Below are 57274 nucleotides of genomic sequence, written 5' to 3'. Positions count from 1 at the left end.
AGCAACGGCAATGATTTGATCGATTTTTTCTTTTTTTAGTTCCGGTAAAACAGTTTGCAACTGCGTTTGAATATACTGTTTTAAATTTTCTCTTTCGTTTTGCGGAACAGGTTGCGTGCTGATAAATTTTTCCGTCAAACGAACACCGCCGATATTAAGACTTTCTCCAAAAAGAATTTTCGTGCCACGGCCAGAAATAAGTTCCGTGGAACCACCGCCAACATCAACCACGAGAGAAGTTTTTTGATCGTCGCTAGAACCCGCTGTGGCCCCTTGATAAGTGATACGGGCTTCGTCTTCACCGGGAATGATTTCAATGGGAATCCCTAAATCTTCGCCCATTTTAAAGAGTTCTTTTCCATTTTTTGCATCTCGCGCCGCCGACGTGGCCATCGCCAGAATGCGATCGACTTTTTGCACATCAATTTCTTTTTTAAATTCCGTAAGGCATTGGCGTGCTCGGGTTAAAGCATCGGGATGGAACTCTCCCGTTTTATCAACTCCCTGACCTAAACGCACTACTTGCACTAAATCTTTATGAACCTTCGTGATTCCTTTTTCTGTTCCTTCAGCGATAAGGCACAAAAATGTATTTGTGCCTAGATCAAGAGCCGCCACTTTCATATTACTTTAATTTCTCCTGCAGAATTTTATTCACAAGTTCCGGATTCGCCTGACCTTTCGACGCTTTCATCACGGCACCCACAAAGAAGCCAAAAAGATTTTTCTTTTTACCCGTTTTGTGATCGTCCACCGCTTGCGCATTGTTGGCAAGAACCTCATCAATAAGTTTTTCGATGGCAGCTGGATCAGAAATTTGCACAAGACCTTTTTCTTTAACGACAGTTTCAGGGTCTTTTCCTGAATCCCACATTTCCTGAAAAACCGCTTTCGCCATTTTTCCGGAGATTGTGCCGTTATCAATAAGGGCGATCATACGACCCAGCTGTTTTGGTTTGATCGGTGAGTCCTTGATGTCTTTGTTCGCTGAATTAAGTTCACGAATCAATTCAGTCATAATCCAGTTTGAAGAGGCTTTAAAGTTTTTAGCCTCTTTGGCTGTCTCTTCATAGAAATCCGCCAAGGATTTTTCAGTCGTAAGAACCTGGGCATCCAATTCAGGAAGTGCGTGCTCCTCTTGAAAACGCCGAGCACGTGCAATAGGAAGTTCTGGCAATTCCTTTCTATATTTCTCAATCATTTCTTCTGTGACAAATACAGGTAAAAGATCGGGATCTTGGAAGTAACGATAATCTTGAGCGTCTTCCTTGGTGCGCATTGAGAAAGTGCGGTTCTTATCAGGGTCCCACAGGCGAGTTTCCTGAATAATTTTTTCTCCACGCTCAACAGCGTCGATTTGTCTTTCAATCTCAAACTCAATCGCTTTTTCCACGAAGCGGAAGGAGTTGATATTCTTAATTTCAACTTTCGTTCCAAATTGCGGCGCACCAACTTTACGGACCGACACGTTACAGTCACAGCGCATAGAGCCTTCTTCAAGATTTCCATCGCAGACGTCAAGATAGCGCACGATCTGGCGAATCGTTCTTCCGTATTCAGCGGCTTCCGCAGGACTGCGAATATCGGGACCAGAAACGACTTCAAGAAGGGGAATTCCTGAGCGGTTGTAGTTGATCAAAGTGTGATCGCCATGGTGAATGGATTTTCCTGCGTCTTCTTCCATGTGAGCTCGCGTGATGGACACGGTTTTTTCAACACCATCGACCTTGAAAGTCACCTTGCCGTTTTCACAGATCGGCTTGTCATATTGGGAAATTTGATAACCCTTAGGAAGATCCGGATAGAAATAATTTTTTCTCGCGAAAATAGATTTGCGACGAATATCACAGCCAAGAGCAAGACCCGTTTTAACTGAATACTCAATCGCTTTTTTGTTTACGACAGGCAAAGTGCCCGGCATTCCAACACTTACAGGAGATGTATTTTCATTATCGCCCGCATTAAATTCCGTCGAATCCGCGCAAAAGATTTTTGTCGCAGTACTTAACTGCACGTGAATCTCAATACCGATGACGGCTTCAAAACCTCTATATGACATGGGGATTTTTTCCTTTCACCGGCGAAGCGCTTTCCAGTGCGAATCCAACATCGAGCATCTTCTGTTCTTCGAAGTGGCTCGCTGTCAGCTGAATGCCAATAGGAAGACCGTCTTGTGACATTCCAAAAGGCACACTCATGCCTGGAAGGCCCGCAAGATTCGTGGACGTTGTGAAGATGTCGTTTAAATACATCGCCAGAGGATCTGAAATGCGCTCGCCTATTTTAAATGCCGGAGCTGTAGTCACAGGACTTAAAATTACATCGCAATTTTTAAAGGCTTCAAGATATTGGTTCATGATCAAGCGACGAACTTGGCCTGCTTTATTATAGTAGGCATCATAATAACCACTCGATAGGCAGTAAGTTCCAAGCATGATACGGCGTTTGACTTCTTTTCCAAAACCAAGTCCGCGTGTTTTTCCGTAAAACTCTTCAAGATCAATCGCCGAGAGATTTTTAAAATCCGCTCTGAATCCATATTTCACGCCGTCATAACGCGCAAGATTTGAAGACGCTTCACTTGCAGCCACGAGATAATAAACAGGAACTGCGAACTCTGTCATAGGAACGGAAACTTCAACAATCTCAGCTCCCATTTTTTTTAGAGTATCAACAGAGTTTTCCACAGTCTTCTGCACGTCAGGATGAAGACTGCCACTCATGTATTCTTTCATGAGACCGATCTTCATACCTTTCACATCGGCTTTTAGGTTTTTACTCCAAGCAGGAACAGATCTTTGCGTTGTTGTAGAATCGTATTCGTCAAAACCAGAAATGACTTCCAAAGTGAGAGCCGCATCTTTTACGGAACTCACCATGGGGCCCGCCTGATCCAAAGAAGAAGCATAAGCGATGATTCCGTAGCGGCTCACGCGGCCGTAAGTCGGCTTTACCCCCACGATTCCACAAAAACTTGCCGGTTGGCGAATGGATCCGCCGGTATCAGTTCCCAAAGTTCCTGCAACCAAACGTGAAGCTTGAGCGGCGGCAGAGCCTCCTGAAGATCCTCCAGGAACGCATTCTAAGTTCCACGGATTTTTTACGACACCATGAAAGGACGTTTCATTGGAAGAACCCATGGCAAATTCATCTTGATTGAGTTTTCCTAAGATCACGACGCCGGCTTTTTTAAGGCGCGCCACAACAGTGGAGTCATAAGGGGGAACAAAGTTTTCTAGGATTTTTGATCCTGCTGTTGTTTTAAGACCTTTTGTGCAAAACATTTCTTTAATACCAAAAGGAACTCCCGCTAAGACGCCCAGGTCTTCGCCTTTAGCTAGGCGTTCATCCAAAGCTTCTGCTTCGTTGGCAGCATTAGGATTGATTGATGTAAAAGAATTTAATTTCCCATCAATATTTTCAATGCGTGTTTTAAAGTGGTGAGTGATTTCTTTCACACTCACTTTTTTTGTTTTTACGGCGTCGACAATTTCGCTCATGGAAGCAAATGTTAAATCCATTTTCTTAGACCTCTAAACAACAGGTGGAACTTTAAAAAGGTTTCCAGCTTTCGCAGGTGCGTTCGCCGTCATTTCTTCCGCAGAAAATTCTTGTTTAACGACATCTTCACGCCAGAAAGATTCAATTTCTGTAGGAGTGATCAGAGGTTCGACTCCGGCTGTATTGATTTTTGAAATAGTCTCGAAATGATTGAGAGCTTTTGCGAGCTGAGTGCTGTACTCTTGAGCTTCTTCGTCAGTGATATGGAGGCGGGCGAGCTTCGCAATATGCTCGATGGTCTTTTTATCAATCACGGGGAATTCTCCTTTTTCGAGAATGAATATTTAAAATTACCCAGAAAAGAGGGCCCTCGTCACTCTTAGGTGGTGCATTTTTCGTGGGACCTAGACCTTTTCTATTTTGTATCAACGCCAAGCAATGATAGATTCTTGCCATGTCTAAAAAACGCCACGAAGAGTTAAAAAAAATCATTTCTCAGCACGATTACAATTACTACGTTTTGGATCGTCCTACGATTACAGATTTCGAATACGACCAACTTTTTGATGAACTTCTAAAATTAGAAAAGACCGAAAAAAATCTCGATCTTTCAGATTCGCCATCCCAACGCGTGGGTGGCACACCTTTGGCCGCTTTTGAAAAGGCACCGCATAGATTGCCTATGTTATCGTTAGCAAACAGTTATTCGCCTGAGGACATCGTTGATTTTGATGAACGCGTAAAAAAATTCCTGAGCACCGATAAGGACATCGAGTATCTTTGCGAGCCCAAGTTTGACGGTCTTTCTATGGAGCTCATCTATGAACATGGCAATTTTGTAAGAGCTTTGACTCGTGGAGACGGAACTGTCGGTGAAGATGTAACCCAGGGTATCCGTACCATTAAAAGCATTCCGCTAAAACTTCATACTAAAAATCCCCCGGCTCTTTTAGAGGTGCGCGGAGAGGTTTTAATGTTTAAGCAAGACTTCGCAAAATTAAACGAAGCCCAACAAGAAAGTGGGCAACAAACTTTTGCAAATCCGCGAAACGCCGCCGCGGGCTCCGTGAGACAACTTGATGCTAAAATCACAGCATCGCGCCCTTTGCGCTTTTACGGATATGCCTTGGGGGCCGTTGACGGAATTGAATTTAAAAATCAGCAAGAGATTGAAAATTATTTCGCAGAAGTGGGCATTCCTTCTTTGCAAAAAAATGCTGACTTTGATTTGGTTCGCGTCTGCGCGGGGCCTTTAGCCGTTGTTGATTACTACCACGAAGTAGAAAAACTTCGTCCAAATCTTCCGTTTGATATTGATGGTATCGTTATCAAAGTAAATTCACTTAGACTGCAAGACGATTTGGGCCTAGTCGCAAGAAGCCCGCGCTGGGCGACAGCGGCAAAGTTTAAACCCGAGCAGGCACAAACCGTGATTGAAACCATTGCAATTCAAGTGGGTCGCACTGGAGCTCTTACGCCGGTGGCAATCATGTCCCCCGTCAAAGTGGGAGGCGTGACTGTCACAAATGCGACTCTTCACAATCAAGATGAAATCAATCGCAAAGATGTTCGCGTGGGCGATACGGTTGTGATCCAAAGAGCCGGCGACGTTATTCCTGAAGTCGTCTCTGTTATTCTGGATAAGCGACCTAAAAACAGCAAACCTTTTGAAATGCCAACAGAATGTCCTGCGTGTGGATCAGAGGTACAAAAACTTGAAGGCGAGGTCGTCACTCGCTGTGTAAATCCACTTTGCATCGCCATGGTGAAAGAGTCTTTAAAACATTTTGTCGCTCGACGCGCGATGAATATCGATAAAGTGGGTGATCGCCTTATTGAAACTTTGGTCGACAATAAACTTCTTTCGCGTTTTTCTGACTTCTATCGTCTAACCAAGGAAGATGTTTTGTCTTTAGAACGCCAAGGGGATAAGTCTGCGGAAAACGTGATTAACAGTATTGAAAACAGCAAACACCCGACATTGGCGCGTTTTATTTTTGCTCTGGGTATTCGCTTTGTTGGCGAGCAGACCGCGAAACATTTAGCGGATCACTTCATCACGATTGATAATTTTATCAAAGCGGATGAAGAATCTCTTTTGCAAGTTCCGGAAATCGGTCCCAAGGTGGCAAAAGCTATCGAAGCTTGGACTTCTAACAAGGAGCTCGTTAAAGAAGTTCACGACATGCAAAAGCTTGGTGTGAAAATCACAAACCCTGTCCGTTCTCAAGAAGGGGCGCTTTCGGGAAAAAGTTTTCTGATCACAGGAACGTTGCCTGTTAAACGTGACGACGCCAAAGATTTCATTGAAAAGAATGGCGGAAAAATTTTAGGTTCTGTTTCTTCGAAATTAAATTACCTGGTTGTCGGCGATGACCCAGGCTCTAAGCTTGAAAAAGCTCAAAGCCTCGGTGTGACCGTCATCTCTTGGGAAGATTTACAAAAAATGATCTAACGAACGCCGGCGCGAGGAGCTGTGTCTTTGTTTGCTTGAACAAGCTCAGCCATTCTGCCGCGCAAGTGAGAGCATGTGGCGCCTAAATCCTTCACACTGTGTTCAATGCGTTTTTCGTTGTAGCCTCTTTTAGCAAAGTGGCTTCGTAAAGCACCTTCATCCTGCTGGCAAAGTGTATCCACGCGACGAACAAGGGCGCGGTAAGACTGCGGATTGTTTCTTGCAAAATCCAAAGCTTCTTTTGCAGGAGGAGATTTCTTTGCACACTCTTCTGTCGCATTTTTTGCGCGCACGGTGCAAATAGGTTTTCCCTCTTTCACGCCAAAGACGACAGGATTGCAAAGTACGGTGGCTTTTCCATCTTCTGTGTCACCTTGAATCGCGCCTTCTTTCGGCGGTGTTTTACAAGAATAAGTGACTTTTTTTCCAGCGGTATCAAACACTTCTTTTTCGGAAATAGGACTGCAGTTTTTTCCTTGCAAAGCCCAACCGGCGTAAATGCAGGCTAAACGATCTTTGGAAGTGACTTCGTCCACATCCAGGTTGTCATTGCTTTTAATACCGCCAATATCGCCAAGCTCTTTAAGTTTATAGTCTTCAACACGGCGATCATTGGATTTTCTCTCTAAAACTGCCCCCGTAGAGTCGCGTTTTTCAAATGTTGTAATAGGGCCTGCGCCTGATGGTTTTTCTACCTTGGCATCCGGACCCATATCGATGACTACGGGTTGAGATGACGATGGTGTCACAACTTTTTTAACGACCGTGTCTCTGCGAATCACAGGCGTTTGAAACTCAAAAGCGCCGCCTTCTTCCTGGACATGTTTGACGTGTTCTTCCAATTTTTTAACGTCGATGCCAACGCGAGCACCACGATAATCTTTGTTCTCAAATGCACGCATTAATTCTTGAGTAATTTTAGAGGAATCACTGTAAGCACCACTGGCAGAACAAACATTCACACCACTGACTTCATCACCTGGACAGTAAATACAAATGCGCGAAGGACTTGAAAAGTTTCTTACTTGGCATTTTTCATCGGCTGCATAGGCTGGAGTCGACTGCGTAAAGATCTGAAAGGCCGCACAAAATTTTTGGTTCGCCTGAAGACGCTCCATCATCCATGGAAAGATAGATGAATACTTCGGAGGTTTGGCACTAATGCGCTGACCGCTTTCAATCAGTTCAATATTATGATTAAAAGCGCGAAGTTCTTTAATCCAAGCTTCCTGATTTTCGGGAGTTAGAGCCCGAAATTCTTCATAAGATAAAGTGATTTTGTCGGTGCTCTTATAAAGTGCGCCTTGAGCATGAACGTAGAACGTGCCGAGTGTTATCAACACAAAAAATAAAACCTTCATCTGCGATTTCCTTTTTTATGAATCCGTTTCTAAATATCGGAAAAGAAACGCCTTAACTTGAGGCACTGGATGAAGGTCTAGGTTTGCAAACATAAAAAAACCCACAGTCTTTGCAAACTGTGGGTTTAGATTTTTATTTAAGGTGATCCGCCAAGAATTAAATGTGGTCGATCACAATGTCGCGAGCCATAACAGTCTTACGACCGTCAGCTTTAGCACTCTCGACACCTTTCAAGCAAAGTTGCTCGATAGCTTTGCTAAGAACATCAATTGTCTCAGCAGAAGTGTTCATTTGACCTTTTTCCTTGATGAGTTTTTTCACTTTGCTTGTCACTACAAGTACGTCTGCCATGATTAAACCTCTCCATCCGTGTGTTTACCTCTAAAAGGTTTGCATAGGGTCTAGAAATTGACAATATGAAATCTTCTTGCGGCGCACTAATTCTATGCGCGTCCCGGGTTGATCAAAAGTTCTGACTTCCCATCCTCGAACCGGAAAAGTTCTGCCTGCCTTGAGCCGCTTTCCCCCGGAGAAATCCACACGAAAGTTTTCTGATCCAAGGGTTTCGTACACTCCACATCCAAAAACGCGGGTGACCAGCACCCACTGTTGAGGTGTTCTACAGAACCAATAATCTCATGGCGCGTATGGTGGGTGTGCCCAAAGACAATGCGCTGCGCTTTCGTGATCGCACTCGCCATGGCCAGCACGCGGTCATCCGGTTCTTTGTATCCAGAAACCAAAGAGGTTACTGATTTACTGTAGAAAAGGAAAAATGGAAGAAGCAAAAACAACGGAATGAACGCCCAGAAAAATGAAATCTCATAAACGGAGCGAACAAAAACCATCAATTGAAAGATTAAAAAGAAGGCGATGAAGATAATAAAGGCGCGATCTAACCACAACTCACGAGCCAGCAAAAACGGGTTGCTTGCCGCGGGATCCACAAAAAGTTCTTTCAACTCGCGCACCATACGCGGTTCCGCGTTGGCTTTTTCGGCAATATAAGAAACACGATCTTCAATTTTCAGTGGGTTGCGAATCGGCGCCGCCAAACGGTCGAAGAACGAGTGAAGAAGAGTCACTACAGCACCCCAGAACCAAGTTAACACCAACCCTGGTTGTGCTTTCGCAACATACTTAAAGAAAAAGCGGATGTATTCCGGCAAAGTCATGATGTAGTTTGTGTCTACATGCGGATTAAAAAATCCCATGCCGTTCATAATGTAACGACAGGCGAGATTTCCAAACGGAAGTTTTAAAGAAACGAAATTGTATCCGCGCACAAAAGGATTCACCGGGTCTTCACACATGCAATACGGATCGTATTGATTCCCGTGCTCAATCAAAGTGTCCTGATTGCTGATATAAAACCATTCAACAAAACGAACTTCCTGACGTTTGTGTTCTGGCAAATTCAGATGACGATAGATCTCTTCCTGCACTTCGGGAAAGTGAAGCTCCAGGTCGTGATTTCCCATAACAAAAATCGCACGATGGCCGCGCAGAATAAATTCTCTCAACGCGCGCACAAACTCTGCGTGGTCTTTGAGTATGACCTCAATTTTAAAGCGGGAGCGTTCTTCGCGAGGATAAAGTCCACGATGTTTTTCAAGCCAACCGACATGAAAAACCGGCTCATCAGGCAAACGCAACACGCTATCAAAATCAAAGATGTCGCCGTTTAAAACCAGTTCAATCGGAGCGCCTTGAGCTTTTTCTTCGATATGTTTAAGAAAGCTTTCAAAAACATCATCAAAAAAGAACTGACGGGTTTTAAATTTTTTCCACAACGGAAAGCGAACGCGTACTGGTTCTGCCTCTGTTAAATGCAAATCACTAATGATCGCCGTGTACGGCGCCTTTTTAAAATCAGGAATCGGTTGTGAAAAAGAAGTGGGCAAATCTGCCTCCCAAGAATATGATCGTGCAGATGAACGAATTTATCAAGAACCTGAAGACTCCAATTGCAATTGTCGGTATGGGAAAAAGCGGTGAAGCTGCGAAACGCCTTCTTTTAAACTTAGGCGTCGCCCCTCAATCGGTACTCACATTTGATGGCAAACTGGAGACAGCGGACTTTAATGACCCCGAAGCTCTTATGACTCAGGCGAAACCGCAAACATTGGTGGTTTCTCCGGGTGTTCCACTGACGTCAGCATGGATTCAGGGAGCAAAAAACAAAGGAGCTAAGATCACGAGCGAGATTTCTTTAGCTTGCTCATGTTTGACGACAGAAAAGCTTATGGGCGTCACAGGCTCCGTCGGAAAAAGTACAACAGTCTCACTTTTGGGTGCGGGCCTTGAGGCTTTTTCTAAAACGGGTTTTGTCGGTGGGAACCTAGGCATTCCTTTTTCGGCGTACGCTGCCGACGTTGTTGAGGGAAAACGTCCTCGCGCGGACTGGATCGTATTGGAACTTTCCAGTTACCAGTTAGAAAACTGCGAGAACCTAAAACTTGATTATTCTGCGATCACTTATTTTACCTCCAATCATCTTGAGCGCTACGACAATCTAGAGCACTACTATCGCACGAAATGGAATATTCTTTCTCTCACTAAAAATGCGATGCTTTTAAACAGTGAAGGTGGTGATTTGGTTGAGTACTTTAAAATGAATCATCATGAGCAAGTGAAGGTGGTTTCAAAAAAAGATCCTTCTCTTGCAAATCTTCATTTGGAGAAAGCACAGCTTATTGGTCAACATAATCAAGACAACCTTGCTCTGGCGTCGTCGCTGGCGCTGGCAGCAGGCTGGCCTTCTTCAGCAATTGAAGGCATGAAGTCTTTTAAGGGACTTGTACATCGTCTTGAAAATGTCGGTACATTTAAGGGCGTTCGTTTTATTAACGACAGCAAAGCCACCGCAATGGACAGCGTGCTTATTGCGGCTACCGCGGCTTACGATACACTTACGAACTCAGGAAAATTATTTTTGCTTTTAGGCGGCCGAGATAAAAATCTTCCGTGGCAAGATTTAATTCCGCTGAAAAACTTCAAAGGTGTGGAGTTTGTTTTCTTTGGTGAGTGCCGTGAGATCGCGCAAAAGAAATCTCTTTTACCCGGAGAGTCCTTTGCGAAGCTGGGTGAAGCCTTGGATTTCGTTTTTGGAAATGTAAAAACTCACGACACCGTTTTACTCAGTCCCGGCGGAACAAGCCTTGACGAATTTAAATCATTTGAAGATCGCGGAAATTTCTTTAAGAAAAAAGTCGAAGACTTCGCGAAATAAAAATCTATTCGCGGAAAGTTAAGACAGAGAGCGAATTGGCATCAACAGGAAGCACGCGCGAATAAATCTTTTGCGTGCGACTTCCGACAACGACAACTTCATGAGTGTCTTCAGGAACATTGTAGAGAATAAATCCACCACCTGCGATTCCTTTGCGGTTTTGCAGGATGCGGCCTTGCATATCAAAGTAAACGATATGACGAGGTTCAAAGTTATCATAAGCAGCCAGATAAACTTCAAAATCTTCATCAGGAACAAATCCCACGATCACACCCGCACTTGCCGGATCGTCAATGCGCAAATATGTCTTAATCGTGTTAAGCCATGACCAATGAACTAGAGGCGCATGAATAAAGGCATCACTGTCGTTATACAAGTAACGAGCGGCTACATAGTCGGCACCTTCAGGCTGAATGCGCATCATCCCTAAACGACTGATGTGCGGAAGATTCACCGTCGCAACACCGTCTTGCACTTGCAAGTCTTCATTTAAACTTTGCATCGTCACAAGAGCCGAACGCGCCTCGCCAGTAAAGGCATCGTACACACGCAACGGAACTGCTTCCGTTTTAATTGTCGATTCAATATCGCCTTGAGCAACGGAGCCATCTTCAACGATGACGTTTTGATAGCCCAAAATAGAATTCGCTCTTGTTGCTAACAATGAGTGAAAGCCTGGGCTCACATCAACAAATGCGTAAAGTCCGTTGTCACTTGTGGCTTTCAGGTTCGGATCAGGAAGCATGAATTGATTAAAATAAATCGGCAGCAAGCTTTCGTCAGACTCAACGGCGACTTCAATTCCAGAAAGATTTTTTCCATCCTGACTAACGCGTCCCCAAATCACTGTCGGCGCACCATCAAAGGATTGAGTTCTTTGTTGAGCAACGATGTCTTGAAGAGCTTGAATCATCGATTCTGGATAAAGTTGTGATTTAAACTCAGCCCCTGAAATCACAATTGAAGCTGTTTGCAAATGCTTAGGAGCCGCCGCACGCATGACGGTGCTAGAGCCTTTTGTTACGTTATCCATCGCCACATAGCCGTCTTTTTTTACAGCCACTTCGCTAGCACCTTTTACAAAGGTCACACGCGTTTGTGCGGGAGCCGCATCATTGGCTTTCGGATTGTAAGCACTTGTGACGATTCCTGCAAAATCAGGATGTGGTTCGATACGAAGTTTAGGGCCTTGCAAGGATTTAGTTTGTGAAGCCACCAAACGATTCAGTCTAAAAGATCCTTCACCTAAAGTTTTTCCATCTTTATCAACAAGACGGGCCACAATCGTTCCTGAAGTGTCTTCGACATCAATATTATAAAGACCTTGTTGCAGGTCCACGCGGCCCAATTCTTTAAGGATGCCCTCATCACTGCGACGAACTTCAATATGATGTTCGTTTGTAACAGCCAAACCGCCTGTGATTTCAAGAGGGCCTACGATAGAACATGAACCAGTTCCTCTTTCTTCCACTAAAGCATTGGAAGGAAGAAACCCTTGTCCTTGATCAGCGGGAGCATTGGGATTTCCACCAGATGGAGCTGATGAAGGGCTGCTTTTATTTTCATGGTTATAATAGACTTGCGTGCGCGGAAGATCGGTATTCTTTTGTCCCGAAGCTGAAGTTCCAGCAACATAAACTCCATTCGGAGATGCTGCCGAAGGTGAAGTAAGAGCACCTGATTTTTCAAGAACGTCTTTGGCCATCTCCGACCAAGTTTGACCTTGCCAGTTTTCTGCCAGAACTTCGCTGCGTCTTTGAGCTTCTTGCAAACGAATCGCTTGAGCACGCGGAAGCTGCTCCATCCAAGAATTATCTTGAACTGCTACTTCGCTTTGTTCGCCAGAAGGCTGAGGGTTGGAAGCATAGGTGGCCTCAGCCACGACTTTTTCAACATTCTTTTTTAGAACCATTTCCGGCAGTTCCACTTTTTGTGAATAAAGAGGAGCCGTGGATTTTTCTGCCGCTAGATTTCTTGGCGTGATTTTTTCAATACGCGCCCACTCGTTAGCAACACGTTCTGATTCTAAAACTTCTTCGAAAGCGATGTGAGGTGGAGAATTTTTTTGAGCTTTAATTGTGAGGGCTTCATAAATAGGAATGAACTTCAAGCCACCTAATTGGCTTGACCAGCAAAAGCATCCCGCTATTACTGCCAACGGCAGAAGCCGTCGAAGTCGCATTCCTTGCAACAGTCACCTCATCTAAGAGAATAGTCATTCCTGACTATTCTCATGTTATTTAGAAAGAGCGGAAGTCGTCAATTACGTTGCGGGTGTCGCGACTTTGGTTAAGCGACTGGCGGATCTTTTCCGCGATCACGCCAGCTCGGTCATCATCGCGATCTAGAAGGTCAAAACCGCCTTCTTCATTACGACCTTCGACTAGGACCTCGACCTGAACGTCATAAGGGCGGCGGTCGCCAAGAACGGTGACATGGGTGTAATAACGTTCGCGGGCCATGTCCATCTTCTCGATAACTTTGTTTTTCTTATCGTAGAACTGAGAAAGAATCTCGCGCCCGTTTTGACTGACCGAGCGCGGTTCCCCAATCACGGCCATCACGGCGCGACGGGTTTCACTGACATTCAATGGAGTTTCTCGAATGATCACCCCGCCAGTTCGGCAACTGGACAAAAGGAGGGTTGATGCTAAAAGAAAAAAACCAAGAACCTTCTTCATTACTTCTTAGCCTTATTCCAATCATCCATAAACTGTTTGATGCCTTTGTCAGTAAGTGGATGGTGAGTCATCTGCTGCATAACCTTAAATGGAATAGTGGCGATATCAGCACCCATTTCAGCAGCGATTTGGATATGCATTGGGCTTCTTACGCTAGCAACCAAGACTTCAGTATCGAAATCATAGTTTTGATACATTTGAATAATCTGATCAACCATGACCATGCCTTCTTGGCCAATATCATCAAGGCGACCTACGAATGGAGAAACCATTGTCGCTCCAGCTTTAGCAGCTAGCAATGCTTGCATTGGCGAGAAAACCAACGTGACGTTTGTCTTGATGCCTTCTGCTTTGAATTTTTTCACAGCAATCATACCGTCTTCACACATTGGCACTTTCACGACCACGTTAGAAGCCAGCTTCGCAAGCTCTTTTCCTTCGCGGAACATTTCTTCAGCTTGAAGGCTGATAACTTCTGCAGAAACGGGTCCAGAAACTTCTTTGCAGATTTCTTTGATCACGTCGTGAAATGGTTTTCCTGATTTTGCAATCAAAGAAGGGTTTGTAGTTACACCATCAACCCAACCACGCATGTTGGCTTGTCTGATCTCTTCGATTTCTGCCGTGTCGATGAAAAACTTCATGGAAGCTCCCGTAAGGTAAGAATGTCTTTAAATATAACAATAAATTTGTATTCCGGGAGAGATTAAAAATCAACCAGGCTTTTACCTTGCATAAAAAACTCTGCCTGATTCGCAGGCGGGGCTGATTTAGAAATCTCACTCAGATTTTTTTGATAAATAGGATGTTCGTACTGACCCCATGCTTCAGCCGCACAGCGAATGATAAGAGGATCTTGATGAAGCTGCGGGTATGGAAGAGTCAACCGAGGCGACATCAGGATCATATCGTCAAACGTAAGAAGGGTGAGTTCCGAATGACTTTTTTTTGTGAGACCCTGGGAGCCCGTTTCGCATAAAGAAAGGACCAGATGTAAAACCTGATCTACCCCGAGCTGAGTTTCAAAACGAATCACAAACTCCAGACGAGCACTCAAGTCCAAACGCTCCGTCGTCAGATAGCGTTTGTAGGCTGAAGAGATCGTGGCGATTTCCCCGCACTCAGCGAACTTTCTTAAAAGATTTTTTGCTTTTTCCACACCGCCCACTAAATCAAGGGCGACATGAATCAACGCTGAATGGCGGGTTGAACTCATTTCTGTTTCCCAAATAGAACGTCACGGATCTGATAAAGACCTGGTTTTTGTTTAACAAGCCATTCAGCAGCTTGAACGGCACCTTTCGCAAAGACGGTGCGATTTAAAGCGCTGTGCTCAAACGTCAGAACTTCTTCATCACTCATGGAATAAATCTTGTGAACACCGAAAACGCCGCCACCACGAATTGCCAAAGGCGCCGGCAATTTTTTATCAACAGCTTTTTCCAGATTTTCCTGAAGGGTAATGGCGGTTCCCGATGGTTTATCTTTCTTGCGATTGTGATGAATTTCTTCAATTTGAAAATCGAAATGGGAAATCGCCGCCAAAGATTTAAGGGCTTCATTTAAAACCGCAACACCCAGACTCATGTTCGAAGACCACAAGACAGGGATTTTCTTTGCATATTGCTCAAGAAGATCTTTTTCTTTTTTTGAAAAACCCGTTGTGCCACACACAACAGGTGTTTTAGTTTCGGCCGCTCTTTTTAAAACATCTTTCAAAGCGTCCGGAGAAGAAAAATCAATCCATACATCTACGGACTTCGCTTTTTTTGCATCCCACTTGTCATTGCGACCAAAGGGATAAAAAACTTCACAGCGCGAGTTGTTTTCAATCACCTGAATGATTTCTTTACCCATGCGGCCCGAAGAACCGACAAGACCTACTTTGATTTTCTTCACAGAACACCCACGCGTTGCATTTCGGCTTTCAATTTTTCTGTGTGCTCAGGAGTGAGTTCCATCATCGGTAAACGCAATGAAGCCGAATCAATGATTCCCATTAAAGCCAAAGCTTTTTTCACAGGAATTGGATTGGCTTCCACAAAAAGTAAATTGATAAGATCCATGTATTTTTTAATATCTGCTTGCGCTTTATCAAATTGGTCTTCAAGCGCCCATTTTCTCCACTGAACCATTTGTTTTGGAATCACATGAGTCGCGACAGAGATCACTCCATGACCGCCGGCCTGAAGGAAATCCACGTAAGTACCGTCATCTCCAGAAAGCATCACAAAATCTTTTCCGCAAGCTTTGATGATTTCTTTTTCAAGATCGATTTTTCCTGACGCTTCTTTAATGCCGATCACGCCTGGAACTTTAGAAAGATCACCAATGGTCTTTGCTTCAAGAGACGTGATCGTGCGACCGGGAACATTGTAAAGCAATGTTGGAATTTTCACAGACGTTGCCACGGCCTTAAAGTGTTCATACAACCCACGTTGCGGAGGCTTGTTGTAATAAGGCACAACAACTAGAAGAGCATCACCACCCATAGATTCCGCTTTTTTAGAGTCTTCAATAGTTTTCGCCGTGCTGTTAGACCCTGTACCGATAATCAATGGAACTTTATCGCCGCAGAAAGAGCGAATGTGCTTAAATAATTCAGCCACTTCTTCTGAAGACAATGTCGGGCTTTCCGCTGTTGTTCCGTTGACAACAAAACCATCAACACCGCCATCAAGTTGTTGTTTTAACAAACGATCCAAAGATGCATAATCAATTTTGTCATTTTTAAACGGCGTTATTAAAGCTGTAAACGTGCCTTTAAAATTTTTCATCCGACCACCTCAAGATTGTATTTAAATTCTCCAACAAAAACGGCGTCACCAATCATCAATGGATGAGAGTCGCCTTCTAAGAAAACCACCTGCATAAGACCGCCAGGCATTTGCACTTCCACTTGTTTTTCAGAAGTCTCTTTTGCATACACCAAAGCCGCGGCAACAGCACCTGTTCCGCAAGCCAATGTGTAATCTTCCACACCACGCTCAAAAGTAACAGCTTTGATTTTTCCACTGCTGTCTTCAGCATAGAAAGTGACATTGGCTCCCGAAGGACGCAAGTCATGGTGAGAGCGCGCCTCTCTGGCCATTTCTTTGAGGGAAGCTGCATCGGCGATATTATGAATTTTTTGAACCAAATGCGGCACACCTGTATTCACCAACGCAAACTCTTCTGTAGAGCTTGATTTCGTTTTTAATTCAATGCGCTCTTGAATAAAACGAGCTTCCGGCATGCGCACGCGGATTTTTCCATCACCTAAGATTTGTGCTGTGACAAGACCTGCACCTGTTTTAAATTTCAGCGTGCTTTTTTCCGGATTTGAACTCTCTAGATTTTCATAACAAAAACGGGCCGCACAACGAGCGGCATTGCCACACATTTCCGCTGTTGAGCCGTCGTTGTTATAGAAGTCCCAAATAAAATCAAAACCTTCGGCACCCGATTGTATCAAAAGAAATCCGTCAGTGCTGACTCCTAAAACACGATCACAGACAAGCTTTGCAAAATTCGCGCGAGTCATTCCAAGATGTTTCTCGATGTCTTCCCACGCTGATCCCTTGCGCGCGTCAATCAAAGCAAACGTGTTTCCTGCTCCCGACATTTTTGTGATGGTCACAGGCAGGAAGTTTTTCATCGCTCCTCCGTCTCAGCAGAAGAACTGTCCTCTTGATCTCGAGTTGTGGATTTTTTTGTGGGTTTCTTTTGAGCGTCTTTAAAAGTAGGTTCACCGCGGCCTAGCGGTGCTGGGTTGAGCGGCGGTAAAGGACGACCTTTCACTCCACAACCCAGTGGCAATAAGAAAACCAAAATGAGGGCTATTTTATTCAGACGTTCCATTCATCCCCTTAAGCTCGCTTTCCACCTCAATTAGGCGGCGGCAAAGCATGGGGTCTATCATATACTGTCTATACTGGTTCGCTGAAATGTTTTTGCAGGTCATCACGTATTTCTGAGCAATGTCTAGATTCGACTTTTTCTGCGCTTGATCGAACTTCCAGATCCAATAGAAAGATTCTGGGTACTTTTCATCGGCTTTTTTCAGAGTTCCGAGGGCCTCTTGCGCCTTTGTAAGGTTTTTAGCAGATAAAAACTTATCCATTTCAAGAGCCAACCAGAACTTTTGCTGCGGAGACTTCTTCATCGCCACAGTATCCGCGACTTTTTGGTACTCCATCCATTTTCCCTGGCAGGCGAGGGCTTGAGCCATACTCAGCTTTAAATCTTCATCAAAGCTCACCAAAGTGAGTTGTTTTTGCACAGTCTCCTGCGCATTTTTGCAATCGCCTTTAGCAATCATCAAGCGCGCAAGTTCATTCACGATCGAGAAATTATCAGGCTCAATACGCGAAGCTTCGCTGACTTTATCAAAAGCTTGGTTCACATCGGTTTTTCGCAAAGAAACCCCGGTTTCAAAAAGCTGTTGGGCTTTGTCGCTAAAGAAAATCGTCGAAACTTCAGAAACGGTTTTTTTAAGTTCGGCAATGGCTTGAGGACGAGTTTCTTTTTGAATAGCGCTTGAGAGAATATTTAAAGCCTGCTGGCGGTCGCGCTGCAAACTTAAGTTGTACGCTTTTTCGATAATATCTTTGTAGGTCTCAGACTTACCGTTTTTTGTCTGAGCAAAAAGAGAGGGGCCAGAAAAGAGAAGAGCCACCCCAAGGGTGGCTCTTAGCAAAACCAATTTCATTAATTAGTTCTTTTTGAAAGATTTCAAAACAACAGTCACTTCACCGAATTGGCTTGGAGCAACTTGTTTCAACATACCAGAAAGTGGAACTTGCTCTGGGTTGATCCATGCGTTGATTTCAGCATTTTGCTCTTTGTCTTTTAGACGAGCGTGGATGCAATCGAAAGTTCCAGCAGGAACAGTGATTCTGTCTTCTTTAACGTCGATTACTTCAACATCTTGTTTTGGTGGTTGTTGTTCTTTACCGTTAACGATCATTTTTTTGATTTCACCAGTGTTTGGATCGATCAAAGTTTCAACCTTTTGTTTTCCAGCGAAACCAAGATCCATGTTTTGATCCATCCAGATGCCATCAGCAGCAACTGAACGAACTGCCATCGTCATAGATCCTTTGATGAATCCCATGTCGATGTTGTAGTTAGCCTGGTCGCCAACTTTCCAGTCCAAACCCATTGTTTGAGCTTGATCCATGATCGCTGCGTTTTGGATGTTCGCAACAACTTCAACTGCAGACGGAGCTGCAACTGCATTGATAGAGAATGCAAGACCTAGAACGGCAATAAGAGCCTTAACCATAAATTCCTCCTTGAATGGTTTTTCTTTTTTCGTTGTGTATTAATCACACCACGACCAAGGGAGGTACAGTCAAGGTTCAAATCATTGTTCTCTAAAACTACTCACTAAAACTTGACGCGGCTTGCTGCCATTGGCTGGGCCGACAACTCCTTCTTTTTCAAAGATTTCTATCAAACGCGCGGCGCGCGGATAACCGAGTCTAAATTTTCTTTGAATCAAAGACGCAGAGATTTCTTTTTGTTCCGAAGCCCACGATAAAATTTCATCATAGCGCTCGTCATACTCTTCATCACCAAATCCAGAACCACCACCAGAATCACCAGCTTCAGCACCATCGCCACCTGCAAATCCATCCAGAGCACGCATCGCGAGTGGATCATACTCAGGCTCTGCTTGAGCTGCCCAATGTTTCACAACGTTTCCGATTTCTTTATCTGACAAATAAGGTCCGTGATGACGAGTTGGTTTTCCCACACCCGGAGCCTGGAAGAGCATGTCTCCATTCGGAAGAAGACGTTCCGCGCCTGAATCATCAATGATAATACGCGAATCCATTTTCGAAGCGACCTTTAAGGCCACACGACCTGGAATATTCGTTTTAATCAAACCCGTCACAACGTCTTTACGCGGAGACTGCGTTGCTACAATCAAGTGAATACCGCAGGCGCGCGCTTTTTGTGTAAGACGCTGAATTGGTTCTTCGATGTTTTGTTTTTCAACGATCATCAAATCGGCCAACTCATCGACAACGATCACAATAAATGGAAGCGGCTGGAAGTAGTATTGTTCTAACTTCGCTTTTCCTTCTTCCAATTCTTGATTCACTTTTTCGTGTTCTTCAATTTCCGTTTTCGAAAGAGCGCCAGTCTTTTCATTGAACGCTTCAATTTTACCGACGCCGAATTTGGATAACGATTTATAACGTTTTTCCATTTCACGCACAGCCCACTTCAAAGCCGTTGCCGCTTTCTTAGGTTCCGTCACGTGTGGAAGAACCAGATGAGGCACTGTTGAGAACGGCGCTAAGTCGACCATTTTTGGATCGATCAAAACAAGACGTAATGTTTTTGGAGAGTGGCGGAAAAGAAGACCCGTGATGATAGATCCCACGAACACGGACTTACCTGAACCCGTCGTACCGGCAATCAACAAATGCGGCATCTTACGAAGATCAACGACTTTAGGTTCGCCGTCCACCGCGCGACCTACCGCCATTGGAAGGGCAAGGTCTTCGCTCCAGAAAGTGTCTTCGGCGATCAAATCTTTATAATAAACTGTTTCACGCTTTAAGTTCGCAGTCTCAATACCAACAACATCTGTTCCAGGAATGTGGCCAACCACGCGCACGGATTCAGAAGAAAGCGCAAGGGAAAGATCGTCTTCTAGTTCTGAGATCTTACTGATTTTAACGTCAGCATTTGGTTTAAACTCATACATCGTCACCAGTGGACCCGGTTTCGCATCTTGAATTTGTCCTTCGATAGAGAAGTTTTTAAGTTTCTCAACCAAGGAGTCTGCTTTTCTTTGAATCTCTGCCTTATCAATTTTAATACGCGACGCTGGAGGATCTTCTAACAATGCCAATTTCGGCATATCCCAGTTTTCAATACGACGTGGAGGTTTTGCCCTCATCACGACTTTACGTTTTTGCGCGAGTCTTACGGCAGGAACTTCTTCTTCGTCCTCTTCTTCAACCTCTTCAGATTCGTCATCAGCCCCATCCGCAGCCAACGCCGCGTCTAAGTCGTCTTCCTCGTCTTTTTCTTCCTCTTCGTCTTTGCCTACAAATTTTTTGTCAGAAAGAGGAAAGACCGTTTTAGGTTTTTCTTCTTTTACTTTCAGAGCTTTTGGTTTTTTCGCATTGTCCTTCACAAACATGCCGGCAAAGAACGCGGCAATTTTATCACCGACTTTTTTCTTTTTAAGCATCGCCAAAAACCCACGCGGAGTTTCTGAAAGCTCCTGCAAAGATTTTTCAAAATAAAATACGATCAACACAGCCATCAGTGACAACAAGATCACTTGCACACCGATAGAGTTGAACGCGCGGATCAACGCTTGAGAAACTCCCAATCCCAAAAGGCCGCCCAAATAAATTTGCTCGTGGAAAATCTTCGTATTCGGCAAATACAGGGACAGAAGGGCCGCGATATTTACGATCAATAATAGCGCCCACACAAAACGAATATTTTTTAAATTTAAAGAGTCCCCTTTAAAGCTCGCGTAAGCCATTTTCAGACAGCTTCCGACGACAACCCAGGCTGCCAAGCCAAAGAATTGGTAAAGCATATCGGCTAGAAAACTCCCCACAATGCCACAATAATTTGAAGCTTTAAGGCCTTGTCCGATAGAATTCATGGAAGGGTCATAGGGATTGTAGCTTACCAGAGCGAGGGCGAGGAAAAGCCCTATGCCTAAAAAGCTAATAGCAATAACGTCCTGACGAAACTTTTTGAGGAATTGGTTCATTTAAAAAATTTACGAAATTCCGCTGAGTTAGTCATGCTTATGAAGCGTTCCTTGACTTAGGACCTGTGGGATAGGACAAAAAGCGCATGATGCGCTTTTTGCGCGGAGCCCGAAAGGGTCGAGGGCAGGAGCCCTCGACACAAAAGCAACCAAATATGCTTAAAATAAATGAGATTTTCTATAGTATCCAAGGCGAAACGACTTATGTGGGGAATCCCACGGTTTTCGTGCGTCTTACGGCCTGCAATCTGCGCTGCACTTACTGCGACACAAAATATTCTTACTATGAAGGGGAAATGCAGGCCCTTGAAAATATTCTGCAAGAAGTTGCAAAGCACAAAGCTCCTTATGTTTGCGTCACAGGTGGCGAACCACTTTTACAAAAAGAAGTTCACACATTGATGAACACTTTGTGTGATCAAGGTTACAAGGTTTCTTTAGAAACAAGTGGATCAAAAAGTATTGAGCATGTTGATTCGCGCGTAAAAATTATTTTGGATGTGAAAACTCCTGACAGTGGTGCAGCAGATTCTTTTCTCATGGAGAACATCGGCTTTTCCACTCCCAGTACGGAGTACAAGTTTGTGATCTGTTCTGAAAAAGACTTTGAATGGTCCGAAGAATTCTGTCGTCAACATAATTTATTTGAAAAATTTGTGGTTTTATACAGCCCATCATACGGCCAAGTGTCTGAACGCTGGTTGGCAGAAAAAATTTTGCAAAAAAATTCATCTGCAAGGTTGCAATTGCAACTGCATAAGTATATTTGGTCTTCCGAAACACGCGGAGTATAGGTCTACTTCAAAAAGCGGTTTGATAAGTACCATGTGAAAAATTAAATCATTGGTATTTATGAAACCGCTTTGTTAGTAGAGCCTCCAAAACAATTAAGCTGACAATTTAGGGAGTTCCATGACGCCGAACCTAAACAGTTCTGATAATCTTTTTGTCGCCAACCTTCAGTCTGTAAGCTTGGAGAAGCTTGTAAAGAGCAAACTAGAAGTTCTCTTTGCACAACAAAAAGAAGCGCAAGTTGAGTTGAATGGTCTATATAACGTCGTTATTGAACAAGTAGAAAAACCTCTTTTAGAGCTAGCTTTGCGCGCCTATAACGGCAACCAAGTGAAAACTGCGCAAATGCTTGGCATCAATCGCAACACTCTTAAGAAGAAAATTGACAACTACAAGATTCGCGTAAAGAAATTGAACTAAGACTTCATTTAGAAGTTACTTCAGCGGGCCACCTCGAACCACCATCTCTGTCATAGGCCCGCAATTTTTTTTGATATTTGATTAATTTCGTTACTCTAGAGGGGTTCAATGAGTACGCGAATTCCACCTCAAAATCTTGAGGCCGAACAGTCTATTCTGGGCGGTCTAATGTTGGATAGAGAAGCACTCGACCAAGTGGGCGATATGCTCATGGCCGATGACTTCTATAAGCCAGCTCATCAAAAGATTTATAACGCTATTAAAGAGCTTCACAGCAAAAGCCAGCCGATTGATATCATCACGGTGACCAACGTTCTTCAGGGCGAAGGCTCGATGGACGTTGTCGGCGGACCTGAATATCTTATCAGCCTTCTTGATAAGACAATTTCTGCTGCGAACATCACGACACACGCAAAAATCGTGAAAGACAAAGCGACTTTGCGTCGTTTGATTGCGATCAACAGTCAGCTGATTGAAAAGGCCTACGATCAAGATTTCGTCGATGTTGAGTCTTTCGTAGACCAAGCGGAAAGTGCCATCTTTAAAATCGGTGAGAATAAAACAGCCACAGGTCTTGTGGGCTCTATGGAAATCGTCAAGGCTTCCATCCAAAAAATCGAAGAACTTTACAAAAACAAAGCTGAGATCACAGGTCTTGCGACAGGTTTTAAAAAGCTTGATGAAATGACAGCCGGTCTTCACCCAGGTGAGATGACGATCATCGCCGCTCGTCCGTCGATGGGTAAAACAGCGTTCTCTCTGAATATCTGCCAACACGTCGCTCTTCGTCTGAAAAAGACGGTGGCTTACTTCTCTCTAGAAATGGGTAAAGAGTCGATGATGATGCGTATGCTTTCTGCGGAATCCAAAGTGAGCATGAGCGAAATCCGTAATGGTCGCATCCAAGATTCGGCGTGGCCGAAGTTGATCAATGCGGCGAGTGCACTCAGTGAGGCGTCTATCTTCATCGATGACACTCCAGGCGTTTCACCGTTTGAGATTCGCTCTCGAGCGCGTCGTTTGAAAGCCGAACACGGTCTTGATCTTATTATGATCGACTACTTGCAGCTCATGAGTATGAAACAGAAAATGAGTTCACGTGAGCAAGAGGTTGCTGAAATTTCTAAATCTTTGAAAGCCATTGCCAAGGAATTGCAAATCCCAGTCATTGCTCTGGCGCAGCTCAACCGTGGCGTTGAGGGTCGTACAGAAAAGAAACCGATGCTTTCAGATCTGCGTGAGTCAGGTTCGATCGAACAAGATGCCGACGTTATCATGATGCTTTATCGTGATGACTACTACGATAAAGAAAATCCAGACAAACAAGGTCACGCGGAAGTGATCGTGGGTAAACAGCGTAACGGTGCTACGGGACCAGTTAAAATGCGCTTCGATGCTCAATACAATAGATTCCGTGATGCCGATCCGGAGCCATCAGGACCGAGTCAAATTATGCCTCCTCCTCAGGCCCCACCTCCAATGCCTGGCGGCAGACCTAAAAACTTTGCACCTGGCGCTCCAGTTTAAGATAATGGGCTTCTATGAAGCCCTTACTTTATTTGTTCAAACGTAAGAAAGCTCAAAATTTTCAGCCTGTGGTTTTAGTCACAGGTTGTTCTTCGGGTATTGGTTTAGCTCTCGCAAAACTTTTGTATGAACACACAGAGTATCGTGTTGTCGTGACCGCTCGTGAAAAGAGCCTTGAAAAAGTTCGCAATTATTTTTTGGACAATGAACGCTTCGTAGTTCGCGCTTTAGATGTGACATCCGAAGCGGATCGCATTCGTATTTTCAATGAAATCAAAAAGCTTTGGGGTGGTGTTGATATCCTTATCAACAATGCCGGCGTTTCTTATCGCTCGGTCGTTGAACATATGACTGAAAAGGATGAAGAGCTGCAAATGGCGACAAATTATTTCGGCCCCATGGGAATGATTCGTCTAGCTCTACCACACATGCGCGACACGGGCCGTGGAAAGATCATCAATATTTCTTCAGTGAGCGGAATGCTTGCGATGCCCACTATGGCCTCCTATTCCGCTTCAAAATACGCGCTGGAAGGGGCTAGTGAAGCATTATGGTATGAGACGCGCCCCTTTGGTGTGACGATCACGTTAGTGCAACCAGGGTTTATTCACAGCAATTCTTTTAGAAATGTGTATCACACAGAACTTTCTGATCCGACTCGCAACTGGAGCGGACCTTACAGCGATTTTTATAAGAACATGACTCCATTTGTGGAGCGCATGATGAATCTCTCGCTCACAACGCCAGAAAAGATCGCCAAACAAGTTGTGAAGGTGATGAAGAAGGAAAATCCGCCTCTATGGCACCCGGCAACTTTAGATGCAGTGTTGTTCTATTATTTCCGCCGCCTGCTTCCGCGCCGGGTTCTTTTGCCAATTCTTTACTGGCTTCTTCCCAACGCTAAAAGTTGGTCGAAAGATTACTCTCACCGCCGTCGCTAAAGCGAACCTAGACCTTGGACTTGATTGCGGGTTTAGGGTTGAGTTCCTTTTAACCTCTTGATGGACTGGGGATGTCTTAAAAGCGAGACCCTTGTTAAGCATGGAGGCTGATCATGGGAGAGACTTTAGCAAAGACAGTGATCGCGGCAACCGGACTGCCACAGGATCCTGTTGAAAGAGAATTTAACGCCCTACTAGAGAAGTACGGGAAAAGCCCTGAGACGCTCACCATTGATGAGCTTCGTGAAGTGATGGCTGAATACCTTCAGATCGTCTTTCTTGAAATGCAGACCGAAAAGAGCGCTTAAGCGCATGCCTAAAATAGAAAAAGGGCCCTGTATGAGGACCCTTTTTTCGTTTTGAATTTTTAGTTTCTACTATTTTGCAGAAAGCTTTTTCAAACCGTCTTGAACGAATTGAGATTCAGATTTTACTTTTGTGTAAACGCTCACTAGAGAGCAATCGTCTTTTCCGTCTTTACCAGCACCGCGGCTAGTAACACCCCAAACATATTGAGTGCCATTCACTTCAAGGAATGCAGGTCCACCAGAGTCACCGTGGCAAGCACCTTTACCTTTAGTTTGATCAAGAAGGATTTCGTGTTTACCGAACTCTTCAACAACTTCAACGTCTACTTTACGAAGACGGTCGTCAGATTTTGTATTCACGCCATCTGTTTCGATCAAACCGTAACCAGCCAAAGTTACTTTTGTACCTGGCTTCAACAAAGTTTCGTCATCAAGGAATTTAGCTACAGTGTAGCCAGGAGCCATTGCACCTGCGAATTTGATCAACGCAAGGTCATGAGCGTCTTCGCCTTCAGAGCCTGTTTTGCCGTAATCAGTGTGGATCACAGAATCAACAACAAGACGGATGTCAGCACGACCCATTTTTCTTAGGTCTGTGTTGAAGATAACATAAAGAGTGACCTCTTTGTATTCAGCGCCCACTTCAGGAACACAGTGACCTGCCGTCAAAACTACGTTCTCAGTCAAAAGAGAACCTGTGCAGATGAATTGTCCTTCTTGACCATCCGCTGTCTTTACAGACGCTACGATCGCCACAGTTGATTTTGCGATTGGATCTTTTGCATCAACAGTCACGCCACCAATAATAGATGAGCTGTCAGCACCAAGATTTACAGCATTTTGCTTAGCAGGAGAACAAGCAACAAGAGATCCGAAAAGACCTGCTGCCATCACTGCTTTAAAAAGATTATTAAATTTCATAGCGCCCCTCCAAGGTGCAGTTCTTAAACACCCAAAATGGAACCAGGGCAATACAAATTTTCAAATATTTAATATAACAAATGCTTATGGAGGCAGATTTAATTTCATTTAAGATTTTATAGCGGAGTACGAAGGACACCAAAAAGAAAAGGGACCCTTTGCAGGATCCCTTTCGAGAATTTTTCTCTTAATAATGTTAGAGCTCAGTCCAGCTTCCGCGCCAGCGGCGCTTCAGCCTCCTGCGACTCCCGTCGCCTTAAGCGCGCTCAACAGAGATTTGGATTTTTGCTTCCATACCTTCTGCGTAACGAACTACAGCTTTGTGCTGACCCAAAACCTTGATTGGCTCTTCAAGGTGAATATCACGACGGTCTACAGAGTGACCCATTTTTTGCAATTCTTTAGAGATATCTGTTGTTGTAACAGTACCGAAAAGTTTGTCAGTGTCACCAGCAGCCAACTTGAATGTCACAGTTGTGCCATTGATTTTGTTCAAAAGCTCTTGGCGCTCTGCCAATGCTTTTTTCTTTTTAGTTTCAGCAACGCGCTTCAAGTGTTCATATTCTTTTACGCGTTTTTCAGTAGCCTCAGCCGCTAGTTTGCGTGGGAACAAGAAGTTTCTTGCGAAACCTTCAGAAACGTTCACCAATTCACCAACACGACCTACATCTTTAACATCTTTTTGAAGAATAACTTTCATGTGATCTCCATTTCAGTTGTTCTCAGCCGGCTTATTCATCCTGCGGATGCGCCCTCTGAAATCAACCCAGTAATCGATCAAACCAACGACACTTAAAATAAGCAGCATTTGGCCGACCAAGATTATGTACGTCAGAACTCGAGTGAACACACCGGCTCTTATCGAATTCAGAAATACCTCCAACACTGCCAGCCCTTGAAAGAAATAAAGAACGATACAAACGTTTACAATATTTACTGCCAGGATGGCCGTGGCCTTACCGCCAAAACTCACCATTGTTAGAAGGAAGGCAGTCATCGCAACCCAAATCACGTAATCTGGAACACGATATTCTAACAACTTGAGCTGAGAGGCAATTTTCTCACGGGGCAAATTGAGCCATGAAAAAACCCTTCTCTCAAAAATCAATCCCACACCTAACGTCACAATGAGAACTATGACGACGGCTGATGGAACTTGCTGCACCAAAATCGCCGGATCCAGTTTCACAGTCGGATTCATTGTCTGAACTTGCTGTGCAAATTTCTCCGCCAAGCTTTGGACTTCAGCGTACGTGTTGATTCCGTTTTTCTTAAACGCTCCAAAGAGTCCAAGGCCTGTAGCCAAAGAACCTGCGGCGACGCTCAAAAGTCCCGAAATCCACCACCCAAGTCCTCTTTGCTCCATCTCCATGTAAGCCCCTAAAGTCATCCAAACAGAGCCTAAGAAAAGTGCGAGAGGTTGTGCGTTCAGGAGCCACGCTGCTCCTGTTACCAACAGTCCCAAAATCCAAAAGGCGAGGGGACCGTAGGCTTTACGTAATACACGAAGAAGAGGCGCTCCCAGAACTACAGTCATCATCGACAACAAAATCGAGAGAGATGAAATTGTGATGAATTTCTGCGTGGTCGCGGTCTTCTTCATGGCTTACGCTCTTAATTATTCGCCTTTATCAAAACGCTCAGAACGCTCTGCTTTCGCAGCTGCAAAAGCGGCTTTACGAGCAGCCATTTTTGCTTCACGTTCTTTTTCACGAGCAGCAGATTCAGAAAGACCTTTTTTGAAGCCTTCCATGAATTTTGCCAAAGAAACACGCTCGTCAAGACGAGTGTGCATGAAGCGAAGAACTTTGTCGTTGATGCGCATAGTACGCTCAAGCTCAGCAATCGCTTGCGTGTCTGCTTCAAACGTAGAGTGGAAGTAGAACGCTTTTTTCAATTTACCAATTGGAGTTGCAAGAGTTCTTTTGCCCCAAGTTTCCAAAGAGTTGATAGAACCTTTGTAAGATTCAATTGTCGCTTTGTTCTTTTTGAACAACTCTTTTTGATCTTCAAGAGTTGCATCTGGGTGCATAAGAACCACAACTTCGTATGGCTTCTTTGCATTTGTTTTAGATAGTTCCATTGACTATATCCTTTCGGTTAAAGCCCCCACCATAGTGAGCGGGAGCAAGGATGACTTTTAAAATGTTTAACGGGTTTAGCACGCCTTAGGCCCAAGCACAAGGATTAGGCATTTGAATCCCTAAGAAACCAGTCCTAGAATGTGTAAATGGTCACATTTATTGAGATAGTGGACGGTCCCAACGAAGGTTCTCGCTTCAAAGTTGAAGAGGGGCTTACCATTGGCCGCAGCAAGGCTGACATCATTATTAAAGACCCCAAGGTTTCAAGCACCCATGCCCAATTCGCATTAGATGGCAAAGGGCAGTTTGTTTTGCAGGATTTGGACTCCTCCAACGGGATCCACATCTCAGGCCGCCGTGTAAAGAAAGTCGCGTTATTATCAGGGGTTATCTTTGAGGTCGGACGCACTCAGTTTAAAGTCGTGACCGTTGAAGAAGAACTCGCAATCGACTTTAGCCGCCTCATAACTTGGCGCAGCATTCTCAAAGACAGGCTGCAGGCTTTGGAAAATCCGAAGATCAAAAAGCCCGCTGTTTTGCAAAGCTTTAGCCCCTCCTTAAAACTCTCATTCATCCAAGGCATTCAGACGGATGAGGAAATTATTTTAGGTTATGGCCCCCGCAGAGCCGGTGCTGACTCGTTAGATATCGAGCTTTTAGACGAAGAAGCGCCAAAAGAGGCCTTCGAACTTCACCCAGGTCCAGGCATGGTGCAAATTAAAATTAAAGCTCCTGGACGAGTGACTCTTAACAATAAGTCCATAGATGCCGAAATGCTTAAAGATGGCGACTTGATTTCTTTGGGAAATACCCTGATTAAAGTCACCTACTTGTAAGAAGGACAGCATGGAAATCACACCAAAAGAGACGGGCACCTTTGAAAGCTTCGACGGCACTCCGATTTACTACGAAGTGCGCGGCGAAGGTGAGCCTTTGATTTTGGTCTACGGTATCGCCTGCATCATGAATCACTGGCACCATCAGGTCGAATATTTTTCCAAACACTACAAAGTCATCACGTTTGATTTGCGTGGACATCAACGCAGCAATCCTGTTGTGGACATGAGTCAGTTGACGATGGAGGCTCTCGCAAAAGATGTGGTGCTGCTTGCGAAACATTTGAAAATTAAAAAAGCACATTTTGCCGGCCACAGTTTTGGCGCGCCGATCATTTTAAAAATCTATGACAATCATCCCGAACTTTTCCACTCGATGATTTTCATCAATGGCTTTGCTCGCAATCCGATCAAAGGCATGTTCGGTCTTGATGTTGTTGAGCCGTTTTTCTATTTCGTTAAAGGCCAATATCAAAGCCAACCCAATATGTGGAACACTCTGTGGAAAATGGCTGTTGATAATCCGATGGCCGTGTACCTCGCTGCTCTTGCCGGAGGATTTAACCTTCGTGTGACACACATCAAAGACATCGAAGTCTACATGCGAGGTGTGGCGCGATTGAACTTGCAGGTGTTTTTAACGTTGTTTGAAGTTTTGATGGAATATAACGGTGAGTCCGTGCTTGAAAAAATCCGTGTGCCTGCGCTGATTATTTCTGGCGAAAAAGACATGGTCACACCGATTCGCTTTCAATATCACTTTAAAGAGGCCATCAAACATTCTGAATTTGTACTTGTGCCGTATGGTTCTCATTGCACGCAACTTGATTTTCCTGACTACACGAATTTAAAAATTGAAAAATTCTTAGAGGATGTCAGAAATGGAAAAGTTTAAGGACTTCTTAAAACAAGTTCCTAGCTTTGACGACTTTCTGCATATCTCTGACGACAAAAATTTTCTTACTGTTCCCGAAGACTGGGGATTGATTCTTACAGACATCAAAGGTTCCACGAAAGCCGTGCAATCCGGCCGCTACCGCGAAGTAAATATGGTAGGGGCAGCTTGCATCACAGCTCTTCTAAATGAATTTAACGTGCGCGAGTTGCCGTTTGTTTTTGGCGGTGATGGCGCGACACTTTTAGTTCCTCCTGAATTTAAAATTCAAGCGTCTGTGGCGCTCAAGAGTGTTCAGGCGTGGTCGAAAAAAGAATTTGATCTTGAACTGCGTAGTTTTATTTTTGATCTTAAAGAAGTTTGCAACGAGGGATGCAAATTGCTTTTGGGAAAATATCAGCTTTCTCAAGGCAACGTTATTTATCAATTTCGCGGAGGCGCTTTAAGACGAGCCGAAGAGAAAATGAAAAAGGGGCTCGGTGGCCTTGCTATTCAAGCTTCTGATGATGAGATCGCACCGAAACTACAGGGCCTGACATGCCGTTGGGAGCCGCTCTCGACACAAAAAGGAACAATTCTGACGATTCTTGTGAGTGCCGCTGGCGACGAAGAAAGGTCGTTTGATATTTATCACCGTGTGCTTGCGGGTCTTCGCGAAATTTTAGGTGGCAATTTTAAAATCGCGTGTCCCACAAATCCAGGCAGCATGAAAATAAAATGGCCACCAAAAACTTTGGCGATAGAGGCGAAATCTCGTCCTGGTAAATTCATTCCGGAATTTTTTGGAGCTGCCATAGATTCTTTAATCGCCTTTATCATGATTCGTTTTAATATCTCAGCGGGAGGATTTGATCCCCGCAAATACAAATCAGAAATCATTTCAAACTCGGACTTTCAAAAGTACGACGATCTTTTGCGCATGGTTTTAGATTGCTCCTCCAAGCAGGCCCAAGAAATCGAAAGTCTTTTAAAATCTTTTGAAGAGCGGGGAGAGATTGTCTTTGGCACTCATCGCTCGCCACAAGCTCTCATGACGTGTCTCGTGTTTTCAGCGACACAGAATCAGCATTTGCATTTCATCGATGGCGCACAAGGCGGATATACACTTGCAGCCGTGGATCTGAAAAAGAAAAAGACCACCTAGTTTCCAGGGTGGCCTTTTTAAAGCACTTAGTTAATTTTTAAATTATCTCCAAGCGGCTTTTGTGATGTCGAAACCGTAGCGGTTTACAGAGTCATCAGAAGTGAACACGATTTTCACATACTCGCCGTCAACTGGAGTAGAGAAAGAATCATCGTTTTTACCGCTGATAGTTGCTACTTTTTTACCGTTCGCATCGTAAAGGTCTACTTTATCGTAATCTCTTTCAGTATCGAATTTAGAGAAATACAAGGCGATTTGTTTCGCACCTGGAACACGTACTTCGTACGTTTCGTTTGATTTCTCTTTGTATGGATGAGCTGAAGAAACGTTTACGTTCACTGTTTGCCAGTTGATTGGATCATTTGGATCTGGAGCCGGCAAAGTGTTCGTCAACATCGCATAAGCATCAACCAAACCACCGCGGGATTTACCACGAAGACCTGCGATCGGTCTTGAAGTTGCGATGATTCTTTCTTTCATTTCTACGTTCGTCAAATTTGGTTCATTCGAAGCCAAAAGAACCGCCATACCAGACACGTGAGGTGTCGCCATAGAAGTTCCTGACCAAGAATCGTAACCGCCACCAGTGATTGATGAATAGATATTCACACCCGGAGCACCTACGTGAACTTTTGTTTTACCGTAATTCGAGAAAGAAGCGATTTGGCCTCTGTTGTCGATAGCTGCGACAGACAATACGTTTGGTACATCGTAAGTTGCAGGGTAAGTCGGATTCGCGTCGTTGTTGTTTGACTCGTTACCCGCTGCTGCTACGAACAAAGCGCCTGCTGCATTAGATCTTTCGATCGCTTGCTTCAAAGTTTCAGAGTAACCACCGCCACCCCAAGAGTTCGACATGATTTTCGCACCCATTTTAGTTGCGTAGTCGATACCTTTCAAAGCGCCGTCAAGAGAACCTGAACCGCTCGCAGAAAGGAATTTAACTCCCATGATACGAACATTCCAAGCCACACCCACGATACCTTTGCCATCGTTACCAGAAGCACCGATAGTACCAGAGCAGTGTGAACCGTGACCGTGGTCATCCAATGGATTTCCAGTTGGTTTGTTAGCGTCTACAAAGTTAGCACCGTGAATATCATCAACGATACCGTTACCGTCGTCGTCAACGCCTGGCTTGCCGTTAAGCTCAGCTTCGTTCACCCAAAGATTGTCTTTCAAATCTGGATGATTGTAGTCAACACCTGTATCGATAACAGCAACGATCACGTCTTTAGAACCCGTTGTGATATCCCATGCTTTTTCCGCACCGATATCCACACCCGCAATACCTTGACGGCGTTGAGAGTCGGCTTGTCCTGTGTTGATCATGCCCCACAATTGACCCAACATTGGATCGTTTGGAGTTTTGTTGATTCTGTAGATGAAGTTTGGTTCTACGATATCAACAAGTGGGTTTTCAGAAAGAGATTTTACAACGTTGGATTGAATCTCAAACACGGGTCTCTTGATCACAACGATGTTTTGACCAGGAATAGTGTCCTTGATGTATGAACCCAGTTGTTGGCTCAAAATGTTGATGTTTGATTTTGCAGAAACAGAATCTTTGAGTTTAACAATGTATTCGCCTGGAACTGATTCAGGTGCTGCTGCGAATGCACTGACTCCTGCTAGTAGCAAACCGACCATGGTTGCCTTGGAGGCTCTTCCGATAAGCCTTTTCATAAAAAACTCCTTCACTGGGTGATTTCAAACGTGCCAGTTCCAAAATGGTACCAATGTGAAGGTGAGCTGGTTATCAATATTCAGAAATTAAAATAGAAAGCTTCGATTTTTAGCTTAAGGTCTGGGCATTTCAATGCGTTTGTCGAGGAAAAAGCAGGGCTTTCTCCTAGTTCGCAGGACTAAGAAACGGCTTTTTTCCCAGACGAAGGTTGAGGATTCTCTTCAGAAAAATCAAAACTAAGCTGCTGCGGAGACGTGAGTTTAACAACTCGTTGTGGGTTCTCAGCGATTTCTTTCTTCTCTGACGGAGTTGTCACGTTCACTCCTGTCGAAGCTTTGATGAGATGTTTGATAAAGGCTTCTTTCACACTGTCAGGTGCGTTTTTGTTGAAGCCCAATTCTTCCATTAAGTTGCCAATCTTCTTCATAAGCCAATCCTTGGTCTAGTTTCGGAAGTTTGTTGTGTGAGCTTTAGAAGAAAATCAAAGGTGGGATGAACTAAAGATGTCTCTCATTGAGACAGACCCATGGTGCAAAGTTTAAAGGTTAATTGTCGGTCGAATTATTTAGATAATTTTTCGCTGCAGCGACGTATCTATATGAAATAACAAGAAAGCTTAGAGACAAAAAAAGAGGAGTCCCCATTAAGGACTCCTCTTTCCATTTATCGATTTTCGATTCTCTATTTTCTATCCCGCTTTCTATCCCGCGCCGCCGTCTTTGTGCTTCGGACGTTTTGTCGCATTCGCAACGAAGAATTCGCGGTTCATACGAGAGATGTTTGTAAGTTGGATTTCCTTAGGACAAGCCGCCTCACAAGCACCCGTTGTTGTGCATGATCCGAAACCTTCCGCATCCATTGCTGCCACCATGCGAAGAGCACGGTCTTTTCTTTCCACCTGACCTTGCGGAAGCAAAGCCATGTGAGAGATTTTTGCTGATGTGAACAATGCCGCAGAAGCATTTTTACAAGCTGCTACGCAAGCACCGCAACCGATGCACGTCGCTGAAGACATTGCTTCATCGGCATCCGCTTTCGGAACAAGCACAGAGTTCGCATCAACAGCGTTTCCTGTGTTAGCAGAAATATATCCACCTGCAGAAATGATACGGTCGAAAGCAGATCTATCCACCATCAAATCTTTAATCACAGGGAAAGAAGTCGCGCGGAAAGGTTCGATTGTTAAAACCGCACCGTCTGTGAAATTTCTCATGTGCAATTGGCACACTGTTGTTGATTTCATTGGACCGTGAGCTTCACCGTCGATCACAAAACCACAAGCGCCACAAATACCTTCGCGGCAGTCATGATCAAAGGCGATGGGCTCATCACCTTTACCGACAAGTTCTTCGTTCACAGCATCGAGCATTTCCAAGAAAGACGCGTCTTCAGAGACGTTCTTTGCTTGCAACTCAACAAATCCGCCCTGATCTTTTGGGCCTTTTTGTCTCCACACTTTCAAAGTCAAATTGATATGTTTACCAGCCATTTTACGCCTCTTATTTGTAACTACGAGTTGCTAGGTGTACGTTTTCGAAAACAAGTTCTTCTTTGTGGCGGACTTCTGGTTTGTTTTCACCAGTGTATTCCCAGGCAGCGACGTGACAGAAGTTCGCATCGTCACGTTTTGCTTCACCATCCACTTGGAATTCTTCACGGTAGTGACCACCGCAAGACTCTTGACGTTCCAAAGCATCACGGCACATCAACTCACCAAGCTCCAAGAAATCAGCAACACGTCCGGCTTTTTCAAGCTCGACGTTAAGGTAATTCGCATCACCAGGGATACGAAGGTTTTGCCAGAATTCTTCACGAAGTTTTGGAATCTCTTGCAGAGCTTTTTTAAGACCTGCTTCGTTACGGCCCATTCCACAGTATTCCCACATGATGTGACCAAGCTCTTTATGGAAGCTGTCCACTGTGCGATTACCTTTAATGCCCATAAGCTTAGAGATTTCTTTTTTCACTCCGTCTTCTGCCGCTTTGAATGCGTCGTTTGAAGTCGAAACTTTTTCAAGCTTCGTTCCACCAAGGTAGTTACCCAATGTGTAAGGAAGAACAAAGTAACCGTCTGCCAAACCTTGCATCAATGCCGAGGCACCCAAACGATTCGCACCGTGGTCAGAGAAGTTGGCCTCGCCGGCAACGAACAATCCTGGAATTGTTGATTCCAAGTTGTAGTCCACCCACAAGCCACCCATTGTATAGTGAGGAGCAGGGTAGATCATCATCGGTTGTTTGTATGGATTTTGACCTGTGATCTTGTCGTACATTTCAAACAAGTTTCCGTATCTCTCAGAAATCTTGTCTTCGCCTAAACGTTTGATCGCGTCTGCAAAATCCAAGTAAACCGCTTTACCAGTTTCATTCACGCCACGGCCTTCATCGCAGCGATATTTCGCCTGACGAGAAGCCACGTCACGAGGAGCCAAGTTGCCGAATGAAGGATACACGCGCTCCAAATAGTAATCGCGTTCGTTTTCTGGGATTTCATTTGGATGACGTTTGTCACCCACAGCTTTAGGAACCCACACGCGACCGTCGTTACGAAGAGACTCAGACATCAAAGTCAATTTTGACTGATTTTCTCCGTGAACAGGGATGCACGTTGGATGGATTTGTGTGTAGCAAGGATTTGCGAAGTAAGCGCCACGTTTGTGAGCTTTCCATGCCGCTGTTACAGCACAGTTCATCGCATTTGTAGAAAGGAAGAACACGTTGGAGTAACCGCCGGAAGCGATCACAACTGCGTCTGCTTCGTGAGATTCAATTTCACCCGTGATCAAGTTACGAACGATGATGCCGCGAGCTTTTCCGTCGACGATCACAAGATCCAACATTTCGCGACGGTAGCGAAGCTCCACGTTTCCGGCATCGACTTGTCTCATCATCTCTGAGTATGCACCCAAAAGAAGCTGCTGACCTGTCTGACCGCGAGCATAGAATGTACGAGAAACTTGCGCACCACCGAAGGAGCGATTCGCCAAAGTTCCGCCGTATTCGCGAGCGAATGGAACACCTTGAGCGACCATTTGATCGATGATGTTCGCTGATACTTCCGCTAGACGATAAACGTTAGCTTCACGCGCACGGAAGTCGCCGCCTTTTACAGTGTCATAGAAAAGACGGTAAGTAGAGTCGCCGTCGTTTTGGTAGTTCTTCGCTGCATTGATACCACCTTGTGCCGCCACAGAGTGCGCGCGACGAGGAGATTCATGAATGCAGAAAGCTTTTACTTTGTAACCAAGCTCACCCAAAGAAGCCGCCGCAGAGGCTCCCGCGAGACCCGTTCCCACAACGATGATAGAGTGTTTTCTCTTATTCGCAGGGTTGACAAGTTTGTAGTCGAATTTGGATTTGGTCCATTTAGATTCAATCGGGCCACTAGGAATTTTGCTATCTAATTTATTAGCCATTTTCAGTGCTCCTTAGTGTGCAATAAGAAAAAGGTAAAGAGGTTGAGCGATAAAACCAAGCGCCACAACAAATGCATAAGCGTAGCTTAGTTTTTTCCACGTATTGCGGTAAGTGCCTTCCATCAAACCGAGAGATTGGAAAGTGGAACCCACACCGTGACTTAAGTGATAGCCCAGAATAATCAAAGCAACCACATACCACGCAACGTAACCAGGGCTTTGGAAAACTTCTTCCATCAAGCGAGCCAGGTCACGCATCACCACTCCGTTTACAGTTGTTTCGTAGTGAGCGCCGTATTTGAAAGTGATCAAGTGAAGAATCACAAAGACAAGAATCAAAGAACCTTGAATCGCCATTGTGCGAGAAGCGAGAGTCGCTTTCTTTTTTCCGCTCGCAGCGACTGCGTACTTAGAACCTTTTGAAGCTCTATTGGCCGCTGTCAAAGAAAACGCCGTGTACACGTGAACAATCAACGCCAGAACTAAAACAGTTTCTGCGACGTAAATGATGTTACCGCTTGTAATCGCGTGCCCGTAAGCATTGTAAGCATCGTGGCTGACGAAAATTAATAGATTACCGGCCATATGTGCGAGAACAAATCCCGCCCAAATTAAACCAGTGATTCCCATTAAGTATTTTTTCCCGACGGTGGAACCGAGAAATCCAGACATGGTGTTGAACCCCTTGTTTTGTTGCTATGTATTTTCTCAATAAGTTTACAATTAACTTAACTCCGAGGCCTTCGGATTGTCTATGACACCCGTCATGTTTCGCAACACGTTAAATATGGAATTTAGTTTTGCCTTTCCTGGACTTGCGATAGAACAAAACCTCTAAAAAAACGGGGTAAAAACATGAAGATTTTTGTGTGTATCAAGCAGGTGCCCGACACCGAAACAAAGATTAAAATCACTCCCGACCAAAACGGAATCGACACGGCGGGAATTAAATGGGTTTTGAACCCTTATGACGAATACGCAGTTGAAGAAGCTGTGAAACTTCGCGACGCCAACCCAGGTTCTCAAGTGTGGGTTTTGAGCGTTGGACCAAAGGCGCGTGTTGTTGAATCTCTCCGCACGGCTTTGGCGATGGGATCTGATGAGGCGATCGTAGTAAATGCTGAAAATCTGGACAACTACTCCACAGCAAAAGCTCTGGCTGAAGTTATTAAGGCTGAGGGTGGCGCAAAAGTTATCTTCTCTGGAAAATTGGCGATCGACGATAATGCGTCTTCAGTAAGCCAAATGCTTGCTGAGTTCCTAAATGTTCCTCACACGACTGTGGTTTCTAAATTTGCATTCAATGGCGAAAACGTTGTTGTTGAGCGCGATGTTGAAGGCGGAGCTAAAGAAGTCGTGCAAATGATGACTCCAGCAGTTGTCGCTGCAAACAAAGGCTTGAACATGCCTCGTTACGCAAGTCTTCCTGGCATCATGAAAGCAAAAAAGAAAGTGATCAAAGAAATTGAATTCTCTTCTTTGAACATTCCTGCATCAGACATCAAAGTTAAATACACAAATTTCGCTCTTCCTGCTGAAAAACCTGCGGTAAAAATCATCGCTGGCGATGCTTCTGCACAAGCGGCTGAGTTGGTTAAACTTCTTCGCGACGAAGCGAAAGTTTTGTAAGGAGTACGAAATGGGTAAAGTCTTAGTTTTTGCTGAACAAACAAACGGAAAACTTAAACGCAGCTCGATCGAACTACTTCAGGCGGCGGCGAAATCTGGAAACACAGTTGCGGCTGTGGTTTTCGGTTCTCACGCAGGTGATGTGACGGCTGCAGCGGGTCACAATGGAGCAAATGAAGTTCATGTTGTGAAAGACGCTTCTTTGGATTCTTACAATCCAGAGCTTTTCACTGCAAACATCGCAGCGATCATCGAAAAAGTTCAACCTTCCATCATTCTTGCTTCTGCGTCTTCGACAGGTAAAGACTTGTTTCCTCGCGTAGCAGCTCGTTTGGGCGCGGGTGTGGCTTCTGATTGCACAGAGTTGAATATCTCTGGCGATTCAGTGACAGCAACAAAACCAATGTACTCTGGAAAATGCTTCGCTAAAGCGAATTTCGAAAACACGAATTTGAAAATCGTTTTGATGCGCGCAAATCAACTTCCAGTGGCAGCAGCGGACACTTCTAAGTCTGCAAACGTTGTTGAACAAGCGGTTGTAAAACCAGATCTTAAAACTTTGATCAAAGAAATCGTTAAAGGCACAAGCGAGAAGCTTGATTTGACGGAAGCAAACATCATCGTTTCTGGCGGTCGTGGTTTGAAAGAGGCTGCGAACTTCAAAATGTTGAACGACTTGGCTGACGTTCTTGGCGCGACTGTGGGTGCTTCACGTGCGGTTGTTGATGCCGGCTGGGTTGGTCACGGTATGCAAGTTGGACAAACTGGTAAAACAGTGGCTCCTTCTTTGTACATTGCTGTTGGTATTTCTGGCGCGATTCAACACTTGGCAGGTATGAGTGGCTCTAAAGTTATCGTTGCAATCAACAATGATCCAAACGCTCCGATCTTCCAAAAAGCGACATACGGAATTGTTGGTGACGCTTTTGAAATCGTTCCAAAATTGACGGAAGAGTTCAAAAAAGCTCTTCACCACTAATCGTGTTTAGAAAGTATATTCTTCCGATTATTGTTTTCGTTTTTTACCGAACCCTTTCATGGACATGGAGGGTTCGGGTCATCGAACCTGATTCTCTTCATAATTCTTTAGAACATAAAAAAGCAGTTGTTCTCGCTCACTGGCACGGTGACGAGCTCGCACTTCTTTCCATCGTAAAACGCTATCGAATCGCCACGATTGCATCGCAATCCAAAGACGGTGAGTTGATGGCAAAAGTTTTGAAATGGTTGGGTGCAAAAACCAGTCGCGGCTCTTCAACTCGCGGTGGAGTTCAAGCGCTCAAAGGTCTTTTGCGTTTAGTAAAAGACGGGGGAAATTGCAGCTTTGCAGTTGATGGCCCTAAAGGTCCGTTACACAAAGTAAAGCCCGGAGTTTTCGAACTTTCTCGTATGATTTCCGGTCCGATTTATGCCGCCGGAGTTGCCTGCGATCGCGCGATTCATTTTCCAAAATCGTGGAACAAAACTTTTCTCCCAAAACCTTTTGCGAAGGTGATCATTTATTGGGTGGGACCTCTTGCTCCCGTGTCTCGAGATGCAGATCCTAGAAACCCAGACCTTGCTCTAGAGTTAGAAGCTCTTTTACACCACGCAAGACAGCAAGCTCTTAAATTCATTGCGGATAATGATGCCTAGTGCTAGCGTTTTTAGGTGACGTGTATTCAACTTTTTAAAGGGACTTTTAAAGTATGAAACTTATTATCAGCATCTTGTTGCTCATCTCTGCAAACTCATACGCTCAAAAAGCCACAGATGTGGTCGCTCAGGTAGGCAAAAAAACAATCACCGTTGAAGAATTCAATAAGAAATACAACGAAGTGAAATCTCAAACGATCAATCCTCCAACAAAAGAACAATTCTTGGAAGATTTGGTTCGTTACGAAGTCGGTTTGCAAGAAGCTGAAAAACGCGGTCTTCAAAAAGATCCTGTCGTTTTAGATCGTTTTAACCAAGAGATGTACAAAGCTCTTCTTGAAAAAGACATCGGCCCACGCATCCAAAAAATCCAAGTTTCTGATAAAGAAATGCAAGAGTGGTACGCTAAGAATCCGGAACTTCGCACAAGCCATATCTTGATTGAGTTCAAACCAGGCGCAACGCAGACACAAATTGCTGAAGCAAAAAAACGCGCGACTGAAATCTTCGAAGAAGTTAAGAAAAGTAAAAGACCATTTGAAGAGCTTGTTAAATTGTATTCTGATGACGCTCTTTCAAAACAAGCTGGTGGCGACATCGGCTGGCAATCACGTGTAACACTTGTACCTGGATACTATGATGCGATCGTGAACATGAAAGTCGGTGAAATCAAGGGGCTCATCGAATCTCAGTTCGGCTTCCACATCATCAAGCTGACAGGTCGTAGAAGCTTTGAGAACGCAAACAAGCGTCAAATCAGAGCCGCTGTTTTCGATGAAAAAAGAAAACAGATCTTCAACGAGTACTTCGATAAGTTGAAGAAGTCTTACCCAATTAAAGAAAATAAGAGCGCCCTTTAATTAAGGAACTTGTTTTATGAAATTTCTAAAGAGCCCCGTTACTGCGGGGCTTTTTGCTTTTATGAGTCTCGCTTTGGCGGGTTGTCCATCCAGTTACCAAAAGCTTTCAACGAAACCCGTTGAAAAGGTGAACGATCACGTTTTGACTTCAAAACAATTCGCCAATCAGCTTGCACGAAGACTTCGTAACTTCGATGCTCTGGCCGCGAAAGATCCCAACAATATTCATCGTATTAAAGAAGAAATTCTGCGTGATTTTCTGGTGAAGAGTTTAACTCTAGATTGGGCTCGTGCTCAGAGTATTGTGATCTCTGAAACCATGCTGGATAAAGAAGTCGACAAATTGCGTGCAAACTATCCTGACGATCTTTCTTTCCGTCGTGCCTTGGCTTTAGAAAACCTGTCATTTTCAGAGTGGCGTGAAGAGCTTCGTTATTCACTTGTGGAAAAAGAGGTCTTTAAAAAGCTCAATGAAAAAGTCAAAGCGCCTAGTGATGAAGAAATCAAACGCTATTACGAAGATCACAAAGACCGTTATAAACGCAAAGAGCGTATTTATATTCGCCAGATCGTGGTGGATGAAGACGCAAAAGCAGACGCCATCAAAACCGATTTAAAAACGGGTGATTTTGCGGAGCTTGCCAGAAAATTTTCTATCACACCGGAAGCCAAAACAGGCGGCGTGGTTGGATGGATTGAAAAAGGTTCTGTCGATTACTTTGATCCTTTATTTAGCGCAGGAGCGGGCCTTCAGACTGTTAAAAGTCCCTTTGGTGTGCATTTAATCCGTGTTGAGAAAAAAGCACCGGCTACAACCTTGCCTCTTGAAGAAGTTAAATCACAAATTGTCCGGGCCCTAAAAGCGCAACGCGAGCAGGCAGAATACGTAGCTTGGCTTGATGCCCAGCTTAGAAGTAGTAAAGTCCTAAAGGACTACGAATTACTGAATACGATTAAAGTAGATACGCGAGGGCCCAATGATTAATATTCTCTTTTCTTTGCTAGTCGCTGTTCCCAGCCACGCTGAAGTTGTGGAAAAAACTGTGGCTATCGTAAATACCGAATTGGTTCTTGAATCTGATTTTAAAGAACTTGAAAAACGTATCGGCAAGCAAGGTCTTATCGATGATTCACTTCTTTTCGATAAGCCGGTGACAAGCCTTAAAGGAAATCGCAAAGCACAGCTTGATTATTTGATTAATGAAAAGTTGATTGAAGCTGAAGTCAAAAGACTCAACCTCACTGTTACAAATGACCGCGTTGAATCTGAACTTAAAGACATGGCAAAAAGAAACAACGTCAGTGAAGCTGAGCTTGCCAACATCATCAAAGGCCAAGGTGTTTCTTTTGAAGAATACAAAGTCTTCTTAAAAAGCAGCATTGAAAAGCGTTCTTTGATGGACTCAGAAATCATTTCAAAACTTCGTATCTCTGACGAAGACGCTTTGAACGAATATCTAAAAACAAATCCGAACAACCGTCCTTCGATTGACGAGTTTAGCGTGTCACACATCTTCTTTAGCCCTAAAAAAGGCGGAGCAGAGGCAGCCCTCAAGCGCGCGGAAACTGTGATGGGCAAACTTCGCAGTGGCGAAAGCTTTGAAACTTTGGCTCAGCAGTTCAGTGAAGACCCAAATTTTTCATCTGGGGGAAGCCTTGGAACATTTAAATCCGGCGAGTTCTTACCAGAGATTGAAGAAGCTATTTCCAATTTGAAAGTGGGCGAAACAACTCCGATCGTGAAATCTCGTATGGGTTATCACATCGTAAAGCTCACTGGAAAAAAACTGACGACAGATCCAAAGTTTGAACGCGCAAAAGAAGCCATCAAAGCAAGACTTCTTGAGGCCAGCTTCAAACGCCAACTGAAAACTTGGTTGCAAAACAAACGCGACGAATCTTTCGTTCGTATCAATGAGTAAACTGCGAATTGCTCTTACTACAGGTGATGTTGACGGCATTGGCTTTGAAGTCACTGCCAAAGCTCTGCATCACCTCGGTCCGCAAAAAAATGTTCAGTTTATTTTGTGGCGTACTGATGGCGGTGATCCTCGATACCTTAAACTTATCGATAAAAAATGGACACGCATCACTGTTGATTCTCTTGAAGAGGCTCTTAAAGTTGACGGCCCTTATTTGATCGATATTGCTTCTGATCTTTCACCTGCAGAGTGGGTTGAAATCAGTGCCAAGGCTTGTTTGCAAAAAAAGATCGATGGCATCGCGACAGCTCCTCTTTCAAAAACAAGTATCAAAGATTCCGGCTTTAAAGATCTTGGTCACACCGATATTTTAAAGCGCCTTTCAAAAGCCAAACACGTGAACATGGGTTTTGTTGGAGAAAAATTTAACGTTGTTCTTGCGACAGCTCACGTACCCGTTTCCAAAGTTTCAAAGAGTTTAAATTTTACGGTTCTTGCAGAGGCTTTAAAAAATGCTAACGAACTTCGTAAAAAACTTCCGGCGGCACAAAGCAAAAGACCCATCGGTGTTTTAGGATTAAATCCTCACGCCGGCGAAAAAGGTCTGATCGGAAATGAAGAGCTTCTTCTGTTTCCTCAGCTCATTAATTTTGCGAAAGAAAATAGAATCCCGATGGAAGGGCCGTTGGTGCCTGATGCTGCTTTCTTTGAATCCAATTGGAAGCGCTATTCGGTTTATTTGACTCTTTATCATGACCAGGGACTTATTCCATTTAAGATGATTCACGGGCAGGATAGTGGGGTTCATATCAGCCTTGGAATTCCTTTCATCCGCACAAGTGTGGACCATGGGACTGCAAAGGATATTTTTGGTAAAAATATCGCAAATCCGCATTCGATGATTGATTCCATTCGCTGGGCGATAAAATTAGCTCGACTCTAGAGCGCTAAAATTATATCTAAATATTTGAAATAATTGAGGTGATTTATGTTTCAACCCGTCATTTTTAGAGAATACGACATCCGCGGCGTTTACAACGGCCAATTCGACGACCACTTTGCTTATCTCCTGGGTCGCGCGTTTATCGTTTACATGAAAGACAATGCGGGCGTGACAAATCCGACAATCGCTTTGGGTCACGACGCACGCGAAAGCTCTCCAGCTATCATCAGAAATCTTGCAAAAGGGATGATGGAATCCGGAGCCAAAGTAATTCACTTAGGACTTGTGACAACTCCTGTTTGCTACTTCTCAACATTTGAGTTGAAAGGTGTCAACGGAGCCATTCAAGTAACAGGCTCGCACAATCCACCAGAGTACAATGGATTTAAAATTTCTGTGGGCAAAGGCACTATCTTTGGTGCAGAGATCCAAAAACTTCGCGAGATCATTCAAAAAAATCAATTCATTGATGGCAAAGGCTCTGAAGAGAGCTTCGATATCAAGCCTATGTACTACGAGCGCTACAAAAAAGAATTCGGCACAATCAAAGACACAAAAGTTGTTTTGGATTGCGGTAATGGTGCCGGTGGTTCTGTCGTGCGCGGTCTTTTCAATGCTGTGGGATTAAATCCAACAATTCTTTTTGAAGAACCAGATGGCAGATTCCCAAATCACCATCCAGATCCAACTGTTGAAGAAAACTTGGTGGACCTCAAAGCACAAGTTCTTAAAGAGGGTGCTGTTTGTGGCATCGGCTTTGACGGTGATGCAGATCGTATCGGTGTTGTCGATCACACAGGTCGCATGATTTACGGTGATGAATTGATGGTTGTGATTTCCCGCGCGATTCTTGAAACCCAAAAAGGTGCTAAGATCATTGGAGACGTGAAGTGTTCAGATCGTTTGTATCAGGACGTTGCAAAACACGGTGGCCAACCGATCATGTGGAAAACAGGTCACTCTTTGGTGAAAGAAAAAATCAAAGTAGAAAAGGCTCCCTTCGGTGGAGAAATGTCTGGTCACGTTTTCTTCGCGGATCGCAACTACGGTTACGACGATGCTCCTTACGCAGCTCTTCGTTTGGTAGAGATTTTGGCTAAAACAGGAAAGACGATTCCACAATTATTGGAAGGTCTTCCTCCAGCATTCAATACTCCTGAAATTCGCATCGACACGACAGAGGAGAAAAAAGTTTTGATCGTAGAAAAGATGATCGAGGCTTTCCCAGGTGGCCCGGGTGCTGATTACAAAGTGGATTTCACAGACGGTATCCGTTTGAGTTTCGCAGACGGGTGGGCCCTTTGCCGCTCTTCAAACACTCAACCTGTTGTGGTGGTTCGTTACGAATCTTCATCGCAAGCTGGCCTTGATAAGATCCGCAGCCGCGTTGAAGCGGTCGTAAATAAATATCTTTAATGAGATTTTCTTTTTCTGAGTTCACAAAAGCCCACTTAAATGAGTGGGCTTTTATTTTAGCGCCCTCGCCAGACCGTCCGTGTTTCACTCCCGTCAGGTTATTCAGTCCGTATCCCAGTCACTGGTCCTTGGACTGTGTTACTAGTTGGAAGCTGTTGCTTAAGACTCTTAATACTTAACAATAGTCAAGATTAGCAAAATGATCACAAGGATCACTTTAGTAATCTCAAGAACACGCCGAAGACGCAAATAGGTTTGTTTGCGCATCGGACACCTCCTGTTTTTTCGGACAGGAGATCCACCAAAAGCGAGTCTGGCTAAGGCCATTCTCGCTTTTGCATTTTTTGAGCCTGTTTATTTTTTAACTTATTTGAAGTTGTTCCTGTTCAAGGCCTACAGTCATCACAGCTCCAAGAGACGAAATCAGCGCAACTTCCTCATCAAATGAAAGAATTCTGCCGAACTTGAGATGAACACGGCTTTTCATATTAAAGCTGTAGATTTCAAACTCTTCGCCATCACTAACGATGCCACCAATATTTTTTATTTGTTTTTCAAGAGCTCGATTTTTTGAAAAATAAAAATATCGACTTTTTTTAATTGTGGGATGAGCCACTAAAGCGACTGCTGCGCGATCGTCTGCATTGATCACAGTATTAACATGCGGACCAACTCCAGAGAAAAGTTTTAAGTATAATTTTTCTATTTCTTCAGAGTATGTACTTAGACTTTTGATCACAACCACGTCAGGATGAATTTTTAATACGTTGTCAGAATGAAGCTCTTTTTCAGAAACAACCAAGACATAAGGTTTCTCCACAGGAAGATCCATGTTCTCCTTCCATTGAAGAATCGGGACGTCTTGATGTGCATTCCTAAAATGTTTCTGAATATATTCCGCCGTTTTTTCTAAACCGTCGACGCCAGTAACAACAATGGAAACCTTGCCATACAAACTCATGATAACTCTCCTCTCATCAGCCTTAAGTGGCTCTGATTTTTTTTCGATGGAGGAAAGGATGGTTTCGATTTGTTTCTTTTGTTCTTTGAGAAGCTCAGCTTCTTGATTAATCAAATCAAGTCGCGTGCGCATCGTGATTTTTAATTTTTTAGAATCAAGTGCGTGATCAGACTGCAAAAGACTTTTGATTTCAGCAAGGCTAAATCCCAAGTCCTTAAACTCTTTAAGACGTTTTGCCAAAGCCAGTTGTGAATCATCGTAATAGCGATAGCCGTTTTCTCCACGAGTGTGAGACCTAAGAAGTCCCATCTTCTCATAAAGACGCAAAGCTTTTGCCGAAACACCGATTGCTTTTGAAAATTGTCCGATCGTCAGCCAGTTCTTCATCCTAACCTCTAGATGAATCTCGGGCTTACCCTTGGGTCAAGGTCAATATGGAAAATGGAGAATCGAAAATGGAAAACAGAGTGGAGCAGGGAAAATAAAAAAGGCCAGGAAAAAATCCCAGCCTTTCATTCAATCGTTCTACCAAACCAACTAAGGTTGGCGATAAGGGTCTGAGCGCAAGGCGGAGGATCTCAGCTGCCACGTAGGCGTACTTCTGTACGCCGGAGAGCAAGTTGAGACCGCACAACGCAGTCGATCGGGCCCTTAGCGACGACCGACTAAGCCAAACGAAGAGCGATGATCAACGCGTAGATAACCAATGACTCGATAAGTGCAAGACCCAAGATCATTGGGATCAAAAGCTTACCAGAAGCTGCTGGGTTACGAGCGATACCATCAAGAGCTGTAGCAGCAGTTTTACCTTGAGCCATAGCGCCACCGAATACAGACAAAGCGATAGCGATAGCAGCAGCGATAGCTACCAAACCTTTATCAGAGTGAGCAGCAGCAGCTTCAACAGCTGGAGCAGCAGCGTCTTGTGCGAATGCAGATGCAGAAGCCAACAAAGCAACCATTGCAACGATCATTTTTTTCATGTGTGTTTCTCCTCAATATGAGTGGTTAATTTTGCTTCTTAGTGGTCGTGTGCAATCGCGAATGCCACATAAACCATTGAAAGCAATGTAAATACAAAAGCCTGAACAAAGCATACGAACAATCCCATCATGTAGAATGGAATTGGTACACCGATTGGAACGAGATCAAGGAACACAGACAATACTGTGTGGTCACCCATCATAACGTTCGCAAGACGAAGACCTAAAGAGAACGGACGAACAAAGTGTGAAACAAGTTCGATCACGAACATCAATGGAGCTAGGAAAATAACCGGACCCATGAAGTGCTTAAGGTATGCCACGATCCCGTTTTCTTTGATACCTTGGAAGTTGTAGAACAAGAACATCAAGCAACCGAAACCAAATGTCGTGTTGATGTTTTCAGTCGCAGGAGTCATTCCTGGAATCATACCGATTAGGTTGTTCAAAAGAATAAAGAAGAAAACAGAAGTGAAGAAAGGAACGTAGTGTTTACCGTGTTCACCGATAACCATCTCTGCAAGTCCGTCCATCATTTCAGTTAGCATTTCCATGATGCCACGAAGAGAGAATTTGCTAGCAGGAAGAACCGCAGTTTCACCTTTACCAAGAGATGCACGAGCAGCAGCTCCGATTGCAAATACACCAACAGTTGCAATACCCAAAGTTGCAACGTGATCGTAGTGATGACCTACTCCTGGAATAAGTTGTGTCCAGTTAAATGACATTGTCTTTTCCTTCTCTTTTCAAGGCTTCTTTCAGCGCATACACAATCGCTGAAAGAATAAAGCTCGCCACGCCCAAGGCAAACCACAAAGGGTTAAACCAAGAAAGCTTGACCAGCGTAAAGATAATAATCCCTAAAATCGCGTACTTAAATACAATGATTCCGATAGAGAGGGCAATCAGTTTCTTCTGAAAGATCCACCCAAAGCCAATTCCAAGAAGAAAAAAGCTGGAAAGAATCGTCAAAGCCCCAGCCACGAACGAAAAAGCCTGCTGTGGCGCATAAAAATAAGCCAAAAGGAGGCCACCCAGGAGTGTAGTGAGAGCTTGAACTGTAAGAACTATTTTCATTTTACCGATCGGATTTTTTAGAGCCCGCTTCTTCTTTTTCGTCTTCTTTTTGCATTCTGCGAAGAAGCCAAATCACTCTCCACAGCCATCCGATCAAAGCCGCAAACGTCAGCCCCACAAAGATGAGACCTTTCGTTTGATATTTTTGATCAAGGAATTGCCCTAGGTAAAAACACCCTAAGATCAAACCGACAAGTTCAAAGCCGATGGATGCAAAAATTATATACTTTTTCATTACTTCCTAAAGCCTTTCGCTCCGGGAGCATTTTTCATACGTTCTTGAAGTCGCTTAATACGAAGTTCTATATATTCGGGCGGGCTGTATTTGTTTTTGTATTCTTCCAAAACAGCGATCGCACTTTTGAAATCCAAATTTTCTTCATAACAAACAGCCAGAATCAAAGCGACGTTTTCCTGAATCGCTTTTTCCGGGAAGTTTTTAATGAGGTCTTTAAAAATATCCGCAGCCTTCGCAAAATCTTTGCGCGCAACTAGAATATTTCCTTTAAGCATCAACGCACTAAAACGAGTGTTGTCATCGCCTTTAAGTTTTAAGAGTGAATCAATTTCAGACTCTGCCTGGAAAAAGTTATTTTGATAATACTGAGCACGCGCCACGTTCATTTTATATTGAGCGGCTTCAAGATCCGTATGAGGCATCTGCTGAAGTTTGCTGTATTCAACAATCGACTCTTGATAGTTTTGAAGATTGTTAAAGTAAATCGCTGCGATTTGTTTCTGCGATTCTAAACGCTCTTTTTCATCAAGTGAGTGCAAAACAATAAAGTGATGATATTCGATCGCCTTATTGAAATCCTTAATTTCGAAAAAAGAAATCCTTGCAGCTTCGCGAGCCGCTTCCAGAGGATATTTTGTGGGATTATTTCTTTTAATGACTTTATCGAGATAGCTCAGGGCAATTCGGTAGTGCTCCTGAGCTATCTCTTTTTGTGCTTGCTTATAATCCGCCTCCTCTTGGGAAGAGCAGGCGGTGAGTGCCAGCACTAAGGCAATCAGAAAAACTCTGATCATCTTAGTGAGTGACTCCTGCTGGAGGAGCCGCTGCTGCCGGTGTCTCTTCAGGAGTTTCATCCTCTTCAACAACCGCAACACCTGTGACAGTTTCTTCTTTTTCATCGATGTTGATCAAACGAACACCTTGAGTGTTACGTCCTAGAACAGAGATGTCCGTCACTTTCATGCGGATCACTTGTCCTTTATCAGTCGAAAGAATCAGTTCCATTTTTTCTGAAACTTTTTTCGTTCCGATAACAACGCCGACTTTGTCTGTCGTTTTCTGAGTGATGATACCCACACCACCACGAGATTGGATGCGGTATTCTTCAACTTCAGAGCGTTTTCCGTAACCTTTTGAAGTCACCATCAAGATAGTATCTTTTGTGTTTTTCTCAAGAACTTCCATCGCCACAACAACGTCGTCTTTCGCAAGTGTGATAGCTTTCACGCCGCGAGCCGTACGACCCATTCCACGCACGTCTTCTTCGTTGAAACGAATCGACATACCTTCTTTGGTTGCTATGAAGATATCGCTTTGGCCGTCAGAGATCTTTACGTCGATAACGCCGTCTTCAAGATCTGTCGTCAATGCGATGATACCTGCGGTTCTTGGATTTGCGAAAGAATCCAAAGACGTTTTCTTGATGATCCCTTTTTCAGTGAGCATCACAACGTATTTGTTTTCGCTAAACTCATCCACCGGAAGAATCGCACGAACGCTTTCACCACTAGAAAGTTGAACCACGTTTGCAAGTGATTTCCCTTTCGAAGTTCTGCTTCCTAGAGGAAGTTTATGAACTTTACACCAGTAAACTTTACCCTTATCCGTGAAGACAAGAAGCATCGTTTTCGTGCTAGCAGAGAAGAGATCCGTTACATAGTCTTCTTCTTTCGTTTCCATACCCTTCAGACCTTTACCGCCACGTTTTTGCACGCGGTATTCGGCTGTTGGCATACGCTTGATAAGACCTGTGTTTGTGACAGTCACAACCATGTCTTCATCAGCAATCAAATCTTCGTCTTCGATATCATCAAGGCTGCCTTGGATTTGCGTACGACGAGGATCTGCGTAACGTTTTTTAATATCTTCAAGTTCAGTTACGATAATTTTGTAGATTTCACGAACGTCCGAAAGAACGAATTTCAACCAGTCGATTTGTTTCATCAGTTCTTCAAGTTCAGCGATGATTTTATCACGTTCTAAACCTGTCAAACGTTGCAAACGCATTTCGAGGATCGCAATCGCTTGTTTTTCAGAGAATTCAAATTTCGACATCAAGGCTTCGCGAGCGGCATTAGCCTCTTTAGAAGCGCGGATTGTTTTAATAACTTCTTCGATATGATCGAGAGCTTTTTTTAAACCTTCCAAGATGTGTGCGCGCTCTTGGGCTTTCTTAAGTTCGAAGATACAACGTTTCGTAACAACGTCACGACGGTGATCCACGAAAGCTTCAAGCATGCCTTTCAAATCAAATGTCACCGGTTGATTTTTCGCATCAAGCGCAAGCATGATGATACCAAGAGACGTTTGCATTTGAGTGAACTTGTAAAGGCGATTCAAAATCACGCTGGCATTTTCACCGCGTTTTAGTTGGATCACGATACGCATACCTTCACGTGAAGACTCATCGCGGATATCAGAGATACCTTCGATTTGTTTATCACGAACAAGGTCCGCAATCGATTCGATCAATTTCGCTTTATTCACCTGATACGGAATTTCCGTAACGATGATTTCTTCACGGTCTTTCACTTGAACAATTTCAGCAACGGCTTTCAAAGAAATAATACCGCGGCCTTTTTTGTAAGCTTGCAAGATACCTTCGCGACCTGCGATCACACCGTAAGACGGGAAGTCAGGGCCCTTGATATGTTGCATGAGATCTTCAAGCTGACAGTCAGGGTTGTTGATCAAGTGCACGCAGCCATCGATCACTTCGCCCAAGTTGTGCGGCGGAATATTTGTCGCCATACCAACGGCGATACCCGCAGAACCATTCACCAAAAGATTCGGGAATTTCGCAGGAAGAACTGTTGGAATTTGAAGAGAGTCATCGTAGTTCGGACCAAATGAAACGGTTTCTTTTTCAAGATCGTTCAGAAGTTCTTCAGCCAAATTTGTTAAACGGATTTCCGTGTAACGCATGGCTGCCGGATTATCACCGTCGATAGAACCGAAGTTTCCTTGGCCATCCTCAAGCGGGTAGCGCAAAGAGAAATCTTGCGCCATACGAACCATCGTATCGTATACAGAAGCGTCACCGTGAGGATGGTATTTACCGATTACGTCCCCGACCACACGAGCCGACTTCAAGTACGGTCTGTTATGGCGGTTGTTCATTTCATTTTGTGCGAAAAGAACACGACGGTGCACGGGTTTTAAACCATCACGCACGTCTGGAAGAGCACGGCCTACGATCACGGACATCGAATATTGAAGGTAGGCTCCACGCATTTCCTTGCTAATATCGACGCGGGTTACACCCTTTTCATCTTGATTATTTTCCATAATAACTCACCAACTTAAAACTAAAAATTAAACATCCAAAGAACGGGCAAGAAGAGCATTGTCGTGGATAAATTGACGACGAGGCTCAACCATTTCGCCCATCAGAATCGAGAAAGTTTCATCGGCCGCAACAGCGTCATCGATCGTCACTTTCAAAAGAGTTCTGTTTTCTTTATTGAGAGTTGTGTCCCACAACTGCTCTGGATTCATCTCTCCCAATCCTTTGTAACGTTGGATGTAGATTCCTTTTTTCGTCGACTCCATCACATGTGTGTAGAAATCGTTGTAACTTTCAAAAGGAATTTCCGTTTCGCCTTCAAGGATCGTGAGTGGCAATGTGCTGATCGCTTGGATTTCAGCCCAGATCTTACGAAGCTCGATGATTTCTGAAGAACGAAGGTTCTCCGCACCGAACTTAGTCATCATGCGATCTGCGTAGCGAACTGTGTAGATGTCAGCATAAGATTTGCCGTTTTCATCTTTTTTAACTTCGCCTTTGTATTCTGTAATTCCAAGTTTTGGATCTGAATTAATCCATGCACCCAAATCTTTAAGAGCAGATTCCATTTTCTTTTCGTCAGCCACAAGAGTTTCGAAATCTCCCACTTTGCTAAGTAGGAAATACAAAACGTCTTTATCGTATTTCTTAGAAGAAACACGAAGTAGGTTGTTGAATTTTTGAATATTCAAAATCAATTGACGAAGATCTGCTTCTTTTAAGCTTTCTTTGCCTTTGATTTTGAAATTTCCAAGACCTGAACTCAAAAGATACTCAGTCAACGCCGCTTCATCTTTCAAGTAAGTTTCTTCTTTACCTTTTTTTGCACGGTAGAGTGGTGGTTGCGCAATATATACATAACCACGTTCAAGAACTTCCGGCATTTGACGATAGAAGAATGTCAAAAGCAGAGTCATGATATGCGATCCATCGACGTCGGCATCGGTCATGATAATGATTTTATGATAGCGGATTTTATCCACGTTCACATTGTCTTTACCGATTCCAGTGCCCAGTGCTGAGATGATAACTTTGATCTCTTCAGAAGAAATAATTTTATCAAAACGCGCTTTTTCTACGTTGAGGATTTTACCTTTCAAAGGCAAAATCGCTTGCGTGCGACGATCGCGACCTTGTTTCGCGGAACCACCGGCAGAGTCTCCCTCCACCAGGTACAACTCGCAAAGTGCTGGATCACGTTCTTGGCAGTCCGCCATTTTACCTGGCAAAGACCCACCATCCAAAGCTGTCTTACGGCGAGTAAGATCACGGGCTTTACGAGCCGCCTCACGCGCACGAGCCGATTCCACGCACTTAGAAATAATATTTTTTGAAACAGACGGGTTGCGATCCATCCAGTCCGCTAGTTTTTCATTTACCATGGACTCAACGATACCTTTAACTTCGGCGTTACCAAGCTTCGTTTTCGTTTGTCCTTCGAATTGCGGTTCACGAACTTTCACAGAAATAACGGCTGCCAAACCTTCGCGGATGTCTTCACCCTCAAGATTTGTTTTTAAATCTTTCAAAAGATTTTTTTCAGTCGCATACGCATTTGTTGTACGAGTGAGTGCCGCACGGAAACCAACTAGGTGAGTACCACCTTCGTGCGTGTTAATGTTGTTACAGTATGTGAAAATAGATTCTGAGTAAGAATCATTCCACTGCATTGCAATCTCAACATCGACATTGTCTTTTTCACCTTTGAAGTAAACGACTTCATTGTGAAGAGATTTTTTAGACTGGTTCATGTACTTCACGAACTCAGCAACACCTTCAGCGTATTGGAAATCTTGTTTTTTTCCAGTGCGCTCATCCGTCAACGAAATATGAAGGCCGGCATTTAAGAAAGCCAATTCACGGAAACGATTTGCAAGAGTGTTGAAATCGTAGACGACTGTTTCGTCTTTGAAAATATCACGGTCTGGTTTGAACGTTGTTTTCGTACCAGTTTTTGTTGTTGGTTCACCTTGCTGAATCGGCGCAAGAATTTTTCCACGCTCGTAGTTTTGTCTCCAGAAATAACCATCACGCTGAACTTCAACATTCACACGAGTTGAAAGCGCATTCACAACGGAAGCACCCACACCGTGCAAACCACCAGAAACTTTGTAACCGCCACCGTCGAATTTACCGCCGGCATGAAGAACGGTCATAACAAGTTCAAGAGCTGATTTTCCAGTTTGTTTTTGAACAGCCACAGGAATACCACGGCCGTCATCTTCAACAGTGACTGACTCGTCGGCATTGATAGAAACTTTGATTGATTTGCAATAACCGGCAAGATGTTCGTCTACCGAGTTATCCACAATCTCATACACAAGGTGGTGATAACCTTTGAAAGCCGTATCACCAATATACATCCCTGGGCGTTTACGAACGGCTTCAAGTCCTTCAAGAACCTGAATCGAATCGGCGGAATATGTTTTTTGTTCTTCAACTGACACTGGGTACCCCTCACTAGCTAGCGAGCTTTAGCGAAAACTAAAACTGCGTTAATCAAGGATGTGACCATCCTTAATGCGCAACACGGAAAGCTGATCGAGGCTGAAAGACTCAGGCAATGTAAAATCTGTGGTTGTCACAAAAATCTGCGTATTGATCTCGTGTAAGAACGTAATCAAGGCATCTCTTTTGGCTTTATCAAGCTCAGATAAAACATCATCTAGCATCAGCACGGGATAGGTTCCGTGAGCCTTCCTATGATACATTATTTGGGCCATTTTGAAAGACAATATGATGGCTCTTTGCTGCCCTTGGCTACAATAAAATCTTGAGTCTTTTTGCCCATATAGAAACACAATATCGTGCTTATGAGGACCCACTAGACTGGAACCTGAAGAGAGCTCCGCATCATGCAGTTCTTGAACACGTTTTTGAAGTGCAAAATAGACTTCTTCTCGCGAAAATTTCACCGCATTCTGATCAGAAATCACATATTCCACGGAGATATCCACAGACGAATTGCCAGAAATGTATTGCATGGCATTATTAAACTCTTTGGAAAGCCCAGCCAAAGCGGTGATGCGGGCGTACGCTAAATCGGCTCCTAAACGCAAGAATTGGGGGTTTAGAGCCTCCAAAAGGTTTTCCGTGACTACTTTGTCGTTCAGACCTTCCAAATAGTTTTTAAGGATCTTGTTACGCGTTTTTAGAGATTTCCTATAATCCGCGATCAAATCCGCATTTTTCCGATCAAAAGTAATCAGCAATTCATCCACAAGTTCACGGCGATGATCCGCGCCTTCTTTGATCGAAGAAAGACTTTCGGGACTGAATACTACACTCGCAAATATTTTTCGAATGTCTGTAGAGCTCACACGTTTTTCATTAAGCGTAAGAACTTTGCGACTTTTTGAAAGACCTAGTTTTAATTTGTAGTGAAGATCATTTTGACTAATCAAAGCTTGGATAAGCGCTTCTTGATTATTGGAATTGATCAGAGTGCGATTGTCAGAGTAGCGAAAAGAATCTCCTTGAGAGATCAGATACATGGCTTCAAGGAGATTTGTTTTACCTTGGCCGTTCTCTCCGACGAAAACATTCACTCGCGGAGAGAAGGGAATGACGACGTCCCGATAATTTCGAAAATTAACAAGACGAAGTCTTTCAAAGATCATCAGATTCTCATTGGCATCACAACGCAAGTGTAACTTGCATCGTTGTGCGGTCTCATAAGTCCTGGAGAAAGATGGTCGTTCAATTCAAAATCAATTTTTTCTTGATTCATGCTCGTCAAAATATCAGTGATGTATTTTGCATTGAAACCAATTTTGATTTCGTTACCTGAATACTCAACTTCGATTTCTTCTTTCGCATCACCCAACTCAGGATTGTTCGAAGAAATTTCCATACGGCCGTTTGAAAGATTCAAAAGAACCGCTTTTGATTTTGCATTCGCCAAAAGGGATACACGTTTTAGTGAAGTCAAAAACGCTTCTCTAGAGATCATCACTTTTTGATTCAGCTTCTGTGGAATAAACTGTTGATAATTCGGGTACTTTCCTTCGATCAAACGAATCATCAAAATTGTTGATGAATGTTTAAGTACGAATTGAGAACCTTCAATGGCGATTTCCACAGAACCGTCGATGCTCTCAAGAATTTTCTTAATTTCGTGAAGACCTTTACGAGGAATGATCACGCCTTGAGTGGCATTCACTTTCACTTCGCTAGAAGGTTTATTCACAAGACTCATACGGTGACCGTCTGTTGCCACCATTTTAAATCCACCTTGAGAATTCAACTCAAAGAAGACCCCATTTAAGTGGTAACGAGTTTCATCGTTCGATACAGAATAAATTGTTTTATCAATCATCTCTTTCAACACTTGTGCTGAAATCGTGATGAAGGCTTGAGAATTGTACGTCGGGAAGATTGGATATTCTTCAGCAGAGATACCCACAATCTTTGATGTGTATTTCCCTTGTTTGATCTCAAGCCAGTTATTATCTTTTTTGATTAAAGTGATTGGACCTTCAGAAAGTTCTTTCGCGATATCAAAAAGACTTTTTGCACTGACTGCAACTTTTCCTGCTTGATGAACTTGTGCTTTGATTTGATCAGTAAGACTGACTTCCAAATCTGTTGCAAAAACTTTTAAAGAGTTTGAATCCGCTTCTAAAAGAACGTTGATGAGGATGGGCATTGTGTTGCGCTTCTCAACAATGTTCTGAGTTTTTCCGATAAGGCTTAATAAATCTCTCTTATCAATTTCAAGTTTCATGAAAACCTCTTTACTTGGATTCTTACCCATCTCTTATTAACTATTACTTATATATATAAATACTAGTAGTAGTAGTAGGGGCGTGGAAAACCTAACAAATCTCTTAAATACCTGTAAACACTAAAAAACAGTTGTGGATAAGGACTCTGTACAAACTCGCAGAAAGTGCCTCGAAATTGGGGGTAACTTCTATCCACATTACGAGCCCCAAACTCTTCCACAACTCTTTCCACAGTCCACATTCACACACCTGTGATATTGTGGATCCTTGTTTCTAAATCTTCGATATCTTTAGAAATATCTTGATCCGTCGCCTGTAGATTCTTAACCCTTTCAAGCGCATTCATCACCGTCGTGTGATCTTTTCCGCCAAAAGCCTTCCCGATATCCACCAAAGATTTGTCGAGAAACTTCTTAATTAAGTACATCGCAATTTGACGTGGAACGACAATCGGCTTCGCACGAGTAGAGGATTTAAGGTCCAAAACGCGTACTTTATAGTGATCAGCAACGATCTTCATGATCTCTTCCACAGAAATCGTGGATTGAGTTTCATGGTGCGAAAGAATGCGTTTCACAAGCTCATAATCAATCGGAAGACCTTGAAGTTCAGAGAACATCTTCACCTTCTTAAGGTTGCCTTCAAGTTCTCTGATCGATCTTTTGGATATTCTGGCGATGTAATTTGCGACGTCTTCTGGAAGACGTACATTAAATTTCTCGGCCTTATAACGAAGAATCGCGATACGCGTTTCTAAATCCGGCATTGTGATATCTGCAATAAGCCCGCGTTCCAAACGCGTACGACTGCGATCTTCAAGGCCGTGAATATCCTTCGGCATACGATCACTCGCCAAGATAACCTGCTTACGGCTATCAATGAAACTATTGATCGTGTGGAAAAACTCTTCTTGAACAGCTTCACCACGCGCGATGAACTGCACGTCATCCACTAATAGAATGTCGGAGTTTTCGCGGTATTTTTGGCGGAACTTATCCATCTCATGACGACGAATCGCCGAGATACATTCATTCATAAAGCGTTCAGCTGAAATATATGTAATTCTAAGTTGCTGATATTGATCACGAATATGGTTACCAGCGGCGTGCAAAAGATGCGTTTTACCCATCCCAACCGGTCCATATATATAGAGGGGATTGTAATCATCAGCGCCCGGGTTTCTTGCTACGTTATAGCAAGCTGCATGAGCAAATTCAGAATTTTTACCCACGACGAAGGTCGAAAAAGTAAGTTCAGAATTAAGAGTATCCGGACCCCCAGATCTTGGTTGAGTAGTCTGAATACTCTGAGCACGAGCTAATTGAGCTTGGAGGATCTCTGTACCACCTAATGTCTCATCTTGAGCCGTTGAGCTTTCGATATGGGTGTTTACTTTGTTCCCCGTAATACTAAACTCAACCTCAAATGGTTTTCCATAAGTATCTGAAATCTCAGTATAAATTTTATCCTGAAGGTTCTCGATCACGAAATACTGGTGTAAAGCATTTGGGACCCCAAGTATTAAACGAGGGCGTTCAATGCTACCCGATGTACTTACGTATTCAATCGGATCAAGCCAGGTATCCAATAACTTGTTGTTATCGTTCCTGCTTTTCATCTTAGTTTTGATAAGTGTCCAAAAAGACGAGTTTAATTCCAC

At 43.8% G+C, this 57274-nt stretch carries 56 protein-coding genes (1 of these 56 cut by a window edge); 18 read left to right on the top strand and 38 right to left on the bottom strand.

From position 1 onward, the window contains the following. The 4 genes in view from AAAA78_RS00280 to gatC are tightly spaced (at most 12 nt apart) and all read right to left on the bottom strand, a layout consistent with a single transcriptional unit that may run on beyond the window. Positions 1-624, bottom strand: partial view of a Ppx/GppA phosphatase family protein gene (locus tag AAAA78_RS00280; RefSeq protein ID WP_340589685.1) — the 5' portion only. 285 nt of this gene lie to the left of the window's left edge; only the first 624 of its 909 coding nucleotides appear in the window; it begins with the start codon at positions 622-624; its stop codon lies off the left edge, out of view. 1 nt (position 625) lies between these two features. Continuing rightward, positions 626-2059, bottom strand: a complete 1434-nt coding sequence (gatB, locus tag AAAA78_RS00275) for an Asp-tRNA(Asn)/Glu-tRNA(Gln) amidotransferase subunit GatB (RefSeq protein ID WP_340589684.1) — start codon at positions 2057-2059, stop codon at positions 626-628. Continuing rightward, the gene (gene gatA / locus AAAA78_RS00270) at positions 2049-3521 is read right to left on the bottom strand and encodes an Asp-tRNA(Asn)/Glu-tRNA(Gln) amidotransferase subunit GatA (protein WP_340589682.1); all 1473 of its coding nucleotides are present in this window, start codon (positions 3519-3521) and stop codon (positions 2049-2051) included. The genes gatB and gatA overlap by 11 nt, the downstream gene beginning before the upstream one ends. A gap of 12 nt (positions 3522-3533) precedes the next feature. Continuing rightward, complete coding sequence (gene gatC / locus AAAA78_RS00265; protein ID WP_340589680.1) at positions 3534-3815, bottom strand: Asp-tRNA(Asn)/Glu-tRNA(Gln) amidotransferase subunit GatC; 282 nt, start codon at positions 3813-3815, stop codon at positions 3534-3536. A 140-nt stretch (positions 3816-3955) separates the two neighbouring features. Here gatC and ligA point away from each other — a divergent pair, with 140 nt between their 5' ends. Further along, positions 3956-5956, top strand: coding sequence for an NAD-dependent DNA ligase LigA (gene ligA, locus AAAA78_RS00260; protein WP_340589678.1), 2001 nt, complete (start codon positions 3956-3958; stop codon positions 5954-5956). Here ligA and AAAA78_RS00255 read toward each other — a convergent pair. The 3 genes from AAAA78_RS00255 to AAAA78_RS00245 all read right to left on the bottom strand — a co-directional run bounded on the left by AAAA78_RS00255 (position 5953) and on the right by AAAA78_RS00245 (position 9222). Next, a complete protein-coding gene (locus tag AAAA78_RS00255; protein ID WP_340589676.1) occupies positions 5953-7317 on the bottom strand; it encodes a hypothetical protein in 1365 nt (454 codons plus the stop codon). The genes ligA and AAAA78_RS00255 overlap by 4 nt on opposite strands. A 157-nt stretch (positions 7318-7474) precedes the next feature. Further along, complete coding sequence (locus tag AAAA78_RS00250; RefSeq protein ID WP_295902137.1) at positions 7475-7669, bottom strand: histone-like protein; 195 nt, start codon at positions 7667-7669, stop codon at positions 7475-7477. Between the two features lie 92 nt (positions 7670-7761). Continuing rightward, positions 7762-9222 carry a metallophosphoesterase gene (locus AAAA78_RS00245; protein WP_340589674.1) on the bottom strand — a complete coding sequence of 487 codons (1461 nt, stop codon included), beginning with the start codon at positions 9220-9222 and terminating at the stop codon, positions 7762-7764. On the opposite strand from AAAA78_RS00245, the gene murD reads away from it, so the two are divergent. Beyond that, positions 9204-10550, top strand: coding sequence for a UDP-N-acetylmuramoyl-L-alanine--D-glutamate ligase (gene murD / locus AAAA78_RS00240; protein WP_340589672.1), 1347 nt, complete (start codon positions 9204-9206; stop codon positions 10548-10550). The two genes, AAAA78_RS00245 and murD, sit on opposite strands and share 19 nt — an antisense overlap. Positions 10551-10554: 4 nt before the next feature. On the opposite strand, the gene AAAA78_RS00235 is transcribed toward murD, so the two are convergent. The 11 genes from AAAA78_RS00235 to AAAA78_RS00185 form a co-directional block, all read right to left on the bottom strand. Beyond that, complete coding sequence (locus AAAA78_RS00235) at positions 10555-12660, bottom strand: hypothetical protein (protein WP_340589671.1); 2106 nt, start codon at positions 12658-12660, stop codon at positions 10555-10557. A 130-nt stretch (positions 12661-12790) separates the two neighbouring features. Further along, positions 12791-13231, bottom strand: coding sequence for a hypothetical protein (locus tag AAAA78_RS00230; RefSeq protein ID WP_340589670.1), 441 nt, complete (start codon positions 13229-13231; stop codon positions 12791-12793). Continuing rightward, positions 13231-13875, bottom strand: coding sequence for a fructose-6-phosphate aldolase (gene fsa / locus AAAA78_RS00225; RefSeq protein WP_295902149.1), 645 nt, complete (start codon positions 13873-13875; stop codon positions 13231-13233). Before fsa ends, AAAA78_RS00230 begins: the two co-directional genes overlap by 1 nt. A 62-nt stretch (positions 13876-13937) precedes the next feature. Continuing rightward, positions 13938-14447 carry a hypothetical protein gene (locus AAAA78_RS00220; protein WP_340589668.1) on the bottom strand — a complete coding sequence of 170 codons (510 nt, stop codon included), beginning with the start codon at positions 14445-14447 and terminating at the stop codon, positions 13938-13940. Continuing rightward, positions 14444-15130, bottom strand: a complete 687-nt coding sequence (locus AAAA78_RS00215) for a 4-hydroxy-tetrahydrodipicolinate reductase (protein WP_340589667.1) — start codon at positions 15128-15130, stop codon at positions 14444-14446. Before AAAA78_RS00215 ends, AAAA78_RS00220 begins: the two co-directional genes overlap by 4 nt. Continuing rightward, entirely contained in the window at positions 15127-16008 is an 882-nt protein-coding gene (gene dapA / locus AAAA78_RS00210; protein ID WP_340589665.1) for a 4-hydroxy-tetrahydrodipicolinate synthase, read from the bottom strand. The genes AAAA78_RS00215 and dapA overlap by 4 nt, the downstream gene beginning before the upstream one ends. Then, the gene (dapF, locus tag AAAA78_RS00205) at positions 16005-16868 is read right to left on the bottom strand and encodes a diaminopimelate epimerase (RefSeq protein ID WP_340589664.1); all 864 of its coding nucleotides are present in this window, start codon (positions 16866-16868) and stop codon (positions 16005-16007) included. The genes dapA and dapF overlap by 4 nt, the downstream gene beginning before the upstream one ends. After that, entirely contained in the window at positions 16865-17071 is a 207-nt protein-coding gene (locus tag AAAA78_RS00200) for a hypothetical protein (protein WP_295905834.1), read from the bottom strand. Before AAAA78_RS00200 ends, dapF begins: the two co-directional genes overlap by 4 nt. Further along, complete coding sequence (locus AAAA78_RS00195) at positions 17055-17921, bottom strand: tetratricopeptide repeat protein (protein WP_340589663.1); 867 nt, start codon at positions 17919-17921, stop codon at positions 17055-17057. Before AAAA78_RS00195 ends, AAAA78_RS00200 begins: the two co-directional genes overlap by 17 nt. Before the next feature lie 3 nt (positions 17922-17924). Then, positions 17925-18497: a hypothetical protein gene (locus tag AAAA78_RS00190; RefSeq protein ID WP_295905836.1), complete on the bottom strand. Its 573-nt coding sequence runs from the start codon at positions 18495-18497 to the stop codon at positions 17925-17927. Positions 18498-18578: 81 nt separating this feature from the next. Continuing rightward, positions 18579-20966 (bottom strand): DNA translocase FtsK, encoded by a 2388-nt coding sequence (locus AAAA78_RS00185; RefSeq protein ID WP_340589661.1) that lies wholly within the window; start codon positions 20964-20966, stop codon positions 18579-18581. A gap of 155 nt (positions 20967-21121) precedes the next feature. Between AAAA78_RS00185 and AAAA78_RS00180 the strand changes: the two genes are divergently transcribed. The 5 genes from AAAA78_RS00180 to AAAA78_RS00160 all read left to right on the top strand — a co-directional run bounded on the left by AAAA78_RS00180 (position 21122) and on the right by AAAA78_RS00160 (position 24954). Further along, positions 21122-21760: a radical SAM protein gene (locus tag AAAA78_RS00180; protein ID WP_340589660.1), complete on the top strand. Its 639-nt coding sequence runs from the start codon at positions 21122-21124 to the stop codon at positions 21758-21760. Positions 21761-21878: 118 nt separating this feature from the next. Then, positions 21879-22178: a helix-turn-helix domain-containing protein gene (locus AAAA78_RS00175; protein WP_061834327.1), complete on the top strand. Its 300-nt coding sequence runs from the start codon at positions 21879-21881 to the stop codon at positions 22176-22178. 108 nt (positions 22179-22286) lie between these two features. Continuing rightward, positions 22287-23705: a replicative DNA helicase gene (dnaB, locus tag AAAA78_RS00170; RefSeq protein ID WP_340589655.1), complete on the top strand. Its 1419-nt coding sequence runs from the start codon at positions 22287-22289 to the stop codon at positions 23703-23705. A 14-nt stretch (positions 23706-23719) separates the two neighbouring features. Next, the gene (locus AAAA78_RS00165) at positions 23720-24646 is read left to right on the top strand and encodes an SDR family oxidoreductase (RefSeq protein ID WP_340589653.1); all 927 of its coding nucleotides are present in this window, start codon (positions 23720-23722) and stop codon (positions 24644-24646) included. Positions 24647-24759: 113 nt separating this feature from the next. After that, positions 24760-24954 (top strand): hypothetical protein, encoded by a 195-nt coding sequence (locus tag AAAA78_RS00160; RefSeq protein WP_340589652.1) that lies wholly within the window; start codon positions 24760-24762, stop codon positions 24952-24954. A 69-nt stretch (positions 24955-25023) separates the two neighbouring features. Here AAAA78_RS00160 and AAAA78_RS00155 read toward each other — a convergent pair whose 3' ends face one another. The 4 genes from AAAA78_RS00155 to rpsF form a co-directional block, all read right to left on the bottom strand. Further along, a complete protein-coding gene (locus AAAA78_RS00155; protein WP_340589650.1) occupies positions 25024-25875 on the bottom strand; it encodes a S1 family peptidase in 852 nt (283 codons plus the stop codon). Positions 25876-26131: 256 nt separating this feature from the next. Further along, positions 26132-26575 (bottom strand): 50S ribosomal protein L9, encoded by a 444-nt coding sequence (gene rplI, locus AAAA78_RS00150; RefSeq protein ID WP_340589648.1) that lies wholly within the window; start codon positions 26573-26575, stop codon positions 26132-26134. Positions 26576-26587: 12 nt separating this feature from the next. Then, on the bottom strand, positions 26588-27478 hold the full coding sequence (locus AAAA78_RS00145) for a DUF2232 domain-containing protein (RefSeq protein ID WP_340589647.1): 891 nt from the start codon (positions 27476-27478) through the stop codon (positions 26588-26590). A 15-nt stretch (positions 27479-27493) separates the two neighbouring features. Next, positions 27494-27958 carry a 30S ribosomal protein S6 gene (rpsF, locus tag AAAA78_RS00140; RefSeq protein WP_340589645.1) on the bottom strand — a complete coding sequence of 155 codons (465 nt, stop codon included), beginning with the start codon at positions 27956-27958 and terminating at the stop codon, positions 27494-27496. Positions 27959-28105: 147 nt separating this feature from the next. Here rpsF and AAAA78_RS00135 point away from each other — a divergent pair, with 147 nt between their 5' ends. From AAAA78_RS00135 to AAAA78_RS00125, 3 genes are read left to right on the top strand one after another with little or no spacing between them, the layout of a single operon-like run. Then, positions 28106-28795, top strand: a complete 690-nt coding sequence (locus tag AAAA78_RS00135; protein ID WP_340589644.1) for an FHA domain-containing protein — start codon at positions 28106-28108, stop codon at positions 28793-28795. Between the two features lie 10 nt (positions 28796-28805). Continuing rightward, the gene (locus tag AAAA78_RS00130; protein ID WP_340589643.1) at positions 28806-29690 is read left to right on the top strand and encodes an alpha/beta fold hydrolase; all 885 of its coding nucleotides are present in this window, start codon (positions 28806-28808) and stop codon (positions 29688-29690) included. Continuing rightward, a complete protein-coding gene (locus tag AAAA78_RS00125; RefSeq protein ID WP_340589642.1) occupies positions 29677-30834 on the top strand; it encodes a DUF3095 domain-containing protein in 1158 nt (385 codons plus the stop codon). The genes AAAA78_RS00130 and AAAA78_RS00125 overlap by 14 nt, the downstream gene beginning before the upstream one ends. A gap of 42 nt (positions 30835-30876) precedes the next feature. Here the strand turns inward: AAAA78_RS00125 and AAAA78_RS00120 are convergent, their stop codons facing one another. From AAAA78_RS00120 to AAAA78_RS00100, 5 genes are all read right to left on the bottom strand, one after another. Next, a complete protein-coding gene (locus AAAA78_RS00120; protein WP_340589640.1) occupies positions 30877-32520 on the bottom strand; it encodes a S8 family serine peptidase in 1644 nt (547 codons plus the stop codon). A 179-nt stretch (positions 32521-32699) separates the two neighbouring features. Continuing rightward, positions 32700-32948 (bottom strand): hypothetical protein, encoded by a 249-nt coding sequence (locus AAAA78_RS00115; RefSeq protein ID WP_340589638.1) that lies wholly within the window; start codon positions 32946-32948, stop codon positions 32700-32702. Positions 32949-33221: 273 nt separating this feature from the next. After that, positions 33222-34010 carry a succinate dehydrogenase/fumarate reductase iron-sulfur subunit gene (locus tag AAAA78_RS00110; protein WP_295904237.1) on the bottom strand — a complete coding sequence of 263 codons (789 nt, stop codon included), beginning with the start codon at positions 34008-34010 and terminating at the stop codon, positions 33222-33224. Positions 34011-34020: 10 nt separating this feature from the next. Then, positions 34021-35937, bottom strand: a complete 1917-nt coding sequence (locus AAAA78_RS00105) for a fumarate reductase/succinate dehydrogenase flavoprotein subunit (RefSeq protein ID WP_340589636.1) — start codon at positions 35935-35937, stop codon at positions 34021-34023. A gap of 12 nt (positions 35938-35949) precedes the next feature. After that, positions 35950-36609 carry a succinate dehydrogenase cytochrome b subunit gene (locus AAAA78_RS00100; protein WP_340589634.1) on the bottom strand — a complete coding sequence of 220 codons (660 nt, stop codon included), beginning with the start codon at positions 36607-36609 and terminating at the stop codon, positions 35950-35952. Between the two features lie 183 nt (positions 36610-36792). Between AAAA78_RS00100 and AAAA78_RS00095 the strand changes: the two genes are divergently transcribed. The 8 genes from AAAA78_RS00095 to AAAA78_RS00060 are packed head-to-tail and all read left to right on the top strand — an operon-like array spanning position 36793 to position 44342. Next, a complete protein-coding gene (locus AAAA78_RS00095; RefSeq protein WP_340589632.1) occupies positions 36793-37566 on the top strand; it encodes an electron transfer flavoprotein subunit beta/FixA family protein in 774 nt (257 codons plus the stop codon). Between the two features lie 10 nt (positions 37567-37576). Further along, a complete protein-coding gene (locus tag AAAA78_RS00090; RefSeq protein ID WP_340589630.1) occupies positions 37577-38545 on the top strand; it encodes an electron transfer flavoprotein subunit alpha/FixB family protein in 969 nt (322 codons plus the stop codon). A gap of 2 nt (positions 38546-38547) precedes the next feature. Then, entirely contained in the window at positions 38548-39201 is a 654-nt protein-coding gene (locus tag AAAA78_RS00085; protein ID WP_295904246.1) for a lysophospholipid acyltransferase family protein, read from the top strand. A 53-nt stretch (positions 39202-39254) separates the two neighbouring features. Continuing rightward, a complete protein-coding gene (locus AAAA78_RS00080; RefSeq protein ID WP_340589629.1) occupies positions 39255-40061 on the top strand; it encodes a peptidylprolyl isomerase in 807 nt (268 codons plus the stop codon). Between the two features lie 16 nt (positions 40062-40077). Then, positions 40078-41046, top strand: a complete 969-nt coding sequence (locus tag AAAA78_RS00075) for a peptidylprolyl isomerase (RefSeq protein WP_340589627.1) — start codon at positions 40078-40080, stop codon at positions 41044-41046. After that, the gene (locus AAAA78_RS00070; RefSeq protein WP_340589626.1) at positions 41039-41983 is read left to right on the top strand and encodes a peptidylprolyl isomerase; all 945 of its coding nucleotides are present in this window, start codon (positions 41039-41041) and stop codon (positions 41981-41983) included. The genes AAAA78_RS00075 and AAAA78_RS00070 overlap by 8 nt, the downstream gene beginning before the upstream one ends. Further along, complete coding sequence (locus tag AAAA78_RS00065; protein ID WP_340589625.1) at positions 41976-42926, top strand: 4-hydroxythreonine-4-phosphate dehydrogenase PdxA; 951 nt, start codon at positions 41976-41978, stop codon at positions 42924-42926. The genes AAAA78_RS00070 and AAAA78_RS00065 overlap by 8 nt, the downstream gene beginning before the upstream one ends. A gap of 45 nt (positions 42927-42971) precedes the next feature. Continuing rightward, positions 42972-44342, top strand: coding sequence for a phosphomannomutase/phosphoglucomutase (locus AAAA78_RS00060; RefSeq protein ID WP_340589623.1), 1371 nt, complete (start codon positions 42972-42974; stop codon positions 44340-44342). Positions 44343-44703: 361 nt separating this feature from the next. Here AAAA78_RS00060 and AAAA78_RS00055 read toward each other — a convergent pair whose 3' ends face one another. The 11 genes from AAAA78_RS00055 to dnaA all read right to left on the bottom strand — a co-directional run. Continuing rightward, positions 44704-45690: a MerR family transcriptional regulator gene (locus AAAA78_RS00055; RefSeq protein ID WP_340589622.1), complete on the bottom strand. Its 987-nt coding sequence runs from the start codon at positions 45688-45690 to the stop codon at positions 44704-44706. 278 nt (positions 45691-45968) lie between these two features. Further along, positions 45969-46286 (bottom strand): ATP synthase F0 subunit C, encoded by a 318-nt coding sequence (locus tag AAAA78_RS00050; RefSeq protein WP_295901255.1) that lies wholly within the window; start codon positions 46284-46286, stop codon positions 45969-45971. A 38-nt stretch (positions 46287-46324) separates the two neighbouring features. After that, on the bottom strand, positions 46325-47014 hold the full coding sequence (atpB, locus tag AAAA78_RS00045; protein WP_340589621.1) for a F0F1 ATP synthase subunit A: 690 nt from the start codon (positions 47012-47014) through the stop codon (positions 46325-46327). Then, positions 47004-47363, bottom strand: coding sequence for a hypothetical protein (locus AAAA78_RS00040; protein WP_340589620.1), 360 nt, complete (start codon positions 47361-47363; stop codon positions 47004-47006). The genes atpB and AAAA78_RS00040 overlap by 11 nt, the downstream gene beginning before the upstream one ends. Before the next feature lies 1 nt (position 47364). Further along, positions 47365-47598, bottom strand: coding sequence for an AtpZ/AtpI family protein (locus AAAA78_RS00035; RefSeq protein ID WP_295901247.1), 234 nt, complete (start codon positions 47596-47598; stop codon positions 47365-47367). After that, positions 47598-48395, bottom strand: a complete 798-nt coding sequence (locus AAAA78_RS00030) for a tetratricopeptide repeat protein (protein ID WP_340589619.1) — start codon at positions 48393-48395, stop codon at positions 47598-47600. Before AAAA78_RS00030 ends, AAAA78_RS00035 begins: the two co-directional genes overlap by 1 nt. Position 48396: 1 nt before the next feature. Continuing rightward, positions 48397-50889: a DNA gyrase subunit A gene (gene gyrA, locus AAAA78_RS00025; protein ID WP_340589618.1), complete on the bottom strand. Its 2493-nt coding sequence runs from the start codon at positions 50887-50889 to the stop codon at positions 48397-48399. 27 nt (positions 50890-50916) lie between these two features. After that, positions 50917-53334 carry a DNA topoisomerase (ATP-hydrolyzing) subunit B gene (gyrB, locus tag AAAA78_RS00020; protein ID WP_340589617.1) on the bottom strand — a complete coding sequence of 806 codons (2418 nt, stop codon included), beginning with the start codon at positions 53332-53334 and terminating at the stop codon, positions 50917-50919. Positions 53335-53382: 48 nt separating this feature from the next. Continuing rightward, positions 53383-54507 (bottom strand): DNA replication/repair protein RecF, encoded by a 1125-nt coding sequence (gene recF, locus AAAA78_RS00015; RefSeq protein WP_340589616.1) that lies wholly within the window; start codon positions 54505-54507, stop codon positions 53383-53385. Next, positions 54507-55613, bottom strand: coding sequence for a DNA polymerase III subunit beta (gene dnaN, locus AAAA78_RS00010; RefSeq protein WP_340589615.1), 1107 nt, complete (start codon positions 55611-55613; stop codon positions 54507-54509). The genes recF and dnaN overlap by 1 nt, the downstream gene beginning before the upstream one ends. Before the next feature lie 242 nt (positions 55614-55855). Next, positions 55856-57274: chromosomal replication initiator protein DnaA (gene dnaA / locus AAAA78_RS00005; RefSeq protein WP_340589613.1), on the bottom strand; the 1419-nt coding region annotated here is incomplete at its 5' end.

The organism is Bdellovibrio sp. BCCA, assembly GCF_037996825.1.
Taxonomy (GTDB): Bacteria; Bdellovibrionota; Bdellovibrionia; order Bdellovibrionales; family Bdellovibrionaceae; genus Bdellovibrio.
This window is presented reverse-complemented; position numbering and strand designations above follow the sequence as displayed.

Bases quoted from the DNA above. Each gene is read 5' to 3' on its own strand.
- AAAA78_RS00130 (WP_340589643.1), top strand. From the start codon at position 28,806: ATGGAAATCACACCAAAAGAGACGGGCACCTTTGAAAGCTTCGACGGC.
- AAAA78_RS00060 (WP_340589623.1), top strand. From the start codon at position 42,972: ATGTTTCAACCCGTCATTTTTAGAGAATACGACATCCGCGGCGTTTAC.
- AAAA78_RS00090 (WP_340589630.1), top strand. From the start codon at position 37,577: ATGGGTAAAGTCTTAGTTTTTGCTGAACAAACAAACGGAAAACTTAAA.
- AAAA78_RS00195 (WP_340589663.1), bottom strand. From the start codon at position 17,921: ATGAAATTGGTTTTGCTAAGAGCCACCCTTGGGGTGGCTCTTCTCTTT.
- AAAA78_RS00220 (WP_340589668.1), bottom strand. From the start codon at position 14,447: ATGAGTTCAACCCGCCATTCAGCGTTGATTCATGTCGCCCTTGATTTA.
- dnaN (WP_340589615.1), bottom strand. From the start codon at position 55,613: ATGAAACTTGAAATTGATAAGAGAGATTTATTAAGCCTTATCGGAAAA.
- dapF (WP_340589664.1), bottom strand. From the start codon at position 16,868: ATGAAAAACTTCCTGCCTGTGACCATCACAAAAATGTCGGGAGCAGGA.
- AAAA78_RS00160 (WP_340589652.1), top strand. From the start codon at position 24,760: ATGGGAGAGACTTTAGCAAAGACAGTGATCGCGGCAACCGGACTGCCA.
- AAAA78_RS00055 (WP_340589622.1), bottom strand. From the start codon at position 45,690: ATGAAGAACTGGCTGACGATCGGACAATTTTCAAAAGCAATCGGTGTT.
- AAAA78_RS00080 (WP_340589629.1), top strand. From the start codon at position 39,255: ATGAAACTTATTATCAGCATCTTGTTGCTCATCTCTGCAAACTCATAC.
- gyrA (WP_340589618.1), bottom strand. From the start codon at position 50,889: ATGGAAAATAATCAAGATGAAAAGGGTGTAACCCGCGTCGATATTAGC.
- rplI (WP_340589648.1), bottom strand. From the start codon at position 26,575: ATGAAAGTTATTCTTCAAAAAGATGTTAAAGATGTAGGTCGTGTTGGT.
- AAAA78_RS00190 (WP_295905836.1), bottom strand. From the start codon at position 18,497: ATGGTTAAGGCTCTTATTGCCGTTCTAGGTCTTGCATTCTCTATCAAT.
- AAAA78_RS00165 (WP_340589653.1), top strand. From the start codon at position 23,720: ATGAAGCCCTTACTTTATTTGTTCAAACGTAAGAAAGCTCAAAATTTT.
- AAAA78_RS00135 (WP_340589644.1), top strand. From the start codon at position 28,106: ATGGTCACATTTATTGAGATAGTGGACGGTCCCAACGAAGGTTCTCGC.
- AAAA78_RS00200 (WP_295905834.1), bottom strand. From the start codon at position 17,071: ATGGAACGTCTGAATAAAATAGCCCTCATTTTGGTTTTCTTATTGCCA.
- dapA (WP_340589665.1), bottom strand. From the start codon at position 16,008: ATGAAAAATTTTAAAGGCACGTTTACAGCTTTAATAACGCCGTTTAAA.
- AAAA78_RS00035 (WP_295901247.1), bottom strand. From the start codon at position 47,598: ATGAAAAAGTATATAATTTTTGCATCCATCGGCTTTGAACTTGTCGGT.
- AAAA78_RS00175 (WP_061834327.1), top strand. From the start codon at position 21,879: ATGACGCCGAACCTAAACAGTTCTGATAATCTTTTTGTCGCCAACCTT.
- AAAA78_RS00185 (WP_340589661.1), bottom strand. From the start codon at position 20,966: ATGAACCAATTCCTCAAAAAGTTTCGTCAGGACGTTATTGCTATTAGC.
- gatA (WP_340589682.1), bottom strand. From the start codon at position 3,521: ATGGATTTAACATTTGCTTCCATGAGCGAAATTGTCGACGCCGTAAAA.
- gatB (WP_340589684.1), bottom strand. From the start codon at position 2,059: ATGTCATATAGAGGTTTTGAAGCCGTCATCGGTATTGAGATTCACGTG.
- AAAA78_RS00155 (WP_340589650.1), bottom strand. From the start codon at position 25,875: ATGAAATTTAATAATCTTTTTAAAGCAGTGATGGCAGCAGGTCTTTTC.
- AAAA78_RS00105 (WP_340589636.1), bottom strand. From the start codon at position 35,937: ATGGCTAATAAATTAGATAGCAAAATTCCTAGTGGCCCGATTGAATCT.
- AAAA78_RS00095 (WP_340589632.1), top strand. From the start codon at position 36,793: ATGAAGATTTTTGTGTGTATCAAGCAGGTGCCCGACACCGAAACAAAG.
- AAAA78_RS00050 (WP_295901255.1), bottom strand. From the start codon at position 46,286: ATGAAAAAAATGATCGTTGCAATGGTTGCTTTGTTGGCTTCTGCATCT.
- fsa (WP_295902149.1), bottom strand. From the start codon at position 13,875: ATGAAGTTTTTCATCGACACGGCAGAAATCGAAGAGATCAGACAAGCC.
- AAAA78_RS00110 (WP_295904237.1), bottom strand. From the start codon at position 34,010: ATGGCTGGTAAACATATCAATTTGACTTTGAAAGTGTGGAGACAAAAA.
- AAAA78_RS00100 (WP_340589634.1), bottom strand. From the start codon at position 36,609: ATGTCTGGATTTCTCGGTTCCACCGTCGGGAAAAAATACTTAATGGGA.
- AAAA78_RS00145 (WP_340589647.1), bottom strand. From the start codon at position 27,478: ATGAAGAAGACCGCGACCACGCAGAAATTCATCACAATTTCATCTCTC.
- AAAA78_RS00040 (WP_340589620.1), bottom strand. From the start codon at position 47,363: ATGAAAATAGTTCTTACAGTTCAAGCTCTCACTACACTCCTGGGTGGC.
- AAAA78_RS00065 (WP_340589625.1), top strand. From the start codon at position 41,976: ATGAGTAAACTGCGAATTGCTCTTACTACAGGTGATGTTGACGGCATT.
- AAAA78_RS00180 (WP_340589660.1), top strand. From the start codon at position 21,122: ATGCTTAAAATAAATGAGATTTTCTATAGTATCCAAGGCGAAACGACT.
- rpsF (WP_340589645.1), bottom strand. From the start codon at position 27,958: ATGGAACTATCTAAAACAAATGCAAAGAAGCCATACGAAGTTGTGGTT.
- ligA (WP_340589678.1), top strand. From the start codon at position 3,956: ATGTCTAAAAAACGCCACGAAGAGTTAAAAAAAATCATTTCTCAGCAC.
- AAAA78_RS00115 (WP_340589638.1), bottom strand. From the start codon at position 32,948: ATGAAGAAGATTGGCAACTTAATGGAAGAATTGGGCTTCAACAAAAAC.
- AAAA78_RS00070 (WP_340589626.1), top strand. From the start codon at position 41,039: ATGATTAATATTCTCTTTTCTTTGCTAGTCGCTGTTCCCAGCCACGCT.
- AAAA78_RS00075 (WP_340589627.1), top strand. From the start codon at position 40,078: ATGAAATTTCTAAAGAGCCCCGTTACTGCGGGGCTTTTTGCTTTTATG.
- AAAA78_RS00030 (WP_340589619.1), bottom strand. From the start codon at position 48,395: ATGATCAGAGTTTTTCTGATTGCCTTAGTGCTGGCACTCACCGCCTGC.
- dnaB (WP_340589655.1), top strand. From the start codon at position 22,287: ATGAGTACGCGAATTCCACCTCAAAATCTTGAGGCCGAACAGTCTATT.
- AAAA78_RS00125 (WP_340589642.1), top strand. From the start codon at position 29,677: ATGGAAAAGTTTAAGGACTTCTTAAAACAAGTTCCTAGCTTTGACGAC.
- AAAA78_RS00230 (WP_340589670.1), bottom strand. From the start codon at position 13,231: ATGAAGAAGGTTCTTGGTTTTTTTCTTTTAGCATCAACCCTCCTTTTG.
- atpB (WP_340589621.1), bottom strand. From the start codon at position 47,014: ATGTCATTTAACTGGACACAACTTATTCCAGGAGTAGGTCATCACTAC.
- AAAA78_RS00120 (WP_340589640.1), bottom strand. From the start codon at position 32,520: ATGAAAAGGCTTATCGGAAGAGCCTCCAAGGCAACCATGGTCGGTTTG.
- recF (WP_340589616.1), bottom strand. From the start codon at position 54,507: ATGATCTTTGAAAGACTTCGTCTTGTTAATTTTCGAAATTATCGGGAC.
- AAAA78_RS00250 (WP_295902137.1), bottom strand. From the start codon at position 7,669: ATGGCAGACGTACTTGTAGTGACAAGCAAAGTGAAAAAACTCATCAAG.
- AAAA78_RS00255 (WP_340589676.1), bottom strand. From the start codon at position 7,317: ATGAAGGTTTTATTTTTTGTGTTGATAACACTCGGCACGTTCTACGTT.